Below are 55,294 nucleotides of genomic sequence, written 5' to 3'. Positions count from 1 at the left end.
GCGGTTCTTGGCCGGGCGGCGGTGATCGCCGCCGGCGTCGCGCTGCTTGCCTCCTGCTCTTCGGCGCCCGGGACCAAGTTCAGCGAAGCCGAATATGGCGTGAAGGCGAGCCCGAAGGTCGCCTCCGGCAAGCGGATCCCGAAGGGCGGTGGCCAGGCGATGGTCGGCAAGCCATACCGCGTCGCCGGCAAGACCTACGTCCCTCGTGACGATCCCAGCTACTCGAAGACCGGACTGGCGTCCTGGTATGGTCCGAACTTCCATGGCCGCAAGACCGCCAATGGCGAGGTCTTCGATATGAACGACCTGACGGCGGCCCATCCCACCCTGCCGCTACCGAGCTACGTGCGCGTGACCAACCTCGCCAACGGCCGGTCCGTGGTCGTTCGCGTCAATGATCGCGGGCCCTTCTCCCGCAACCGGATCATCGACGTCTCGGCCCAGACCGCCGCATTGCTCGATTTCAAGCGGGCCGGGACGGCGAAGGTCAAGGTCGATTATGTCGGTCCGGCGCGCATGGACGGCAATGACCGCAAGATGCTGATGGCGACGTACCAGGGGCCGGACGCCAAGCCGCAGTCACGGAGCCTCTTCGCGTCGCTGAAGCCCAGGCGGACGGAAACGCCGCCGGTCGTCGTCGCCTCGCGGCAGCCGGCGCAGCCCACCCGCAGCCTGGCGCTGGCGCCGCCCGAGCCGGCGTCCTCCTTCGATGACCCGATCGGACCGCTGATCCTGCAGTCCGGCTTCGTCTCGTCCTACGCCGAGACCAACCGCTTCACTCGGGCCCACGAAGCGGCTGCCGATCTCGCGGCCGGGGAAACGCCGCTTCGTCTCGCGAAATACAGCGAGACCGCTGCCGGGTCGTCGGCGGCGACGACCATTCAGCTCGGCGTCTTCCTCGAGCCGGCCAATGCCGCCCGCGTCGCGAAGGATTTTTCGCGCTACGGCGAGGTCGTCACCACGGAGCAGGCCCGCGACGGCCGGACGCTCCGCATCGTCAAGGTGCTGGTCAAGGATCCCGCCGTCGCCCCGGATTCTGTGATCAAGGCGGCCGCGGCGACCGGCCTTTCTGGCGCTTTCGTCGTTTCCCGGTAAGATATTCCTCACCGTTCTTCGCGGTTCGCACGGCCTCGCGGCGAGGCAGCGCCGGGGCGGGAGGCAGTGCGGAATGGCCTTGTTTTTCGATACCTGGATTGAACGCGATCGCGCCCGCGCGGCCGCCGCATTGATGCTGGGCGCGATCCTGTGGATCGGCATCATGATGCTGCATGTCGATGCCCAGGAATTCGAGACCAGCGCGAAAGAGGCATTCCTCATCGACTACGACACCGGCACCGTCCTGTTCGAGAAGGATGCCGATGTCCGTTTCCCGCCAGCGAGCATGGCCAAGCTGATGACCATGGCGGTGGTCTTCAAGGCGCTGGAGGAAGGGCGCCTCTCCAAGGATCAGGAGTTCGAGGTCTCCGAACATGCCTGGCGCACGGGCGGGGCGGTGGCCGGCGGCTCCACCATGTTCGCCGAGCTCGGCTCATCGATCCGGGTCGAGGATCTGATCCGCGGGGCGATCATCCAGGCCGGCAACGATTCCTGCATCATCCTCGCCGAGGGCATGGCCGGGACGGAGGCGGCCTTCGCCGACGTGATGAACGAGGAGGCGAAGGCGCTGGGACTGACCAATTCCCATTTCGCCAATCCGAGCGGCCTGCCGAACGACGAGCATTACGTCACGGCGCGTGACATGGCGGCGCTCGCCATCCGCCTGATCCGGGACTATCCGGAATTCTATTCGATCTTCAGCGAGGAGGCCTTTACCTGGAACAAGATCTTCCAGCGCAATCGCAATCCGCTCCTCAAGCTGAATATCGGCGCCGACGGCCTGATCACCGGCTTCACCGAGGGCGCCGGCTACAGCCTCACCGCGTCGACCGTCCGCGACGGCCAGCGCCTGGTCGCAGTCGTTGCCGGCCTCGAATCCGAGAAGGAGAGGGAGGCCGAAGCACGCAAGCTGATCGAGTGGGGCTATCGCGCCTTCGAGCCGGTCAGGCTCTACAAGGATGGCGAGGTCATCGCCCAGGTCCGTGTCTTCGGTGGCGAAACGCGCACCGTGGGAGTCGTCAGCCACGCGCCCGTGACGCTTCTCCTGCCGGTCGGCTCGACCGACCGCATCAAGGCCGAGGTCATCTATCGCGGGCCGCTGCCGGCGCCGGTCAAGGCGGACGAGGAGGTCGGTGTCGTCAGCTTCACCACGGCCGAGGGGCTGAAGAAGCAGCAGCCGGTCTATACCGCCGGCGCCGTCGGCATCGGTTCGATGCCGCAGCGCGCGCTCGACGGCCTGGAAGAGCTTCTTCTCGGCTGGTGGTAGCTGGCCGGTTTGTCTATATCCGTCCGCATGGCCGGAAAGTTCATAACCTTTGAAGGCGGCGACGGCGCCGGCAAGTCGACCCAGATTCGCCGGCTGGCCCGCCGCCTGGGTGAGCGCGGCATCCATGTCGTCGAGACCCGCGAGCCCGGCGGGACGCCGATCGCGGAGTCGATCCGCAAGGTGCTGCTTTCCGGCATGGTCAAGTCGCTCGGGCCCGAGGCGGAGGCCATGCTCTTCGCCGCGGCGCGCGCTGATCACGTCGACCGGCTGATCCGCCCGGCGCTCGCCGCCGGCGACTGGGTCCTCTGCGACCGCTTCTTCGATTCCACCCGCGTCTACCAGGGTGCGGTCGGGGGTGTCGATGCGCGCGAGCTGGACGCGCTGGAGCGCGTCGCCGTCGGTCGCAACCGGCCGGACCTGACATTCGTTCTCGACGTTCCGGCCGAGGTCGGCCTGCGCCGGGTCAGGGCCCGTCTCGCCGAGTCCGGCGGCGAGCCGGACCGCTTCGAAAGCGATGAAATCGCCCTTCACGAAGGCCGCAGGCAGGCGTTCCTCGATATCGCTGCGCGGCAGCCCGAGCGCTGCGTCGTGGTCGATGCGGCGCGGAGCGAAGACGCGGTGGCCGGCGACGTCTGGCGCATCGTCGCAATGCGTCTTCTCCAGCAGGCGGCGTGACGATGGCGGCAAGCGACCTCCAGGACGTCCCGCGCATCGACCGCCTTGACGGATGGCCGCTCCCCGACAGCCAGCCGGCCTGGTTCGGCGACCCTGCGGCGGAGACCGCGTTGCTCGACGCCTATCGGGGTGGCCGGATGCACCATGCCTGGCTGGTCGGCGGGCCGAAGGGGATCGGCAAGGCGACGCTCGCCTACCGCTTCGCCCGCTTCGTCCTGGCCCATCGCGACCCGCAGGCGCCGGCCGTCGCGGCGGCCGGCGGTCTCGCAATCGGCCCCGATGATCCCGTCTTCCGGCGCGTCGCGGGGCAGGGGCATGCGAACCTGCTCGCGCTGGAGCGTCCCTACCGGGAAGACCGCAAGCGCTTCCTGACCGAGCTCAGCGTCGACCAGATCCGCCGGACGGTCTCCTTCTTCGGATCGACCAGCGGCGAGGAAGGATGGCGGATCGCGATCGTCGATCCGGCCGACGAGATGAATGCCAGCGCCGCCAACGCGCTCCTCAAGGTGCTCGAGGAACCGCCCCGGCGGTCGCTCTTCTTCGTCATCTCCCACGCGCCGGGACGGCTCCTGCCGACGATCCGCTCGCGCTGCCGGCGGATCGAGCTCGCGCCCCTGCCGGCCGAGACGATCGTCGCCGCGATCAGGCAGTCACGTCCCGATGCATTCGAGGATGGCGACATCGCGCTCGCGGCTTCGCTGTCGGAAGGCAGCCTCCGTCGCGCGATCCTGCTCCTCCAGGAGGACGGCATCGCCGGTTACCGGCGCTTCGCCTCCTTCGCGGCGACCTTTCCCGATGCCGATATCGGGGCGATGCATGCGCTCGCCGACGCGGTCTCGAAGCGCGGTGCCGACGATGCCTATGACGGCTTCCTCGATACCGTTCGCGGCTGGCTCGGGCGGCGGGTGCGGGGAGAGGCCGAGCCGGCGGGCGAGCCCGCCCCGTCCGGCGTCGTCGCCCGGCTGCCGCTTGCCAGATGGGCGGAGGTATGGGAGAAGGTCACCGAAACCTCGGCCGAGGCCGAGGCGCTGAATCTCGATCGGAAACAAGTCGTTCTGTCCATTCTCATGTCATTCGCCCAGGCCACACGAATGTGACTTCGCCACGGCGGCCGCCGATCGCGGCCGCGACAAGCCTTTCCTTTGTCGAAGCAACCTGGCGAGACGGCAATGAGTTCCCCGAAATACTATCTGACGACAGCGATATCCTATCCCAACGGCGCGCCGCATATCGGCCACGCCTATGAGGCGCTCGCCACCGACGCGCTCGCCCGCTTCATGCGCCTCGACGGCTACGACGTCTTCTTCCTGACCGGCACCGACGAGCACGGCATCAAGATGCGCCAGACCGCGCAGCGCGAGGGCGTGACCCCGCGCGGGCTCGCCGACCGCAACACGCCGCTCTTCCAGAAGATGGTGCGCGAGCTGAACTGCTCGAACGACGATTTCATCCGCACCACCGATCCCCGCCACTATGCCGCCTCGCAGGAGATCTGGCGGCGGATGGCGGCCAATGGCGACATCTACAAGGGCTCCTATGCCGGCTGGTACTCGGTCCGCGACGAGGCCTATTACGCCGAGTCCGAAACCGAGGTGAAGGACGACGGCGTCCGTTACGGCCCGCAGAACACGCCGGTCGAATGGGTCGAGGAGGAGAGTTATTTCTTCCGCCTCTCGGCCTACCAGGAGCCGCTGCTCGCCTATTACGAGGCCAATCCCGGCTTCATCGGCCCCGACGAGCGCCGCAACGAGGTGGTCAGCTTCGTCAAGGGCGGCCTGCGCGACCTCTCGATCTCGCGGACCACCTTCGACTGGGGAATTCCGGTTCCGGACGACCCCCGGCACGTGATGTATGTCTGGGTCGATGCGCTCACCAATTACATCACCGGCGCCGGCTTCCCGGAGAATGGCGAGACCTTCGCGCGCTATTGGCCGGCCGACCTCCACGTCATCGGCAAGGACATCGTCCGCTTCCACGCGGTCTACTGGCCGGCCTTCCTGATGTCGGCGGGCATCGCCCCGCCACGTCGCGTCTACGCCCACGGCTTCCTCTTCAATCGCGGGGAGAAGATGTCGAAGTCGGTCGGCAACGTCGTCGATCCGTTCTCGATGATCGATGCCTACGGCGTCGATGCGGTGCGCTATTTCTTCCTCCGCGAGGTGCCGTTCGGCCAGGACGGCAACTACAGCCACGAGGCGATCGTCCAGCGGATCAATTCCGATCTCGCCAACGACCTCGGCAACCTCGCCCAGCGGTCGCTGTCGATGATTGCCAAGAATTGCGACGGCAGGCTGCCGGAGCCCGGAGCCTTCTCGGCCGACGACAGGGCGCTGCTCGACCAGGCCGATGGGCTGCTGGCCAAGTGCCGCGATGCGATGGCAGGGCAGCAGATCCACGTCGCCCTCAACGCGATCTGGGCGCTGGTCGCCGAGGCGAACCGCTACTTCGCCGCCTCGGCGCCGTGGGAGCTCAGGAAGACCGACGTCGCCCGCATGGGAACGGTGCTTTACGTCACCGCCGAGGCGGTGCGCCAGGTGGCGATCCTGGTCCAGGCGATCATGCCGGATTCCGCCGCGCGGCTGCTCGATCTGCTCGGCGTTCCCGACGGGGCGCGGAGCTTCGCGACGCTCGGGGAGGGCGGTCGCCTCTCCGGCGGCACGGCCCTGCCGGCGCCGCGCGGCGTCTTCCCGCGCTACGTCGAAGAGACCGACGAGCAGAAGTCCTAGGCGGTCCCGGCGTCCTCATGATCGTAGACAGCCATTGCCATCTCGACTTCGCGGATTTCGAAGCCGATCGCGACGCGCTGGTCGAGCGCGCGCGGGCCGCCGGGGTCGAGACCATGGTGACGATCTCCACCCGCGTCGCGAAATACCCGGTGCTCCGTGAGATCGTCGACCGCTACGACCGGGTCTATTGCTCGATCGGCACGCATCCGCACAACGCCGCGGAAGAACCTGACGTCACCACCGAGCAGCTCGTCGACATCAGCGCCGAGCCGAAGGTGGTCGCGATCGGCGAGGCCGGCCTCGACTATCACTACGACAATGCCTCGCCCGAGGCGCAGCGCGCATCGTTCCTCAGGCATATCGCGGCGGCGCGGGAGACCGGGCTGCCGCTCGTCATCCATTCGCGCGACGCGGACGACGACATGGCGGCGATCCTGGCCGAGGAAACGGGGAAGGGGCCCTTCCCGGCCATCCTCCATTGCTTCTCGTCCGGCCGCGCGCTGGCGCTCACCGGCATCGAACTCGGTCTCCATGTCTCGTTTTCCGGCATCCTGACCTTCAAGCGGTCGGAGGAATTGCGCGCCATCGCGGCCGCGTTGCCGCTCGACCGGCTGCTGGTCGAGACCGACGCGCCATATCTTGCTCCGGTGCCGCATCGCGGCCATCGCAACGAGCCGGCCTATGTCGTTGAAACCGCCAAGGTTCTTGCCGAAACCAGAGGAATGGACGTGACCGAGCTGGGCGCTGCGACCAGTGACAATTTCTATCGACTTTTCAACAAGATAGAGCGTCCCGCCGCATGAGCTACCGGATGACGATCCTCGGCTGCGGCTCGTCGCCCGGCGTCCCGCGGATCGGCAACGACTGGGGCGCCTGCGACCCGAGCGAGCCACGCAACCGGCGCAGCCGCTGCGCCTTGCTGATCGAGCGCTTCGGCGCCGGCCCGGTGCCGACGCGGATCCTGGTCGACACCGGTCCCGACATGCGCACGCAGCTTCTGGCGGCCGGCGTCGATATGATCGACGCGGTCTTCTATACCCACGCCCATGCCGACCATCTCCACGGCATCGACGACCTCCGGGCGTTCTGGCTGGCCACCCGGAGCGTCGTTCCGGCCTATGCCGACGACGAGACGGCCGACCGCATCCAGGAAGCCTTTGCCTATTGCCTGAAGTCGGCGCCCGGCAGCGCGTATCCGCCGATCGTCGGACTGAACCGCATCGCGCCGTACGAGACCTACACCATCGACGGCGCCGGCGGACCGATCGAGATCACGCCGTATCGGCAGATCCACGGCGATGGCGCGTCGCTCGGCTACCGCGTCGGCGACTTCGCATATTCGTGCGACGTCAGCGCGTTTCCCGACGAGACGCTGGCGGTCCTGCGGGGCCTCGATATCTGGGCGCTTGGTGCATTGCGCTACACGACGCATCCGAGCCACCTGAGCGTCGACCAGGCGCTGGAGTGGATCGAGCGCCTGGCGCCGCGCCACGCGGTGCTGACCCATATGCATAACGATCTCGACTATGCGACATTGAAGGCGCGGCTGCCGACGCATGTCGAGCCGGCCTATGACGGGATGCAGCTCTCGCTGTGATCCCTGAAATCACCCATAGAGAAAAGTTCCATAATATATCTTATGCGACTTTCATTCATATCCGCGGCATAGCGGGTTGGAGGCATCGGGAATGGAGCCCTCTCGGGATATCGGCCGGCTGATCGAGATCATGGCGGCGCTCCGCGATCCGGAGACCGGCTGTCCCTGGGACCAGGAGCAGAGCTTCACGACGATCGCGCCCTATACGGTCGAGGAAGCCCATGAGGTGGCCGAGGCGATCGCGCGTGGCGATATGCTGGATCTCCGAGACGAGCTCGGCGACCTGCTGCTCCAGGTCGTCTATCACGCCCGGATGGCCGAGGAAGCCGGCGATTTCGCCTTTCCGGACGTCGTCGAGGCGATCACCACCAAGATGATCCGCCGCCATCCCCATGTCTTCGGTGACGAGGAAGCGCGCGCCGCCGGCCAGGCCAAGGGGGTCTGGGAGCGGATCAAGGCGGAGGAAAAGCGCCAGCGGCGGCTCGATCGCGGTGAGACGGGTGAGCGTGCGGCCGGATTGCTCGACGATCTCGGCAGGGGCCTCCCGCCCCTCGCCCGTGCCGTGCGGCTCCAGGCAAGGGCCTCGACGGTCGGTTTCGACTGGAACGACCCGAAGGCGGTGCTGGCGAAGCTGCGGGAGGAAATCGACGAGATCGAAGCCGAGCTCGATGCGGAGCCGCGCGACAATGGCCGATTGACCGACGAGGTCGGCGACCTGCTCTTCGCCGTCGCCAATCTCGCGCGCCATCTCGATGTCGATCCGGACCAGGCGACGGCATCGGCGAATGCGAAATTCGGGCGGCGCTTCGCCAGCATCGAGGCGGCGCTGGCCGCCGAAGGCCGGACGCCCGTTGACGCGAGCCTCGACGAGATGGAAGCGCTCTGGCAGAAGGCCAAGGGCTCCGAAAATACCTGATATCGCTGCTGGAACGCCGCCGTCAGGCTGCCGCGCCGGCATTTTCCCGGCGAGCTTCCTCGACATGCGCCTCCGGGAATGCGGCCCTGAAGCGGTCGTTGGCGCCTTCCGCGACCCGGATATGGGCGATGACGGTGCCGTCGGACCGGTCCTCGCGGTCGAGGACCTCGCCGAATTGATAGAGCCGGTGCAGCCGGGACGCGCCTTCCGGCGTGAGCTCCACCCGGTAGATCGGGCGCTCCATCGCGATGTGGTCGGCGATCGCCGCCAGCAGGTCGTCGAGCCCCTCCCCGGTCAGCGCCGAGATCGACACGACGGTCGGCGCCGCGGGCGAGCCCGTCCTGGTCGGCGCGATCTGGGCCGGTGGCCGCCGGTCGGGCGGAATCAGGTCGATCTTGTTCCACACCTCGATCACCCGGTCGGGCGCGTCGACATCGATGCTGAGCTCGGCGAGCACCGCCGCGACGTCCCTTGCCTGCTCCTCGGTGTCCGGGTCGGCGATGTCGCGGACATGGAGGATGAGGTCGGCTTCGGCGACCTCCTCCAGCGTGGCGCGAAACGCCGCCACCAGCGAGGTCGGCAGGCTCGAGACGAAGCCGACCGTGTCGGAAAGGATGACCGAGGTGCCGTTCGGCAGCTCGACCTTTCGCAGCGTCGGGTCGAGGGTCGCGAAGAGACGGTTGTCGGCGAAGACGCCCGATTGGGTCAGCGCATTGAACAGGGTCGATTTGCCGGCATTGGTATAGCCGACCAGGGCAACCACCGACTGGCCGGAGCGTTTGCGGGTGCGCCGCTGCAGCCGCCGTCGCGTCGCGACCGAAGCAAGCTCCGTCTTGATCCGCTCGATCCGTTCGGAAAGCGCCCGCCGGTCGGCCTCGATCTGGGTCTCGCCCGGACCGCCGAGGAAGCCGAAGCCGCCGCGCTGGCGCTCCAGATGGGTCCAGCTCCGGACCAGCCGGCTCTTCTGGTAGGTCAGGTGGGCGAGTTCGACCTGGAGCCGCCCTTCCCTCGTCCGGGCGCGCTCGCCGAAGATCTCCAGGATCAGGCCCGTCCGGTCGATGACCTTGGCCTTCCAGGCCTTTTCCAGGTTACGCTGCTGCACCGGCGAGAGCGGATGGTCGACGATGACCAGTCCGGCCCGCTCCGCGGCCAGTTTCGCGGCGATTTCGTCGACCTTGCCGGTTCCGAACAGGGTGCCGGGCCGGTAGGTCGAAAGCGGCACCGCGATCCCCTCGACGACGTCGAGATCGATCGCCGCGGCGAGGCCGACGGCTTCCTCGACCCGCGCCTCGCTGCCCCGGCCGGGAGGCTCGCCCTTTGGCGCGCGGACGATCGGCACGATGACAAGGGTCCGTTCAGGAGGCCTTTGAAGGTCTCCCTCGCCGCTCCGGTCGGGGACTTCGGGCGTGTGGTTCAATCGCCCTCCTGTTTGCCCGCCCCTTCCTCCGCGGGCTCGAATAGCTGCAAGGGTGCTCCCGGCATGATCGTCGAAATGGCATGCTTATACACAAGCTGCGAGTGCCCGTCGCGCCGCAGAAGCACGCAGAAATTGTCAAACCAGGTGACGATTCCCTGGAGCTTGACGCCATTCACCAGGAAGATCGTCAGCGGTGTTTTGTTCTTCCGAACATAGTTCAGGAAAGTGTCTTGCAGGTTTTGTGCGCGGTCCGCCATTTATCGGTCTCGTGTCTTTTCAGCCTGCTGGGAGGAGCGCCAGTCGCCGCCATCGGCCCACCACCAATGTGCTCCTTTAGTTTGACCGGTGTTTACCGTTGCGTCACCTAGGAATTTTAGGCAACCGCCGTCGCCCGGCATGGCCCGTATTGCGCGTGGCGGTGGTAAAGTTCGCGCAAACGTGTCGCGATCGGACCGGCCTTGCCGTCGCCGATCCGGTGGCCGTCCACCGTCACGATCGGCAGGACGATGGTCGAGGAAGCCGTTATGAAAGCTTCCTTTGCCGCCAATGCCTCGCTCAGCGAGAAGGGGCGCTCTTCGACGGCAATGCCTTCGGCCTCGGCGGCCTCGATCACCACGCCGCGGGTGATTCCACGCAGGATGCCATGCTCGGCTGGCCGGGTGACGAGGATCCCATCGCTGGTCAGAATCCAGGCATTGGTTGATGAACCTTCGGTCACAAACCCGTTTTCATCGACGAACCAGGCTTCGAAGGCGCCGGATTCGTGTGCCTTTTGCTTGGCGAGCACGTTGGGCAGAAGCCCGACGGTCTTGATGTCGACGCGGTCCCAGCGATTGTCCGGAGTGGTGACGACGGCGATCCCCGCCCTCGCCCGCGCCGCGCCTTCGGCCGGGTCGATCGACCGCGCCGTCACGACCAGCCCCGGCGGCACCGCCGGGGTCGGGAAGGCGTGGCCGCGCGGTGCGACGCCCCGGGTCACCTGCAGGTAGACGATCCCGTTGGCGACCCGGTTGCGGCGGATCACTTCACGAAGAATTGTGCCGAGCGCGGCCGGCTTCCGTGGCGACGCGATGCGCAGTTCGGAGAGCGAACGGGCAAGGCGCGCCATGTGGCGGTCCTCGTCGACCAGCCGGCCGTCCTTCACCTCGCAGACCTCGTAGACCGAGTCGGCGAATTGCAGGCCCCGGTCCTCGACGTGGATGGCGGCTTGGCGATGGGGGAGATAGCGGCCGTTGACGTAGGCGATTCTGGACATGTCAGGATCGCCAATAGGCCAGATTGAGTGCTCCAAGCAAGACGAGTACCTCGATGCGTCCAAGGATCATGGTGGCGATCATCACCAGTTTGGCGAAGGCGCTGAAATCGGCATAGGCGGGCCAGGCGTCCGGTGCCGGCCAGCCGGTCGAATAGACCGGGCCGACGTTGGAGAAAGCGGCAATGGCGGCGGTCAATGCGCCGTCGAAATTCGGTTCCGACGTCGCGATCAGCAGCGCCGCCGCGACGATCACCGCGAGGCTGGCGACCAGGCTGCTCCAGATCGATTTCATCTGGGCGAGGTCGTAGAGCGCGCTGCCCAGCCGCGACGTGCGGATGCTGTGCGGATAGACCAGCCGGCGCAGCTCCTGCAGCGAAAGGGTCAGCATCCCCCCGACGCGGTAGTATTTGATGCCGCCGGCCGTCGAAATCGCGCTGCCGCCGATCAGCGCGAAGAGCAGCACGATCGGTAGCGGCAGGGCTGCCAGGCCGCTGGCATGGGCGTCGAAGCCGGTCGTCGAGACCAGTGACGCTCCGGTGAAGAATCCGTCACGAAGCGAGTCGAGGAAGGAGAAGGCGTCCGATCCGCTCCGCTGGACGACATAGCCGACCGCGTAGACCAGCCCGGCCAGCAGCGCCATGGCGATGGTCCAGTAGCTTTCGCGATGCTTGGCCATCATCGACCATCGCCCCTCGAGCATCATCCGGTGCCAGACGATGCTGGTCGCGCCGATCAGCATGAAGATCGCGATGATGAATTCGGCAAGGGTCGAGTCGTAGACTGACAGGTTGCCCTGGATCGGCATGAAGCCGCCGGTCGAGACGGTCGACAGCGCGAGGCAGACTGCCTCGAAGGGCGGAATGCTCGTCGCCAGCAGCAGCGCGGCGCAGGCGACGGTGATCGTCAGGTAGGTCAGCGTGATCTGGCGCAGCGTCGCGCCGAGCCGGTTGAAATGCCTGTCGGTGCTGGCGACGAGGGCGACGCGGGGAATGCCGCCGAGCCCGCTCGGCGAGATCACCGCCACGATGGTCAGCAGGGTCATCAGTCCGCCCAGCCATTGCAACTCGGCGCGGAAGAAGATGCCGCTGAAACCGAGCGGGGCGATCGCCTTCAGGGCGCTGGCGCCGGTCGTGGTGTAGCCGGACACCGACTCGAACAGCGCCGTCACATAGGTCGTGTCGGCGATCCGCATCAGCGGGATCGCCGCCAGGAGCGGCGGGATCACCCAGACGCAGACGACGAGGACATAGCCCGCGACGCGATCCAGCGAACGCGTGCGGTCGCGCAGCGCGAAATAGGCGCCGCCGGCGAGAAAGCCGACAAGCCCCGCCACGACGACGAAGATCGCCGCCGAATGATTCTCGCCGACCGCGAGCCCGATCGCGGCCGGGAGCAGCAACGCGACCGAGAAGCCCGCGAGGGCCAGGGAGAGGAGATGGAAGACGCCGATCATATGCGGTTGCGGCGATCAGAAGAATTCGAGGCTGACCCGGAACATCTGCTCGACCTGGCGCACGCGTTCCGCAACCGCGAAGATGATCACCCGGTCCTTCGCCGCGATCTCGGTCGCGCCATTCGGCATGATGACGTTGGTCCCCCGGTAGATTGCCCCGATCCGAATCCCGTCCGGCAGGTCGAGGTCCCGCAGCGCCTTGCCGACCAGCGGCGAGGTCTCCAGCGCTTCCGCCTCGATCACCTCGGCGAGGCCGTTCTCGATGGTATGGACGCCCCGGATCCGCCCGCGCCGGACATGCTGGAGGATCTTCGAGATGGTGACCGAGCGGGGACTGACCGTCGCGTCGATGCCGAGCGTCCCGGCGAAGGCGGGATAGGATCGGTTGTTGATCAGGGCCATGTTGCTGGCCGCGCCGAGACGCTTGGCCATCACGCAGGCGAGGATGTTCACCTCGTCGTCGTTGGTCAGCGAGACCAGGGTGTCGGCATCCTGGACGTCGGCCTCCTGGAGGAGCTCCTGGTCGAGCGCGTCGCCGTGGAGGACCACGGTTCGCTTCAACCGGTCGGCGATTTCTATTGCGCGATCGCGCGACGCCTCGATGATCTTGACCTTGGCCCTCGAGCCGCGCGCTTCGAGGGCTTCCGCCACGTAGAGGCCGATATTGCCGCCGCCGGCGATGACCACGCGATGGGCCTCCTGCTCCTCGTGGCCGAAGATGCCGAGCGTCCGGCGCACCTGATCGACCTTGCAGACGACATAGACCCGGTCGCCGACCAGCATCGCGTCGGAAGACCGCGGCACGAACAACAGCCTCCCCTCGCGCAAGACCCCCACGACCACGGCCTGGAGGTCGGGGAAGAGCTCGGTGAGCTGCGCAAGCGGCGTATCGATCACCGGACAATTTTCGGCAAGGTCGATACCGATGGTCACCACCTCGTCGTCGGCGAAGCGTACCGCGTCGACGGCGCCGGGCGCCTCGAGCCGCCGCAGCACCAGCTCGCCGACCTCCACCTCCGGCGAGATGATGACGTCGATCGGCAGGTGGTTCGAGGAGAAGAGATCCGCCCAGTGCGGCGCCAGGTAGCTCTGCGACCGGATACGGGCGATCTTGGTCGGCACGTTGAACAGCGAATGGGCGACCTGGCAGGCGATCATGTTGACTTCGTCATAGAGGGTGACGGCGATGATCATGTCGGCCTGGTCGGCTCCCGCCTGGGAGAGCACGTCCGGGTGGGCGCCATGGCCGATGAAGCCGCGGACGTCCACCGAGTCGCGGATCGCCTGGATCAGCTCATGCGACGTATCGATGACCGAGACGTCGTTTTCCTCGGCCGAGAGGCGCTCGGCGATGCCGAAGCCGACCTGCCCGGCTCCGCAGATAACAACCCGCATTGTGGCGACCCCCTGCCGATTCCGCGGTGGCTAGAGCATATTCAGCAAAAGTGTAGGCACTTTTGCGCCCGGAATATCCGGAAAAACAAGGCGTCGGAGCACATTTTGCGGTTCTCGACTGCGAAAGGGCCTAGCCGACGCCAAGCGATTTGAGCTTGCGGTGCAAGGCCGATCTCTCCATGCCGACGAATTCGGCGGTCCGCGAGATATTGCCGCCGAAGCGGTCGACCTGTGCCTTGAGATATTCCCGCTCGAAGATTTCCCGCGCATCGCGCAGCGGCAGCGACATCAGGTGCTCGCCCCCGGCCCGGCCCGGCGTCGTCGGCAGCATCTCGCCGATCTCCGCCGGCAGCATCTCCGCGGTGATCGCCTCGGCAGCGTCGCCGCGGGCGAGGATCAGCAGTCGCTCGACGTTGTTGCGCAACTGGCGAAGGTTGCCCGGCCAGTCATGCGCCTGGAGGACCGCCATCGCGTCGGCGCTGATTTCCCGTTCGGGCAGGCCGGTCGAGCGCGAGATCAGCGATGCGAAATTCGTGACGAGCTCCGGAATGTCCTCGCGCCGTTCGGCCAGCGCCGGCACGCGCATCGGCACCACGGCGAGGCGATGGAAGAGATCCTCGCGGAAACTCCCTTCCTGGGTCTCGCGTTCCAGGTCGCGCGCGGTCGAGGAGACGATGCGGACATCGACATTGACCTTGGTCGAGCCGCCGACCCGCTGGAAGGACTGGTCGACCAGCACCCGCAGGATCTTGTTCTGGGTCTCGCGCGGCATGTCGCCGACCTCGTCGAGGTAGAGGGTGCCGCCGTGGGCTTCCTCCAGCGCACCGACATGCCGGCCGCCGCCATTCAGGCTCTCGGTTCCGAACAGGGCCTCCTCCATGCGCTCCGGCGTGATCGCCGCCGCGTTGAGGACGATGAATGGCCCCGAGGCACGTCCCGAGAGCCGGTGGACGGCCCGCGCCGCGAGTTCCTTGCCGGATCCAGACGGCCCCGAGATCATCACCCGGCTGTTGGTCGGCGCGACCTTCTCGATCAGCTGGCGCAGGTGGTTCATCGCCGCCGACCGCCCGATCAGCTCGGATGCCTCGCCGGAGCGCTCGCGCAGCGTCTGGACCTCCTTGCGAAGCTGTGACGCCTCGAGCGCGCGCTCGGCGATCAGGACGAGCCGGTCCGCCTTGAAGGGCTTCTCGATATAGTCATAGGCGCCGCGCTTGATCGCGGAGACGGCGGTCTCGATGTTGCCGTGGCCGGAGATCATGACGATCGGCAGGTCGGCGTGTTCGCGCTTGACCTCGTCGAGCAGCGCCAGGCCGTCCATCCGGCTGCCCTGGAGCCAGATATCGAGGAAGACCAGCGACGGCCGCCGCTTGGCGATTTCGGCGAGCGCGGTGTCGGCGTCCGCCGCGGTGCGTGTCCCGTGCCCCTCATCGGAGAGGATGCCGGAGACGATGTCCCGGATATCCGTCTCGTCGTCGATGATGAGAATGTCTGAAGCCATGATCGCCCGTCCCACCTTACCCGGCCATCGTCGCTTCGGCCTCTGACCCGGCCGGATCCGGCCGGGCCGCGGGTGCCGCCGGCAGCCGCACCCTGACCATCGCGCCGTGTCCGCCCTTTTCGACCTCCGGCGAGTCCATCAATTCGACCCTGCCGCCGTGATCCGCAATGATCTTGGTCACGATGGCCAGGCCGAGCCCGGTGCCCTTTTCCCGTGTCGTCATGTAGGGCTCGAGCAGCCGGTGCCGGTTCTCGGACGGCAGGCCGATTCCGCTGTCGATGACGTCCACGACGATCCAGTTATCCTCCATCCTCGCCGATACGGTGATCCTGGCGTCGGTCTTCTGTTCCGCCGGCAGCGCGGCGATCGCCTCGGTGCCGTTCTTGACGATGTTGGTGAATGCCTGGGACATCAGGCGGTTGTCGAAGTCGCCGAGCAGCGGCGTCTCGGGCAGGTCCAGCGCGAAGGTGATCTCGGGATGCGCGACCTCGAGCAGGAAGACCGCCTCGCGGATCGGATCGGCGAGATTCTGCCGCTCGATCGTCGGCTTCGGCATCCGGGCGAATGACGAGAATTCGTCGACCATCCGGCCGATATCGCCGACCTGGCGGATAATCGTGTCGGTGCATTGCTCGAAGATTTCCCGGTCGTCCTGCACGGTCCTGCCGAACTTGCGGCGAAGCCGTTCGGCCGACAGCTGGATCGGCGTCAGCGGGTTCTTGATCTCGTGGGCGATGCGGCGCGCGACGTCCGCCCAGGCGGAGCTGCGCTGGGCCGAGACGAGATCGGTGATGTCGTCGAGAGTGATGACATAGCCATGGGCGCGGTCGCTGGAGCCCTCGGTCGTCACCCGGACGTTGATCGTCCGCTCGCGGTTGGCGGCCTGGATCAGGATCTGGTCGCGGTGCTCGGGCCGGTCGCCTTTCAGCGCCGCGGCGATGACCGGGCCGAGCTCCGGCAGGATTTCGGTGATCGGCCGGTTCTCGATCGAGCCCTTGTTGATGTTGAGCATCCGCATCGCGGTACGGTTGGCGATCGTGATCCGGCCCTCGCCGTCGATGCCGATGACCCCCGCCGTGACGCCCGAAAGCACGGCCTCGGTGAACCGCCGCCGGCTGTCGATCTGCTCGTTGGCGGAGAGAAGCTCCTCGCGCTGCTCGCGAAGCTGGGCGGTCATCGTGTTGAAGGTCTCGCTGAGCGAGCCGAGATCGCCCTCCGAGCGTTTCGACGGCACGCGGACCGCGAGGTTGCCGGCGGAGACCTGCTTGGCGGCGTCGATCAGCCGCCGTATCGGGGAGACCAGGCCATTGGCGAAGCTGATGCCCAGCCAGATCGCGGCGAGCAGCACCACCAGCGCGACGCCGAGATAGAGGATGCCGAAGGCGAGCTGGATGCCGAAGCGGGTGGCTTCCAGCGCGCGATACTGGGCGACATTCTCGCCCGCCATCGCAACCTGGCGGAGGACCTCGGGCGTGATCGGCCGCAGCGCATAGAGATAGACGTCGTCATAGCCGTTGAGCTTGGCGACGGCGCCGACCATGTTGGTCGAACCCGGCGTGATCAGGGCCGGTTGGCTCGGCTCGGCCTCGGCGCGCGCGATCGCCGAGGGCGGCGGCGGCGGGAACTGGCCCTGCGAGCCGATCCGCGCCTCGGCGATGACGCTGCCGTCGCTCTGGACCAGGAAGGCGCCGGGAAGACTGCGGGCGTGCGCATTGGTGGCCAGGAATTGCTGGTAGCGGTCCGGATCGTCGATCAGCAGCGAGCGGGCCTTCTGCAATTCGAGCCGGAGGCCGGTGACGTCGCGGTCGAGCAGGTCGACCTGCTGGTTGATGAAGGCCTGGGCGATCGAGGCCGAATTGTCGACGATGGCGCGGGTATTGGTCGAGAACCAGTTGTCGAGGCCGCGATCGAGGGTGACGCTCGCCACCACGGCGACGAGGATCGCCGGCGTCGCGGCGACGATGCTGAACAGCGCGACGATGCGGATATGCAGGCGGGCCGCCGCCCTCCTCCGTCGCCGCGCCATCACCAGCGTGGCGATCTCCCAGCCGATGATCAGCACCAGGAAGAGTGCTAGCGCGCCGTTGACGATCAGGACGGTCAGGACGACCGTCTGGGTCGGCGCGATCGGCGTCAGCCCCATCAGGATGAAGAAGGTCGCGGCGGCAACCAGCAGCGCGATGACCACGCCGGCATAGCCGGCGGTTCGCACGAGACGCGATATCTCGAAGGTCCTGCGGTTCAGCGGAGAGCTGAGGACAGAAGGTATCTCGGCCGTCATGGCACCCTTTGGCCGCCTGTGGCCGACGGTCAGGACCTGCCGGCGCGCGAAATCGAACTAGGCAGCCTGGGGCCAAATTGCAACAATATTGTGATCCAAAAACAACAACCCCGGCGTCTGGGCGCGGGACCTCAGCGCCCGCCCCTGATCACCTGGATGTCGAGGTCGCGGATCTTCTTCCTGAGCGTGTTGCGGTTCACGCCAAGGAGTTCGGCGGCCTTGATCTGGTTGCCCCGGGTCGAGGCAAGCGCCACGCTGATCAGCGGGTTTTCCACTTCCCGCAGGATCCGGTGGTAGAGGCCAGGCGGCGGCAGCGCATCGCCGAAGCTATTGAAATAATTGGAGAGGTGGCGTTCCACCGAGACCGACAGGGTCTCGTCCTCGTCGCCGTCCCCGCCGGAAATGGTCACCGCCGGCTGGTCGAGCTCGGTCTCGATGATGTTGTCGGTGATCGTCTCCTGCGGATAGAGGGCGGCGAGCCGCCTGACCAGGTTTTCGAGCTCGCGGACGTTGCCCGGCCAGCGGTAGCGCTTCAGCCGGTCCATCGCCGAGACCTCGATTCGCTTGGTCGCCAGCCCCTCCTTCTCGACCATCGAGAAGAAATGCCGGACCAGGTCGGGCACGTCCTCGCCGCGCTCGCGCAGCGGCGGCAGGCGAATCGGCACGACGTTGAGCCGGAAGAACAGGTCCTCGCGGAAGAGCCCCTGGTTGATCAGGATGCGCAGGTCCTTGTTGGTCGCCGCGATGATCCGGACGTCGGTCTTGATCGACGTCCGTCCGCCGACGGTCGTGTATTCGCCCTGCTGCAGGACGCGCAGCAGCCGGGTCTGCGCCTCCATCGGCATGTCGCCGATCTCGTCGAGGAAGAGCGTGCCGCCCTCGGCCTGTTCGAAGCGGCCGGAGCTCCGCGCCTGGGCGCCGGTGAAGGCCCCCTTCTCGTGGCCGAACAGCTCCGCTTCGATCAGGTCGCGCGGGATCGCCGCCATGTTGATCGCGACGAATGGCCCGGTCCGGCGCTTGCCATAGTCGTGGAGGGCGCGGGCGACGAGCTCCTTGCCGGTCCCGGATTCGCCCGCGACCATCACCGTCAGGTCGGTATGCATCAGCCGGGCAAGCACCCGGTAGATGTCCTGCATCGCCGGCGAGCGCCCGACCAGCGGAATATTCTCGCCGGGATCGTCGCCTTCCGGCTCGAGCCGCCGCGACTTCGGCTCGGCGAGCGCCCGGCCGACGATCGACGTCAGCTCCTTCAGGTCGAATGGCTTCGGCAGGTATTCATAGGCACCGCGTTCCGAGGCCCGGATGGCGGTCATGAAGGTGTTCTGCGCGCTCATCACGACGATCGGCAGGTCCGGCCGGATCCGCTTGATCCGCGGCAGCAGATCGAAGGCATTCTCGTCCGGCATCACGACGTCGGTGATGACCAGGTCGCCCTCGCCCGAGCTGATCCAGCGCCACAGGGTGGCGGCGTTGGAGGTCAGCCGGACCGAATAGCCGGCGCGCGAAAGCGCCTGGTTGAGGACCGTGCGGATCGCGGCGTCGTCGTCCGCGACCAGGATATTTCCAAGCGGCATCTTACTCTTCCCTGACTGGCGCCGAGCGGTTCGGGAAAGCCGGCATCAACACCCGAAAAACGGTCCTTCCCGGTTGGGATTCGCATTCGATCACGCCGCCATGATCGCCGACGATCTTGGCCACGAGTGCAAGACCCAGGCCGGTTCCGTTCGCCTTGGAGGTAACGAATGGGTCGAAGAGATGCGCGACCATGTCGGGCGGCACGCCAGGCCCGTTGTCCCGCACGCAGAATTCGAGTGGCAGGCTCACCTTGTCGGAATTTCCGGCCACCGAGAGGCGCACGCCCGGCCTGAACGCGGTCGAAAGGACGATTTCGCCGTCGGCCTGCCGGGCGATCGCCTCCGAGGCATTCTTCACCAGGTTGAGGAACACCTGAACGAGCTGGTCGTGGTTCGCATAGACCGGCGGCAGCGAGGGGTCGTAGTCGTCGACAATGCGGATATTGCGGGCGAATCCCGACTTGGCGACGCCGCGCACCCGATCGAGGACGACATGGATATTGACCGGCTCGCGCTCGATCGGCCGCTCATCCGAGAAGACCTCCATCCGGTCGACGAGCTTGACGATCCGGTCGGCCTCGTCGCGGATCAGGCGGGTCAGGGCGCGGTCATCGTTCTCGACCGAGGTCTCGAGCAGTTGCGCTGCGCCGCGGATGCCCGACAAGGGATTCTTGATCTCATGGGCGAGCATGGTGGCGAGGCCGGTCACCGATCGCGCGGCGCCCCGGTGCGTGAGCTGGCGGTCGATCTTGTCGGTCATCGTCCGTTCCTGGAGCAGCAGGACGACGCCGCGGCTGCCGTCGGAGGCCGGTGACGCATAGATGTCGACGACGCGTTCGGTGCCGTTGCGCGGCGTACCGATATCGACCCGGTATTCGTTGACCGCGGCGCCGCGCTCGCGAACCTGGTCGATCAGCGACAGCAGCGGGCTGCCGAAGGGGATGAAATCTTCCAGCAGATGCCGCTTGATCACGCTCGCCGATGCCTGGAAGAAGGCTTCGGCCGCGATATTGGCTTCGCCGATATGGTCGTCGGCCTCGACCAGGATCACCGGATGCGGCAGCGCGTTGAGCAGGGCCCATGCATTCGCCTCGCCGGTCGCGGAGCGGGCGCCGCTCATCGTGTCGACGTTCACGCTGCCCTCCTCTCCGGATCCGGATCGATCAGGGCGCGCATCATCGTCATCACGGCGTCGGGCCGCGATTCGGTCAGGATCGCCCGCTTCAGGCCGTCGCCCGGAGCGCCGACGCGCTCCATGTACCAGGCAAGATGCTTGCGGGCGGCGCGGACCCCGACCCGCTCGCCATAGAGCCCGATCAGCGCCTCATGGTGGCCGATGACGATATCGGCGAGCGCGGCGCCGGCCGGCGCCTCCGGCATCGTCCCGGTCGCGGCGAATGCGGCGATATGGCCCGGCAGCCATGGCCGGCCGCAGGCGCCACGGCCGACCATCACCGCGTCGGCGCCGGACAGGGCGAGCATCCGGGAAAGATCCTCGGGCGCGGACAGGTCGCCATTGGCGACGACCGGGATCGAGACGGCGTCCTTCACCGCCCGGATACCGGCCCAGTCGGCGGTCCCGTTGTAGAACTGGCATCGCGTGCGGCCATGGACGGTCACCATGCTGATTCCGGCGTCCTCGGCCCGGCGCGCAAGCTCCGGCGCGTTGATCGACCGGTCGTCCCAGCCGAGCCGCATCTTCAGGGTGACGGGTCGTGTCGTCGCCCCGACCGTCGCCTCGATCAATCCGAGCGCGTGGTCGAGGTCCCGCATCAGCGCCGAGCCGGAATAGCCCCCGGTCACCTTCCTGGCCGGGCAGCCCATGTTGATGTCGATGATGTCGGCGCCTGCATCCCCGGCCGCCCGCGCGCCTTCGGCCATCCACCGCGCTTCCCGCCCGGCAAGCTGGACGACATGGGGTCCCTCGCCCGCCCTTTCGGCGCGGACGCATGCTTCGGCATTGCCCTTTGCCAGTTTTTCGCCCACCGTCATTTCGGAAATGACGAGGCCGGCACCGAACCGGAGGGCAAGCTGGCGGAACGGGCGATCGGAGATGCCCGACATCGGCGCGAGGAAAACGCGGTTCGGCACGGAAACGGGTCCGATCCGCATTGGTTTCGCCAGAGGGGCTATGGAATTGTCCGGATGCATATTCGTTAGGCACAATGCTGTTTGCATATATCCTAGTCAACCCGTGCCGGACCGCAAGCAGAATCGCATTGCGTCGCAGCATAGGTGGGATGCGCCGCGCCACCGGAAGTGACCGGTTCCATTGCAGGATGATTTGATGAGCGATACGACCGCATTGATCGTCGCCGGAGGGCGGGGCGTCCGCGCGGGCGGGGGCGATTTACCGAAACAATACAGGGAGATCGGCGGCGTTCCTGTGATACGGCTCACACTTGAGCGCTTCCTCTCCCACCCCCGCCGGATGACGGTGCTGGCGGTGATCGGCGCGGGCGATGCCGACCTGTTCGAGGCAGTTGCGCCGCGGAACGAGCGGCTGCTGCCCTGGGTGGCCGGGGGCGCGAGCCGGCAGGAATCGGTCCGCAACGGTCTCCTCGGCCTCGCCGCCGACCCGCCGCTGCGGGTGCTGATCCATGACGCGGTCCGTCCCTTCGCCTCCGATGACCTGATCGGGCGGGTCCTCGCCGGTCTCGACGATGCCGATGCGGTGCTGCCCGCCTCGCCGGTCACGGCGACGCTCAAGTCCGTTGACCCGGCCGGCCTCGTCACCGGAACGGTGTCGCGCGACGCGCTGCGGACCGCGGAGACGCCGCAGGGGTTTCGCTTCGACGCCATTCTGGACGCCCATGATCGCGCCGCCGGCGCCGGGCTGGATTTCACCGACGACGCGGCGGTCGCCGAATGGGCTGGCATTCCCGTCCGCGTCGCCGATGGCGAGAGCGGCAACATCAAGCTCACCACGGCGGAGGAGATCGCCGCCGCCGACCGGCGGCTGCGCGCCGAGGCAGCCCTTGCCCGTGGCGATGTCCGGGTCGGCACCGGCTATGACGTCCATGCCTTCGGGCCCGGCGACAGCGTCGCGCTCGGCGGTCTGGTCCTGCCTCACAGCCTTGGCGTCTCCGCCCATTCGGACGGCGACGTCGCGCTCCACGCGCTGACCGACGCGGTTCTCGGCGCGCTCGCCGAGGGCGACATCGGCGACCATTTCCCGCCATCCGACCCGCAATGGAAGGACGTTTCCTCCGACCGCTTCCTCGCTTTCGCCGCCGGGCGCGTCGCGGCGCGGGGCGGCGTGATCGCGAGCCTCGACGTGACCATCGTCACCGAGGCGCCCCGCATCTCGGCGCATCGTCTGGCCATGCGCCAGCGGATCGCCGCGATATGCGGCATCTCCGTCGACCGCGTCGCGGTCAAGGCGACGACCAACGAGCGGCTCGGCTTCATCGGCCGCGGCGAAGGGCTCGCCGCCACCGCGACCGCGACCATCCGCCTGCCTTTTGCGGGCGACCGCCCATGACCGACCTCTCCTCCCTCCTTCCCCTCGCCCGCGAAGTCGTCGAGCATGCCACGGCCGCCGGGTTGATGGTGGCGACCGCGGAATCCTGCACCGGCGGCCTCGTCGCCGGCACCCTCACCGAGATCGCCGGCTCGTCTGCCGTGGTCGATTGCGGCTTCGTCACCTATTCCAACGCGGCGAAAACCGATCTGCTTGGTGTCCCGGCCGAGCTGATCGACCGGGTCGGAGCGGTCAGTGAGGAGGTGGCGAAGGCGATGGTGGCGGGGGCGCTCGAACGGTCTGAGGCCGACCTCGCCGTCGCGATCACCGGCATCGCCGGTCCCGGCGGCGGAACCGCCGACAAACCTGTCGGGCTGGTCCATTTCGCGGCGCTCGGACGCGGCGGGGCCACCCACCATTTCTGCCATGTCTACAAGGGCCTCGATCGCTCGGGAGTCCGCCTTGCCGCGGTCGGGCAGGCCCTCGCCATGCTCCGCGCGCTAATCGATTGATGCCGCTTCGACCACCGCTCCGGCCGGGACGTCCCCGGCCAGGGCGCGTTGCCAGTCGGGCCGGAACCGGAACGTCCTCGCGAAACCCGCCTCGCCGCCGCGGGTGACCGTCAGGGCGCGGCTTCCCGGGACGCGCGTCACCCATTTGAGCTCGAGGACCCGGCCGAGGAGCGCCGCGCCGAGGCGGCCGGCGAGGTGATGCCGCCGCTCGCTCCAGTCGAGGCAGGTCCGGCAGAGCGGCCGTCTCGATCGCGTGGCCGGTTCCAGGTCGATCCCGAATTCGCGGAAGAATGCGTGTCCCTGGTCGGTGACCAGCCCGGCGCCGTCGGCCAGGATCATGTGGTCGTTCCGGCACAGCGATTCCGCCAGGGCAACGGCGAGCCGCCCGGCCATATGGTCGTAGCAGGTCCGCGCCAGCCGCAGCGCCTCCTCGCGGGGGCCGACCGGGTGGTGCCGTCCGGGGCCGGAGGCGGCGACGGCCATCAGGGTGTGGAGCGCCTGGGCGACCTCCGGAGAGGCCAGCCTGTAGTAGCGGTGCCGGCCCTGCTTCTCGACGAGGACCAGCCGTCCCTCGGCCATCCTGGCGAGGTGGCCGCTCGCGGTCTGCGCCGTGACGTTGGCGATGCGCGCGAGCTCGCCGGCGGTCAGCGCCTGCCCGCCCATCAACGCGGAGAGCATGTTGGCCCGCGCCGCGTCGCCGATGAGGCTGGCGACCTCGGCGATGGTATTGGCCGAAGCGATGGTCGACATGACGCGAGACTAGCAGCGGATCGCCTCGCCGTCAGGCGTCAATGGTTCGGCCACGACCGAAGCATGGCGCGCGCCGCGGAGCCTAGAAGGATGCCGGGAACCATTCGGATCGCGGAGACGATGATGGACGACAGGCCGGGCATGGCGGGGGCGCTCGCCCTCCTCCTTCTGCTCTCCACCTTGTGGGGGGCGTCCTACACCTTCATCAGGATCGGCGTCGAGGCCATTCCGCCGGTCACCCTGATCGCCGCGCGCACGCTGATCGCCGGCGCGATCCTTGTCGGCGTCATCCGGTGGCGCGGTCTGAGGCTGCCGACCGGCTTTTCGATCTGGCGCCGGTTCCTGTTCCAGGCCTGCCTCAACAGCGTCCTGCCCTTCACGATGATCGCCTGGGCGGAACAGACGACGGAGGCCGGCCTCGCGACGATCCTCAATTCGACGGCGCCGATCTTCGTCTTTCTCCTGACCGCGCTGGTCACCGGCCACGAGGCCGTGTCGCGCCGCAAGCTGTTCGGCGTCGCCGCCGGCCTGCTCGGCACCTGCCTGATCGTCGGGGTGGAATCACTCGATGGCCTGGGGCGCGAGGTCTGGGCGCAGCTCGCCATCGTCGCCGCGACGATCTGCTATGCGGGCGCGGCGATCTTCGGCAGGAGCTTCCGGGACCTCGACCCGATCATGCCGGCCGCGGGCTCGCTCATCTGCGGCGCGGCGATCCTCGTCCCGGTCAGTCTCGTGGTCGACCATCCCTGGACGCTCGAGCCGGCGGCGCGGTCGGTTTTCGCGCTCCTCGCGCTCTCGGTGCTTTCGACCGCCCTCGCCTTCGTCATCTATTTCCGGCTCGTCGCGACGCTCGGCTCGGTCGGCACCACCGCCCAGGCCTATCTGCGCGTTCCGATCGGCGTTGGCATCGGTGTCGTCTTTCTTGGCGAGACCTTGAATCCGACGGCGTGGGCAGGGCTCGGCTGCGTCGTTGTCGGCGTTGTCGCCATGACGGTCCCGCCGCGTCGGCGTGCCGTTGCCGCCTGAGATGGCGGAAGCCTCAGGGCGCCGGCCTCAGGCCGGGGCGCCATAGACCGCGTCGGCGCGCTCCTCGAAGGCTTGCGTGAATTTCCGGAATGCCCGGTCGAAGACGGCACCCATCAGCATCGACAATGCTCGTGAGCGGAACGCGTAGTCGATGTTGAAATGGACGACGCAGTCGCCGCGCCCGTGCGGCTCGAAACGCCAGACATTCTCCAGGTGGCTGAACGGCCCGTCGAGGTATTCGGCGCGGATCGTCATCGCCTCGCGATCGAGCACCACCCTGGTGGTGAAGGATTCGCGGATCATCTTGTAGGCGATCGCCATGGTCGCGATGAGGATCTCGCGCCCCTCCTCACGGCGGCGCGAACGCACCACCAGGCTCTCGCAAAGCGGCACGAAACGCGGATAGGACTTCACGTCCGCCACCAGGTCGAACATGTCGGTGGCGCTGTGCGGAACGTGGCGCGTGGTGGAGAATTGCGGCATCGCGGCCGCCCGGCCTCAGTGTCCCTGCTTCGCCGCGCGGGCGGCCCGCAGCTTGGCGAAATCCTCGCCCGCATGGTGCGACGAACGGGTCAGCGGCGTCGCCGAGACCATCAGGAAGCCCTTGGCATAGGCGATCGTCTCATAGGCCCGGAACTCCTCCGGGGTGACGTAGCGCATGACCGGGTGGTGCTTGCGGGTCGGCTGCAGATACTGGCCGATGGTCAGGAAGTCGACCCCGGCCGAGCGCAGGTCGTCCATCAGTTGCAGCACCTCGTTCCGTTCCTCGCCGAGCCCGACCATGATGCCCGACTTGGTGAACATCTGCGGGTCGCGCTCCTTGACCTTCTGGAGCAGGCGGAGCGAGGCGAAATAGCGGGCGCCCGGCCGCACCGTCAGGTATTTCGACGGAACGGTCTCGAGATTGTGGTTGAAGACGTCGGGGCGCGAGTCGACCACGGTCTCGATCGCCCCGTCCTTGCGCAGGAAATCCGGCGTCAGGATCTCGATCGTCGCCGGCGACGCCTTGCGGATCTCGGCGATGGTCCGGGCGAAATGCCCGGCGCCGCCGTCAGCGAGGTCGTCGCGGTCGACCGAGGTCACCACGACATGCTCGAGCCCGAGCTTGGCGGTCGCATCGGCCACCTTCCAGGGCTCGTCGGCGTCGAGCGGGCCGGGCTGGCCGGTGCGCACGTTGCAGAAGGCGCAGGCCCGCGTGCAGGTGTCGCCCATGATCATGAAGGTGGCGTGCTTCTTCGACCAGCATTCGCCGATATTCGGGCAGCCGGCCTCCTCGCAGACCGTCACCAGCCCGTGCTCGCGCACGATGCCGGTGGTTTCGCGGAAGACCGGGGAGTTCGGTGCCTTCACCCGGATCCAGTCCGGCTTGCGCGCCACGGCGTTGTCCGGGCGGTGTGCCTTTTCCGGGTGGCGCGGGCGCGGGCGCGCTTCGCTGACCGTGTCGACTACGACGACCATGGACTATCCTGTCTCCCCCGCCCCGACCGGCCGCCCGGCCGGGCCGTCTCCGTGTCGTTTCATATAGTTGATCGCGCCGGCCAACACCAATGCCATGGACGCAGGGCAGCCCGGCGCCCCCTTAGCGCCTGGCGGAGCCGCGGGTCGCCAGCCAGACGATTCCGGCGATGATCGCTCCGAAGATCAGGCCGAAGACGGCGCCTAGCCCTCCGCCGACCAGCAGGGCGCCGATCCCGGTCATCTCCTGGCCGTTCCAGGTCACGCTTGCCGCGTCGGGCGCGACGATCTTGACCAGGCCGAGCAGCACCCCGAGCCCCAGGCATATTCCGAATACCCAGCGGAACGCTTTCTTCGCCGGTGACATGAGGTTCCCTCCGATATTGATTGCTGAAAGGCGGTCCGGGCGACTGCGCTACGCCACCTGCGGGCCACCGCCCGCCCGCCCGGCCGGCAACCCGTCGATCCGCAGCCGTTATTCCCCGACGGGTGTCGTCAGGTGATGATCCTGGCGATGATCAGGACGATGATCGCGCCAACGATGGCGATGATCACCTGGTCGAGGAAGGCATTGCCGGTGTTCAGCTTGATGTTGAGCTGACGGGCCAGGAAGCCGCCGACCACCGAGCCGATCAGGCCGGCAATGAGCCATCCTATGATGCCGCCGCCGCCGCCGACGATCAGGCTCGCCACGAGGCCGGCGATCAGGCCGATGATCACCCAGGCGAGAATGGATTTGGTTTGGTCGCTCATCTGCTTCGCCCCCTATCCAGGATTCGCCAAGGATCGCCCCGTCGGCCCGGCTTGGCAAGTCGCGGGTTGCCTCCGTGAGGCATTTCCACCGATCGCAGGTTACGCCGGCGGCAGGCCGGCTCCCTCCCGCATCCGGCCGCCGAGCGAGCGGAAATAGCCGCCCATCCCGACCAGCATTGCCAGGAAGGCGATGACCGGTCCGGCAAATGGAACCAGCCAGACGATGCCGAGGATCACCGCCCCGACGAGAATGAAGAGGATCAGCCGCCCGGCGCTGCGCGGACCGCCCGAGCGGTCGAGGATCCACATGCCGATACAGGCCGCGACCACCGCATGGCCGGCGACCAGGAAGAACGGAAGCACCAGGAGCAGCGCCAAGCCGACCGACACGCCGATCACCGTCGTCATCAGGATCACCGCGATGATCGGCAGCAGGACCAGCACGGCGAGGCCGATGAAGCCGCTCGAGATCGGCCGGAAGGCCGCGTTGCCCAGGCCCTGCTCGAAGACGCCGCGGCCGATCAGCAGCATGACGGCGCCGGCGAGAATGGCTCCGGCAATGCCGAGGACGGCGCCGCCGATCGACAGCAGCCAGTTCGGCACGATCCACCATTCCCGAGGCTCCTCGATCCGGACCTGGCCGCTGATCCTGGCCCCCTCCTCGATGGTCGGGTCGTTGCGCGAGCGCACCACCAGGTCGCCGTCGATCACGGCCGTCGAGGCGACGATCACCTCATCGGCATTCGCCGTCACGTCGCTGCCGGCCTTGCCGTTGATCATCACCGCGGAGGCCCATAGCTCGGCCTTGCCGCCGATGGTTCCGTCGATGGTGAGGCTCGCGGCGCCGGCCGTGAGGTCGCCCTTGATATCGGCGTTCGGGCCGATTTCCACCGCCGCGCCGCCGACGTTGACGTTCTTCGCCGCGGTGGCGTCGAAGCGGACCGACGCGCCGCCGATATGGCTCTTGCCGCCGATCGTACCACTCACCTCGACCAGCGCGCCGGCGGCACGCAGGTCGCCGCCGATGTCGCCTTTGACCGAAACCTCGGCGCCGGCTGCCTCGACGTCGCCCTTGACCGTCGCCGCGATGTCGACGAGCGCGCCGCCCGCGCTGATCTTGCTGGCATCGCCGCGGATCGTGACGCTGGCGCCCGAGGCCTGGATCGCCTTGCCGCCGCCGGTGATCTGGACGGCGGCGTCCGACTTGCCGGATTTCGCCGTCGCGGGCCCCGCCGACGGCGTGGAGGACCACAATCCGAGGCCGATGACCGCTGCGGCGAGAAGACCGCCAGCGACGAGTTTCGGCCGGGACGGTTTCGACCGGGATTGACGCTGTTCCTGCACGCTCATCATTGTCTCCTCGGAAACGGCCGCAGCCGGCTGCCTGTCCTCGGGCTTACTCCAGCACCTCGTCGATTTCCACCCATGCGCCGTCGCGCCTGGCCGAGAGGATCGCCGCGGCGACCAGGGCAAGGCTCCCGAGGTTGTCGACGCCGGACGGGAAGCGCGGCGGCACCTTGCCGGTGTCGACCGCCTCCACCATCGCGGCGAACGAGCCGGCGCGGTCGATATGCTTCAGCCTCGGCAGGTCCGGTTCGACCGGCGTCTCGCCGCGGCGGCGCAGGATCAGTCGATCCTCGCCCCAGTAGGTGTCGAAGTGATTGCGCGCGCTCCACCGGATATCGCCTTCCGCGCAATCCATCGTCCACTCCCCGGACCAGGGGGTCCGCGGCCCGCCGCTCATCCACGAACCCTGATAGCTGACGATTGTGTCGTTATCGAATTCGATGGTCAGGACGCCGGCCGGATCGAAGGTGAAGGGGCTGCCGGGCGGATTCCAGGTGCGGCTGGTCAGCCGCCGCGCCTTGGCATTGAGGACCATCCGCATCAGGTCGAAATGGTGGATCGCCATGTCGGCGAGAAGCGGGTCCGGCATTTCGGGATAATTATGCCCGCGCGTCGGTGCGTGCTGGCGGAAGGCGATGGTGACGAGGTCGACAGGCCCGAGCGCCTGCTCGGCGAGGAGCTGGGTCGCGAGGATCGGGGCGGGAAAGTAGCGGTAATTCTGGCTGACCGCGAGGAGCTTACCCTGTGCCTGGGCGATCTCGATCAGCGTCTTGGCTTCGGCGATGGTCGAGGCGAAGGGCTTTTCCACCATCACGTTGAGGCCGGCTTCCAGCGCCTGTTTGGCGACCGGGAAATGCGCCTCGGTGCGCAGCGTGCCGAGGACCACGTCGGCGTCGACGGCGTCGAGCGCCGCCTCGAGGCTGCCGAAGCATTTTGCCTCGGGGATGCCGAGGACGGACTGGACGCGCGCCAGTGCCGCCTCCGAGCTGTCGACATAGGCGACCATCTCGGCCGACGCGACGGTCGGCAGCACTTGCTTGGTCCAGTCAAATCCCCAGGTGCCCAATCCGACCTGAATGACTTTTGCCATCGACATCGACCTCTTTTCGGTATTCAAACCGCTTTGGATGATTGGCCGGACGGAACCGCCCGGCCGCCTGACCGGTTCCCGTCCGTCCTAGGCGTGGATGACCCTGCCGTAGGCCGCCATGACGCTCTCGTGCATCATCTCGGAGAGGGTCGGGTGCGGGAAGACCGAGTGGATGAGGTCCTCCTCGGTGGTCTCCAGGTTCATCGCGATGACGAAGCCCTGGATCAGCTCGGTGACCTCGGCGCCGATCATATGGGCGCCGAGAAGCTGGCCGGTCTTCTTGTCGAAGATCGTCTTGACCATGCCGTCCGGCTCGCCGAGCGCGATCGCCTTGCCGTTGCCGATGAAGGGGAAGCGGCCGACATTGATGTCATAGCCGGCGTCCCTCGCCTTCTTTTCCGTCAGGCCGACCGACGCGATCTGGGGGGTGCAGTAGGTGCAGCCCGGAATCTTCAGCTTGTCCATCGGGTGCGGATGCTTGCCGGCGATCGCCTCGACGCAGATGACCCCCTCATGCTCACCCTTGTGGGCGAGCATCGGCGGCCCGGCGACGTCGCCGATCGCGTAGATGCCGGGGACATTGGTCTTGCCGACGCCGTCGATGACGACGCAGCCCTTCTCGGTCTTCACGCCGAGCTTCTCGAGGCCGAGATTCTCGATGTTGCCGACCACGCCGGCGGCCGAGATCATCCGGTCGGCGGTGATCTCCTGCTTCTTGCCGTCCTTGGTCTCGATCGTCGCGGTGATCGAATCCTTGCCCTTCTTCACCGAGGCGACCTTGGCGTCGGTCAGGATCTTGATCCCCTGCTTCTCGAAGCGCTTGCGGGCATGGGCGGCGATTTCCTCGTCCTCGACCGGCAGGATCTGCGGCAGGATCTCGACCACCGTCACCTCGGCGCCCATGGTGCGGTAGAAGGAGGCGAATTCGATGCCGATCGCGCCGGAGCCGACCACCAGCAGCGACTTCGGCATCTTTTCGGGCACCATCGCCTCGAAATAGGTCCAGATCAGCTTCTTGTCCGGCTCCAGTCCGGGCAGCGGCCGCGGCCGCGCGCCGGTGGCGACGATAATGTTCTTGGCCTGGTAGTCGCCACCGCCAAGCGCGCCCTTCGGCGGATTGTCGGCGGCGGTGACCTTCACCTTGCCGGCCGCCGGAATCGTCGCGGTCCCCCAGATGACGTCGACCTTGTTCTTCTTGAGCAGGAAGCCGACGCCGGTGGCGAGCTGCGCCGAGACGGCGCGCGAGCGCTTGACCACGGCCGCCGGGTCGAACTTCACGTCCTTCGCCGACAGGCCGTAATCCTCGGCGCTTTGCAGATAGTGGTAGATCTCGGCCGAACGCAGCAGTGCCTTGGTCGGGATACAGCCCCAGTTGAGGCAGATGCCGCCGAGATGGTTCTTCTCGACCACCGCGACCTTCAGCCCGAGCTGCGCCGCGCGGATGGCGGCCACGTAACCTCCCGGTCCGGCCCCGATCACGATAACGTCGTATGCATTCGCCATAATTCAGTCTGCCTGTCCGTGGTTCCGTGTTGCTGTCACTGGCACTGCGGGGCGCCAGGCTCAAGGTCGAAATTGCGCGGACCCGCGATCCCCTCATTCCCCGGGATATCGACGATCGTCACGGTGACGACGCAGTCCTCGCCACGCACTTCATATCGGTCTTCCCCCGTCCAGGTGATCGACACGATCAGCGAGCCGTTCAACGCGTCATGGACGCGTGAGTCGCCGGCGATCCGTTCGATCTCGCGGGTTCTCTGCCAGTAAGGGGGAAGCGCGGCGCTGGCGACGGATACCCCGGCGAGCAGACCCGCCAGAGCGATTGCGGCGCTTTTGCCGAAACGGCCGAGTCCGACCCGCATCCGTTGCCTCCCTCCGAATTTCCCGCGACCGGCGCCAGGTGTGGCAGGCGGCCGCCATTCCGTCGTCTGTCGCACCGCCGGCTGGCGGTTCCCCCCGTAGCGCCGTTCCATACCATGCCGGTGGTCGCCGCCCTAGTCGCCTGTCGCAATTCAGGAATGCGGCTTGGTCAGGAGGACCCAGTCGCCGCCGCGCCGGTTGCCGGGATAGGGAAAGACCGCGCGCCGCGCAATGGTCCGGTAGCCGACCTTTTCGTAGAGCCTGAGCGCGCCCTGGTTTTCCGACGCGACGATGATCGCCATCCCCGCCGGTGCATCTCGTCTGCCGACCTCGTCCGCCTTCCTCAACAACAGCGTCCCCAGTCCGTTGCCGCGGAATTCCGGGAAGACGGCAAGCACATTGACATACCAGCGGCCCGGCGCCAGCGCCTCGAGCTCGGCCAGCGGCCGGACGATCTCGGACGTCTCCGACAGGTCCTCGTCCGCGGCGTCATCGGCGATCCGGTAGCCGACCAGGGCGCCCGCGACCTCCCCGCCGATCTCGGCGACATGGGCGTTCCGCCAGGTGAAGGCCCCTTGGTCGCGCCGGGCGCGGATCCGCCCGACCTCGAAGGGCGACTGGCCGACATCCGCCATCTGCCCCCAGAAATAGGTGGCAAGTCCCTCGCCCGCGATATCGACCAATGCCGCGAGGTGGGTCGCGTCCCGGAGCGTCGCAGGCCGTATCGAGGGAGTCGACATGCCGCGCCCCGGCCTTGTCGCCTAGGCCATCATCCCGGCCGGCTTCTCGATCAGCGTCTTGACCGCGTTGATCAGCTTGGCGCCGAGCGCCCCGTCCACCGCGCGATGATCGGTCGACAGCGTCATGGTCATGATCGTCCGGACCTCGACCTTGCCGTCGCGGACGACCGGCGTCTCGATGCCGGCGCCGACCGCGAGGATCGAGGCATGCGGCGGGTTGATCACCGCGGCGAAGTCCTTGATCCCGAACATGCCGAGGTTGGAGATCGCCGTCGTGCCGCCCTGGTATTCCTCGGGCGCCAGCTTGCGGGTCCGGGCCCGGGCGGCGAGGTCCTTCATCTCATTGGAGATTTCGGAGAGGCGCTTCGTCTCGGCATGGCGCACCACCGGGGTGATCAGGCCGCCGGGGATCGACACCGCGACGCCGATGTCGGAGCGCCGGTGGCGGAGCATCCCGCCCTCGGTCCAGGTCACGTTGGCGTCCGGCACCCGCTGCAGCGCCATCGCCATCGCCTTGATGACCATGTCGTTGACCGAAACCTTCCATGCCGGCTTGTCGCCCTCGCCGACCGGCGCGGCGGCGTTGATCTCGGCCCGGAGTTTCAGGAGCTCGTCGATCTCGGCATCCACCGACAGGTAGAAATGCGGGATGGTGGTCTTCGCCTCGGTAAGGCGCTTGGCGATGATCTTGCGGACATTGTCGTGGGGGACGACGTCATAGGAGCCCTCCTCGAAGAGCTTCATCACCTGCTCGTCGCTCATGCTGGGCGGCGCGGCGGGCGGGCGGCCGGCCGGCGCCGGGGCGGCGAGCGGCGCCTTGCCCGAGGCCGCGGCCTCGATGTCCGCCTTGATCACCCGGCCATGCGGGCCGCTGCCGGAAATCCGCGACAGGTCGATGCCGCTTTCCGTCGCCATCCGCCGGGCGAGCGGCGAGGCAAATACCCTCGCCCCGCCGCCATTGGCGGCTGTCGGAGCGGGCGCCGGTGCGGCGGCCTTCGGGGCAGGCGGTGCCTTCGCCGGCTCGGGTCCCTTTGCCGGCTCGGGAGCGGGCGCTGCCTTCGGTTCCGGCGCCTTGGCCGCCTTCGGCGCGGGCGCGGCGCCGGCATCCTTGATCGCGCTCGCGTCCTCGCCCTCTTCGAGCAGCACGGCGATGGTCTCGTTGACCGGCACGTCCTGGGTCCCTTCGGCGACGACGATCTTGCCGAGCGTTCCCTCGTCGACCGCCTCGACTTCCATCGTCGCCTTGTCGGTCTCGATCTCCGCTATGACGTCACCGGCCTTGATCGGGTCCCCCTCCTTCTTCAGCCACTTGGCGAGGTTGCCGGCTTCCATGGTCGGCGAGAGGGCGGGCATCAGTATGTTGATCGGCATGGGTCGGTCCCGGTTCTTCCGCGGCGGTTGCCGTCGCTAGGTTCTGTAGGTCGCTGCCTTCACCGCCTCGATCGTCTCGGCCACCGAGGGAAGCGCCAGTTTTTCCAGGTTGGCGGCATAGGGCATCGGGACGTCCTTGCCGGCCACCTTGATCACCGGCGCGTCGAGCCAGTCGAAGGCCTGCATGGTGATCTCGGAGGCGACATAGCTGCCGATCGAAGCGATCGGCCATCCTTCCTCGACCGTGACGCAGCGGTTGGTCTTCTTGATCGACTCGATCACGGTTTCCATGTCGAGCGGGCGGAGCGACCTGAGGTCGATCACCTCGGCGTCGATCCCCTCGCCTTCCAGCTCGGCGGCCGCCTTCAGCGCGTAGGTCATGCCGATGCCGAAGGAGACGATGGTGACGTCGTTGCCGGGCCGGGCGATCTTCGCCTTGCCGATCGGCACCAGGTAATCCTCGACCATCGGCACGTCGAAGGACTGGCCGTAGAGGATCTCGTTCTCGAGGAAGACCACCGGATTGGGATCGCGGATCGCCGATTTCAGCAGGCCCTTGGCGTCGGCGGCGGTGTGCGGCTGGACGACCTTGAGCCCGGGAATCTGGCTGTACCAGGCGGCGTAGTCCTGGCTGTGCTGGGCGGCGACGCGGGCGGCCGCGCCATTCGGTCCGCGAAACACGATCGGGCAACCCATCTGGCCGCCGGACATGTAGAGCGTCTTGCCGGCGGAGTTGACGATATGGTCCATCGCCTGCATCGCGAAGTTCCAGGTCATGAATTCGACGATCGGCCTGAGGCCCGCAAGGGCGGCGCCGACGCCGAGTCCGGCGAAGCCATGCTCGGTGATCGGCGTGTCGACGACCCGGTCGGCGCCGAACTCGTCGAGCAATCCCTGGGTCACCTTGTAGGCGCCCTGGTATTCGGCGACCTCCTCGCCCATGACGAAGACGTCGCCGTCGCGGCGCATCTCTTCCGCCATCGCGTCGCGCAACGCCTCGCGGACGCTCATCGTCACGACCTCCGCCCCTTCGGGAACCTCCGGCTCGGCCGCGGTCGCCGCCCTGGGCGCGGCCGGCGCGGCTGCCTGGGGGGCTGCCTCGATCGCGACGACCTCGGCATCCGCCTTCTCCTCGACGGCCTCGGCCGCGGGCGGGGCTTCGCCGACCTCGTCCTCGCCCTCGGTGAGGAGAACAGCGATCGGCGTGTTGACCTTGACGTTCTCGGTCCCGTCGGGAACCAGGATGCGGACGAGCGACCCTTCGTCGATCGCCTCGATCTCCATCGTCGCCTTGTCGGTCTCGATCTCGGCGATCACGTCGCCGGGCTGGATGGGGTCACCCTCCTTCTTCAGCCATTTGGCGAGTGTGCCCTCTTCCATGGTGGGCGACAGCGCCGGCATCAGGATGTCGATCGGCATGGTCAGAAACGTCCCTTGGCGGTCAGGCGATACGGTGCCGCCCGGCCGCGGTGGCGCGGGAGGATACGCGTGTCGTTGATGGTGGAGCGGGGCATGACGCTGCTCATGCTCCCGGTCAGCGATAGATGTCCGTCCAGAGTTCCGCCGGATCCGGTTCCGGTCCGGCCTGGGCGAATTCCGCGGCCTGCGTCACCGTATCCCGCACGTTCTTCTCGATCTTCTTCAGCTCGTCCTCGTCGAGGAGGCCGGCTTCGAGAATGCGCGCCCGGGACATTTCGATCGGATCGCTTTCCTCGCGGATCTTGTTCACTTCCTCGCGGGTCCGGTACTTCGCCGGGTCCGACATCGAATGCCCGCGATAGCGATAGGTCAGCATCTCGAGGATATAGGGGCCCTTCCCGGCCCGGCACCAGGCCACCGCCTTGTCGGCCGCCGCCTTGACCGCCCGCACGTCCATCCCGTCGACCTGCTCGCCGGGGATGTTGAAGGAGGCGCCGCGCTTCGAGAAATCGGTCTGCGCCGAGGACCGGGCGACCGAGGTGCCCATCGCGTAGCGGTTGTTCTCGATCACGTAGATGACGGGCAGCTTCCACAGCTCCGCCATGTTGAAGCTTTCGTAGACCTGGCCCTGGTTCGCCGCGCCGTCGCCGAAATAGGTCAGGCAGACCCGGCCGTTCTTGCGATAGTGGTTGGCGAAGGCGAGGCCGGTGCCAAGCGGCACCTGGGCGGCGACAATGCCGTGGCCGCCGAAGAAATTCTTCTCCCGCGAAAACATGTGCATCGAGCCGCCCTTGCCCTGGGAATAGCCCGAGCTGCGGCCCGTGAGTTCGGCCATGACGCCCTTCGGGTCCATGCCGCAGGCCAGCATATGGCCATGGTCGCGGTAGCCGGTGATGACCTGGTCACCATCCTCGATCGCCATCTGCATGCCGATCACCACGGCTTCCTGGCCGATATAGAGATGGCAGAAGCCGCCGATCAGCCCCATCCCGTACATCTGTCCGGCGCGTTCCTCGAATCGCCGGATGAGCAGCATCTGTTGGTAGGCGAAAAGTTCCTGCTCGGTGGTCAGCTTCGCGAGCTTCTCAGGAGGATTCGGTACGACGGTTGGCCGTGACCGTTTGCCGGGCTCAGAGACTGGCGCCGACTTGTCGGCCTTCCGTGCGGCTTTGGGCATGCAGGACTCCTCCCCTGGGGCGCTGCTTGTTGATTTGATGAGAGCGTAGCCGAACGCGAGAGGCAATCCAAGAACTGGAGGCCTGTCTTTCCCGCAGATCAAGTATGCCGAATTGGAATGGATAACTCAGTCATAGGTATCTTCTCGCGAATGCTGCACCGCACCAAACGAAATCACGACTTCATCTGGCCGCAGCAGGTTAAGTGAGGTGCGGGCCTCGATATCGAGGATATCGGCATCGAGGCTGTCGGGCTTGAGGTAGGATACCCGCTTCTCGAGGGCGGCGCGTTCGTCGCGCAGGTCCTCGAGGCTCGCCTTGAGGTCGCGCGCTTCGACCTGCATCTGCTCCAGCGCGGGAACGCCGTAGGAGCCGTTATAGGCGTGGTAGCCGAAATAGCCGACGAAGGCGGCTGTGGTCAGCGGCAGCCAAAGGAGCCGAAAGGGCGACCGACGGCGGTGGCGGGTGATCATGGAAACTCCTGCCCGATGTCGTCGCAGATTGGCCCAATAGCCTTAATGGATGGTTTCGGATGGTGGCGGCGCGTGCCATCCTTCGTCGAGGCCCCGCCGCCCATGCGACGCGGCGCCGTGTGGCCTCGAATGGAGATGAAGGCGCTCGCTCGTGGATCGTGGTTTGCCCGGCCCGCCGTGGGCCTTCGCGTGACACACACGAAGTCGGTAACCGAACAGCAAGCACAATGAGGCTAGATGGCTGATCGACATGACTCGCAACCTGCCGAAGAATCAGCGGTGGAGATATTTCATGCCTCGCCTTGCAACATGGACCATCGCATTCCTGCTGGCCGCGCCTGTCGCCCAGGCCGACGACCCGCCGGCCCCGGAATGGCTCGCGGTCATCCAGGGGACGGTCGACGTCGCTTCCGAGGGTAAATTGACGCTGTCCCCCGATCCGACGGTCGTCGTCTTCACCGACCGCCCGGAGCGGAAGGTCGGCTTCATGGCGATCGAGACCTATGTGGCAAGCGCGTGGGGCGCCGACGCCGCCTTCGAGGCGGACCCGCCCAATGCCTCCGTCGTGCTCGATGGCCGCCTCGACCAGGGAGTCTCCGTCTACGAGATTTCGGCGATGGCCTGGAACAGCGGCGAAGTGGAGATCGCCTATCGCATCCTCGAAGGCGCGGCGCCGGCACCCGGTGAGCGATTCGTCGCGACCATCGACACCGACTACGACCTGCACGTCGACAACCACTCAAACGACTCAGGCGGCGGCCCCGTCGTTTTCGGCAAGCCGTAGCCAACCTCCGGCCGGTCGTCGCCACCGCCCGAAGATGATGTACGGTTGACGGCCCGAGCCTTCAGCCTGCGGCGGTCCGTCGTGTCATTTCTCGTTCTCAAGTACCTCCATGTCGTCGGCGCGACCGTCATCCTCGGCACCGGCAGCGGCATCGCCTTCTTCATGCTGATGGCGCATCGCAGCGGCGACCCGGCCTTTGTGGCGCGAACGGCCGCCATCGTCGTCGTCGCCGACTGGCTCTTCACCGCGACCGCCGTGGCCGTCCAGCCGGTGACCGGTTACCTTCTCGCCCGCGAGCTCGGTTTCCCGCTCGACCAGGGCTGGATCGTGGTTTCCCTCGTCCTCTACGTCGTCGCCGGGCTGTTCTGGTTTCCGGTGGTCTGGATGCAGGCGCGAATGCGCGATCTCGCTTCGGCCGCGGCATCGGCCGGCGAACCGCTGCCGGCGGCGTATCATCGCCTCTTCCGCCTCTGGTTCGCCTTCGGCTTTCCCGGTTTCGGCTCGGTCCTTGCGATCCTCTGGCTGATGATCGCCAAGCCGGGGTTCTGAGCGATGACCACTCCCGCCCCAACCATCGCGGTTCTCGGCGCATCCGGCCTGATCGGCTTCGCGCTGGCGGCGGAATTGAAGCGCGGCGCCCACCCCGTCATCGCGATCGCGCGCCGGTTCACGTCCGCTCAGCATGCCGCGCTTGGCGAGAATGCGATCACGGCGCCGTTCGCGGCGCCCGATGAAGAGACGCTCGCGGCGTTGCTCGGCGGAAGCGACATCGTGATCAACGCCGCCGGTATTCTCCAGGATCGCGGCGGCGAGACCGCCGATGCCATCCATCGTGCCTTCGTCGCCCGCCTGATCAGCGCGATGACCCGGGCGGGGCGGCCGAAGCTGCTGATCCATGTCTCGATCCCGGGCGAGGCGAACAGCGACCGGACAGCTTTCAGCCGGACCAAACGCCGGGCCGAGCAGTTGATCCGCGACAGCGGGCTGCCTTTCGTCATCCTGCGTCCGGGCATCGTTCTCGCGCCGGTTGCCTATGGCGCCAGCGCACTTTTTCGCGCGCTCGCCGCATTGCCGGTCGACCTCGCGCCGGCCGACTGGCAGGCGCCCTTCGCCGCGATCGGAATCTCCGACATCGTCGCGACCGTGGCCGTCGTCGCTGACAGGTGGCGACAGGGCGAGCGGACCTGGAGCGCCACCTGGGACCTCATGGAGCGCGAGCAATCGACCGCCGGCGACGTCGTTGCCGGGCTCCGCCGGCACTTCGGTGGCCCGCGCCCGATCGTCAACCTCCCCTCATGGCTGCTCACGGTTGGCGCACGCCTTGGCGACCTCGCCTCGCGTCTCGGCTGGGCGCCGCCGGTCCGCAGCACGGGGCTCGCCGAGATGCGCCGCGGCGTCAGGGGCGACCCGCTGCCGTGGATCGCCGCGACCGGGATCGAACCCGCGCCGCTCGGCCGGATCCTCGCTTCGCTGCCGGCGACCATTCAGGAGGTGTGGTTCGCCCGGCTCTTCCTGCTGAAGCCGTTCGTCGTCGCGTCGCTCGCGCTCTTCTGGACCCTGTCCGGATTGATCGCGCTCACCGTCTCCTTCCAGGCGGCGGCGGGGATTCTCACGCGGCACGGCTTCCACCCGGCGCTCGCCGATGCGATCACCGTCGTCAGCGCCCTCGCCGACATCGCGATCGGCATGGCCATCGCCTGGCGGCCTGCCTGCCGGCGCGGCCTGATCGCCGGGATCGCCGTGGCGCTCGGCTACATGGCAGGCGCGGCCGTCCTGACACCGGACCTCTGGATCGAGCCGCTCGGGGCGCTGGTCAAGACGGTCCCCGCGGTGGTGCTGATGCTCGTCGCCGTGGCCATACTGGACAGCCGCTAGCGGCGTGCGCCCGGACGGGCCTACCGCTTGAAGGCCGCCGCGCCGGCATAGGCGGCCTGGCTGCCGAGCTCCTCCTCGATGCGGATCAGCTGGTTATACTTGGCCAGCCGGTCCGAGCGGGCGAGCGAGCCGGTCTTGATCTGCCCGCAATTGGTGGCGACCGCGAGGTCGGCAATGGTCGAATCCTCGGTCTCGCCGGAGCGGTGCGAGATCACCGCGGTATAGCCGGCGGTCAGCGCCATGGTGACCGCGTCGAGCGTTTCCGAGAGCGAGCCGATCTGGTTGACCTTGACCAGGATCGAGTTGGCGATGCCCCCGTCGATGCCCCGCGACAGCCGTTGGGTATTGGTGACGAAGAGATCGTCGCCGACCAGCTGGCAGCTGTCGCCGATCTTGTCGGTCAGCGCCTTCCAGCCCTCCCAGTCGTCCTCGGCCATGCCGTCCTCGATGGTGATGATCGGATATTTGCCGGCCAGTGCCGCGAGGTAGTCGACCTGGGCGGCGACGTCGCGGGTCACCCCCTCCCCTTCGTAGACGTATTTGCCGTCCTTGAAGAACTCGGTCGCGGCGCAGTCGAGGCCGAGCGCCACGTCCTCGCCGGGCTTGTAGCCGGCCTTCTCGATCGCCTGGAGGGCGAAATCGAGCGCCGCTTCCGCCGACGGCAGGTTCGGGGCGAAGCCGCCCTCGTCGCCGACATTGGTATTGTGGCCCTCCGACTTCAGCGCCTTCTTCAGGGTATGGAACACCTCGGCGCCCATCCGCACCGCCTCGGCGATCGAGGAGGCGCCGACCGGCAGGATCATGAATTCCTGGAAGTCGATCGGATTGTCGGCATGGGCGCCGCCGTTGATGATGTTCATCATCGGCACCGGCAGGACATGGGCGTTGACTCCGCCGATGTAGCGGTAGAGCGGCCCGCCCGAGGCCTCGGCCGCCGCCTTGGCCACCGCCAGCGACACGCCGAGGATCGCGTTGGCGCCGAGGCGCGCCTTGTTCGGCGTGCCGTCGAGCTCGATCAGGGTCCGGTCGATATGGATCTGGCCTTCCGCCTCCATGCCGCCGATCGCGTCGAAGATCTCGTTATTGACCGCGTCGACTGCCTTGCGGACGCCCTTGCCGCCGTAGCGGCCGTCGTCGCCGTCGCGGAGCTCCACCGCTTCGTGGGCGCCGGTCGAGGCACCGGAGGGAACCGCCGCGCGGCCCATCGATCCATCCTCGAGGATCACGTCGACCTCGACGGTCGGGTTGCCGCGGCTGTCGAGTATTTCGCGGCCGGTGATGTCGATGATGGCGGTCATGGTTATCTCCTCTTGTCCCGGATGAGCCCGCTTCTACCCGAGCCGGCCCACCGGCGGAAGGGAAATTGACGTGACATTCGGATGCCGGATGGCCATGTTTTCCGCCTATGGCCACACTGATCATCACCAATGGCGACAGCGCCGCCGAGCTTCTTGCCGCCGCCGGGCGCGACGGCGAGATCCTGCCATGGCGCGACGTCCTGCATGAGGGACGCCTGCTGGCCGGCCCGCTCGAGCGGAATTCGGCGGAACGGGCGGCATTCCTCGCCGAACGCTTCGGCCTTGCTGCCGCCGAGGTCGCCGAGACCTTTGCCGGGCGCGACGCGGTGCTTCGCCGCCACCAGTCCTTCGACCGGATCGAGCTGTGGTTCGAGCATGACCTCTATGACCAGCTCCAGCTCGTCCAGGTCCTGTCCTTCTTCGCCGACGAGGGCCGGAGCGACGGCCTGCTGCTCGTCCAGACCGACGAATTCCTCGGCCACCAGCGGCCGGAGACGATCCTGCGCTTCGCCGAGCATGCCCGCGCCGTCGGGGAGGAAGAGCTTGAGCTCGGCGAGCAGGTCTGGGCCGATCTCGTCATGCCGACGCCGGACTATGTCGACCGCCGGCTCGAAGAGCCGCTCGACCGCCTGCCCTTCCTGGCCCCGGCCCTGACCCGCTTCCTCCAGGAACTCCCCGGCGCCCATGGCCTGTCGCGCAGCGAGGAAGCCGCCCTCGCCCTGATCGGTGCCGGTACGGCGGCGCCGGGGCGCCTCTTCGCCGCCGCCCTCGAAAAGGAGGAGGCCGCCTTCATGGGCGATGCCAGCTTCTTCGCCATGCTGCATGGCCTGGCCTTTGCCGAGACCCCGCTGATCGCCGGCTTCACCCCGATCGCCGGTGTCGACGATCCGCGTGACGTGCTTTCCGCCCCGACGCTCGACCTCACCGGGGCCGGCAAGGCGGTGCTTGCCGGCGAGGCGGATCATGTCGCGCTGAACGGCATCGATCGCTGGTGGGCCGGAACCCGCTTGAAAGGCCGCGACGTCTGGCGCTATGAGCGGCGGCAGGCAACGCTCCTTCCTCCCGAAACCGGATTCCAGTCCCATGGCTAGCAAGAAGCCGCAGCTCGGCCGCTCCGTGCCGATTCCGCGGAGCCCCGAAGAGGCGACCCTCGACCGGGTGCCCAACCCGCATCCGGCCAAGGCCTATATGGCCCGCTTCACCTTTCCCGAATTCACCTCGATCTGCCCGGTCACCGGCCAGCCCGATTTCGGCATCCTGATGATCGACTACGTCCCCGGCCAATGGCTGGTCGAGTCGAAGTCGCTGAAGCTCTACCTCCAGTCCTTCCGCAACCACGGCGCCTTCCACGAGGACTGCACCGTCTCGATCGGCGCCCGGCTCGCCGACCTCCTCAAGCCGCAATGGCTCCGCATCGGCGGCTATTTCAATCCGCGCGGCGGCATGCCGATCGACGTCTTCTGGCAGACCGGCGCCGCGCCCGCCGATGTCTGGATCACGGACCAGGGGATCGCGCCCTATCGCGGCAGGGGATGAGATGACCAAGGGGCGGCTCGAGGCGTTCAGCGACGGCGTCATCGCCATCATCATCACCATCATGGTGCTGGAGATGAAGGTCCCGCACGGCGAGACGCTGAGCGCCCTCCTGCCGTTGGCCCCGGTCTTTCTCAGCTATGTTCTCAGCTTCGTCAATATCGGCATCTTCTGGAACAACCACCACCACATGCTCCACGCCGCGAAGCGCGTCGACGGCCGCGTATTGTGGGCGAATCTCTATTTCCTGTTCTGGCTGTCGCTCATGCCGTTCGTCACCGGCTGGATGGGTGAGAACCACTTCGCGCCGGTACCCGTCGCGGTCTATGGTGTCGTCCAGTTGATGAGCGCCATCGGTTACACGATCCTCGCGGCGACCCTGATCGCGGCAAACGGCGAGGATTCCCAGATCGCGCAGGCTCTCGGTCACGATTTCAAGGGCAAGCTTTCCCTCGCCGCCTATCTCGCGGCGATTGTCGTGGCATATTTTTCCAGCACCGTGTCGATGGTGCTTTATTTCGCCGTCGCCATCGTATGGCTCGTGCCGGATCGCCGCATCGAGCGGATCGTCAAGGACTGATCGACTGAGTGGCGATCGCCGGTTCTGAACCGGAGGAGTACCGGACCATGACGACGATCCTCACCGTCCCCGGCTGGAACGGGTCGGGCCCGACCCATTGGCAGACGCTCTGGGAGCGCGGGATGCCGAACGTCCTGCGCGTCGAGCAGGCAGATTGGGACCACCCCCGCAAGGCCGACTGGATGGAGACCCTGCTCGCGGCGATCGCGGCGCATCCCGGCAGCATCCTCGTCGCCCACAGCCTCGGCTCGGTTCTCGTCGCCGAAATGGCCGAGGACCACCCGGAGGTCGACGTCGCCGCGGCGATGCTGGTGGCGCCCCCGGACGCCGACAACTTCGCTCGGATCGAGGATCCCTTGCGCGATTTCGCGCCGATGCCGAAGCGGCGCATCCCCTTCCCCACCATCCTCGTCGCCAGCGAGGACGATCCCTATGTCTCGAGCACCCGGGCCCGCTTCTTCGCCACCCGCTGGGGTTCGGATTTCGTCGATGTCGGCCGCAAGGGCCACATCAATGCCGAGTCCGGCCTCGGCGACTGGCCGGAAGGCCAGGCGATCCTCGGCCGGCTGACCGACGGGGCGTGAGCCGCCTCAGCCGCCCTTGGTGGCCCGGTCGAGCGCCATCAGCGTCCCGAGCAGGGCCGGCAGCCGGTCGATCGGCACCATGTTGGGTCCGTCGGAGGGCGCGTTGTCCGGGTCCTGGTGGGTCTCGATGAAGACGCCGGCGACGCCGACCGCGACAGCGGCCCGCGCCAGCACCGGCACCATCCGCCGGTCGCCGCCGGAGGACGTCCCCTGCCCGCCCGGCTGCTGCACCGAATGGGTCGCATCGAAGATCACCGGCGCCCCGGTCGCGGCCATGATCGGCAGCGCCCGCATGTCGGAGACCAGCGTGTTGTAGCCGAAGCTCGCGCCGCGCTCGGTCAAGAGCACGTTGGGATTGCCGCTGTCGACGATCTTGGCGAGCACGTTCTTCATGTCCCAGGGGGCGAGGAACTGGCCCTTCTTGACGTTGACCACCTTGCCGGTCCGGGCCGCGGCCACCAGCAGGTCGGTTTGCCGGCAAAGAAAGGCCGGGATCTGGAGGATGTCGACATGCTCGGCGACGATCGCGCATTGCTCGCGCTCGTGGATGTCGGTGAGGATCGGCACCCCGAGCTCGGCGCGGAGATCCGCGAAGATCGGCAGCGCCTCCTCCAGCCCGACGCCGCGCCGGCCGCCGAGGCTGGTGCGGTTCGCCTTGTCGAAGGAGGTCTTGTAGACGAGGCCGATCCCGAGCGCCGCGGTCATCTCCTTGAGCCGTCCCGCCATGTCGAAGGCATGGTTGCGGGATTCGAGCTGGCACGGGCCGGCGATCAGCGAAAGCGGCAGGTCGTTGCCGAACGTGGCGTCACCGACCGGAACATGGGCGTTGGGTTCTGTCATGGTGGCGGGATCATACGCATCGCGGCGGAAAGCGAAAGAGAGCAGTCTCACGCGTTGTCGAAGCCGGGCGGGGACCTGACGCCACAACCAATGTCCTATCGTCTTTCTTGCCAAATAGGTGCAGATTGACCGGCAAAATGGCGCCGCGTCTGCCTGCGGCGCCGAGGGGGGTCATGCTCACGATCAAGGACCTCGCGGCCGTACCGCTCTTCGCGCCGCTCGGAAAGCGGCATCTCGCCGACCTGCTGCGGGTGGCGGCCGACATTCGTGTCGGCGCCGGCGAGGATGTCATCAACGAGGGCGACGAGGCCGCCCTCTTTCTCGTCCTCGAAGGCAGGCTCGACATCGTCAAGCTGATCGACGGAACCGAGAGGAAGATCGGCGAGCGCAAGGTCGGTCAGCTTCACGGCGAAGTCACGCTGGCTTACGGCAGTCCGTTTCAGGCCGGCGGCCGCGCCGCGGTCCCCTCGCGCATCCTCAAGGTGAGCGCCCGCCAGTACCACATCATCGCCGACGAGGTTCCCGACCTCGCCAATGCGGTGAACGACCTCGCCCGCGAGCGGCTTGGCGGGCTCAAGGGCATTGCCTCCGCGCCGCATCCCGCCCAGGTCACCATCGTCGGCCATCGCTGGGACACGACCTGCGTCGCGCTCCGCCGCTTCCTGTCGAGCAACCAGATCGTCTTCGATTCCCTGACGCTGGAGACGCCCGAGTTCGCGGCGCACTGGCACGGCCCGCCGCCCGCCGATTCGGACCTTCCCCTGCTCCGGCTGGTGGATGGCACGGTCCTGGCGCGGCCGAACCACCGTGAGCTCGCCGAGCGGCTCCATCTGGAAACCACCCCCCATCACGCGGAATACGACACGGTTATCGTCGGGGGCGGACCGGCCGGGCTCGCCGCCGCCGTCTATGGCGCCTCGGAGGGGCTGCGGACGATCGTCATCGAGCGGGAAGCGCCGGGCGGTCAGGCCGGCACGTCGTCACGGATCGAGAATTACCTCGGATTCCCCAGCGGCATATCCGGCGACGAGCTGGCGGGCCGCGCCCTGCGTCAGGCGCGGCGTCTCGGCGCCGAGATACTGGTCACGCGCTCGATCCGGCGGATCGACCCGGAAACCCGGACCATCTCGCTCGACGGCGGCGACATCCTGCATGCCCGTACCGTCATCCTGGCGACCGGCGTCAGCTGGCGCCGGTTGTCGATCGCTGGCTTCGACGAGCTGATAGGCAAAGGCATCTATTATGGCGCCTCGCGCAGCGAAGCCGACGTGACCCAGGGCCTCGACATCCACCTGATCGGGGCCGGCAATTCGGCGGGCCAGGCGGCGATGTTCTTCGCCAATCACGCGCGCACCGTATCGCTGGTGGTCCGCGGCGACGCCCTCGAGAAGAGCATGTCGCAGTATCTCGTCGACCAGATTCGCGGCAAGTCGAACATCCGTGTCCTGCTCCGGTCGGAGATCACCGCGGTTCATGGCAACGACCACCTGACCGCGGTCGATATCGTCGATCGGGCCGGCGGCGAGACCCGCCGGGAGGAATCCGGCGGCGTATTCATCTTCATCGGCGCGGATGCCGAGACCGGGTGGCTGCCGGACGATATCGCCCGCGACCGTCGGGGCTTCGTCCTGACCGGCGAAGACGTGGTCAGGGTCGGCCGATGGCCGGAGGATCGCGCTCCCTACCTGCTCGAAACCAGCGTTCCCGGCTTCTTCGCCTGCGGCGACGTCCGCTTCAGCCCGGTCAAGCGGGTCGCCGCCGCCGTCGGCGAGGGCAGCATGGCCATCGCCTTCGTCCACCAGTATCTGCAGCGCCGTCCCGAGGGGACGCTGGGCGCGGGCTCGCCCCACCACTGATCGGCCAAGCGGAGATCCCGCGGCTTGGCGGGTCGCGGCTCAGGGAGCCTCGGAAAACGCCACGGCGACGCCGCAGGCCTCGTCCGGCGGCACCACCACCCGCCCGAGGAGGTCGTGATGCCCGACGCCGTTGGCCCTGAGCGTGTCACGGACCGCCGCGAGATCCGGCACCGCGATCCGCATCGCCACGAAGCGCGGGCTCGGGCCTGGCTCGACCTCCACCCCGTAGAAGCCCCTGGCCCCGACCCGCGTCACCAGGTCGATCAGGCCGCCACCGGTGTCGAGGGTCACGGTCAGGCTGTCGGCGCGCATGGTATGCTGGCCGGTGAAGTAGAAGAAGAACTCGTGGAAGTCGGCCGGATCGCGGGCGACCATGACCACCGCCTCGATCCGCGCCGCGCCGTTGGCATGCGCCTGGTAGGCCGGACGCCAGAAGTTTCCGGGGCGCTCGTTCCGGCAGGTGAAGAAGCCGGCGTCGCGGATCTGCCGGTTGCCGGTGAAGGTCAGCGAGAAGGCGAGGTCGGTCTCGGTACCGTCCGGGGCCCGCGCCTGTCGCTCGAAGCGGAAGGGCGCGTAGACCGGCAGCCCGTGCCGGGCGAAGTCGGCCCGGTCGCCGGCGGGATCGGCGCTCCTCAGTGCCAGCATCGAAAGCCCCTCCCGCGCCTCGAGATAGTCGCGATTGAAGGCGGCGAAGGAGAAGCCGTCCCCGGCCGGCTCGGCGATCCGCGCCTCGTCGTCGATGGCCAGGAGCTCGAGGTATCCCCCCTCGAGCTGGACCACGGAATTGGCCGTGCCGAAGGGATGCCTGGCCTCGGGGGTCAGCGTGAAGCCGAGGCGGGCATAGGCGTCACGCGCCGCGTCGAGATCGTGGACGGCGATGACGAGGTGGTCGATCGGGCGAATCGAGGGCTGGGTCTTGATGGACATGGTCCGATCTAACCATCTTCCGCCCGGAATCTCGACCGCTTCAGGCCGGCAGCCGGAATTCCACCCACAGCGGATTGTGGTCGGAGATGCGGGCGGCGAAGCTTGCCTTGGTGAGGCCGAGCTCGGTCAGCAGCCTTCCCCATATCTCGCAGATGCCGCCATTGGCGAGTTCGAGGCCGATCAGCTTGGCCCGGCCGTTCGAGAACCAGGCGATCTGGTCGTGATAGCTCGCCGCCGTCGGGGCGTCGCGGCGGCCGTAGATCGTCCGCGGATGGCTCTGCAGGACGAACGGCACCTCGAGCCCGGTCGAGACGAAGGCTTCGTAGAGCGTGTTGCCGGTCCGGTCGAGGTTGAAGTCGCCGAGGACCAGGAGGTTGTGGTGCCAGCGGTTGGCGTCGGCCGCCCAGTCCTGCATCCACTTGGCGATGCCCTTCAGCTCCGGCAGGCGCTGGGTGTCCTCGTTGCCGAAATCGATATGCGTCGTCACCAGGATGAAGGTCGTGTCGGGCGTCCGGAAGCTGACCGCATAGGGATTGCGCGCGAACTGCTTCTTGAAGGCACCTTCGGTAAAGCCGTATTCCGCCGCCTCGTCGGGGATGACCAGCTCGGCTGCGAGCCCCGAGAGCGACACGCGGCTGGTGTCGAAGACGAAGGCGATCCGCTCGTGGTTGCCGCCCTCCCCGGCAGCGACGTCGGTCATCAGGAAGCTCCAGTTGGGGCCGAGCACCTTCATCGCGTAGCGCAGCGCCCGCAGGTCGCCGCCGACCTCCTGCAGCGCCACCACGTCGAAGCGGGAGATCACCTCGGTCATCGCCCACAGGCACCGGTAGTCGCGCTTCGGGCTCCTGGCGGTCGTCTTCGGCAGGCTCCAGGACTTGGTCAGCGAATTGAAGTGGCAGGCATTCCAGGTCGCGATCAGGAGATTGCGATCAACGGCGCGCTTCGGCGGCACGGTTTCGTCGAGATAGGCGGCATAGGCGGCGATTTCGTCGAGCGCCGCCTGCGATAGCGGATCGTCATCGGGCCGGTTGGCTTCGTCGACGAAGAGGACATCGAGCGGCGTCGGCATCGGTCTGGCTCCGTGCTGTCTTCGGCCTGCCGGCGGCAGCTTCCCTCAATCGGCGCGGGTATGCAAAGCCGCTGACCGGCCCGCCGGTTGCCCGCCCGTGGCCGTGGCGCCGGCCCGGGCGTCAAGGATCCAGGCGACGATGGCGACGACCAGCGCCACGGCCAGGAAGCCGACGCTCATCCATGGCAGCTCCGCATAGCCCCAGCCCGCGGTGAGCGCCATGCCGCCGAGCCAGGCGCCGGCGGCGATGCCGATGTTGAAGGCGGTGGAGATCAGCGTCGAGGCGAGGTTCGGTGCCTCGGCGGCGGCGGTGAGGATCCGGGTCTGGACCGGCGCGGTGAAGGAGAAGCCGACCAGCGCCCACAGGAAGAAGACGATCGACATGGCGAGCGGATCATATACCGCGACCAGGGAGGCCAGGTAGAGCACGACGTCGAGGCCGAAGACCACGACAAGGACAAGCGCCGGTTTCCAGTCGCCGAGACGGCCGCCGATCAGGTTGCCGAACACCCCGCCGACGCCGGAGGCGAAGAGCAGCCACGGCACCGTCTCGGTCGCGATCCCGGTGACGCCGGTCAGGATCGGGACGATGAAGGTGAAGGGCACGAAGAAGGCCGTCATCCCGAGGATGATCATCGCATAGGAAAGCAGGACCGCCGGCCGGCCGAGGACCCGGATCTCGGTCCGGATGCTTGCCGGGCGCGGATCGCCCTCGGGCGGCGATCGCGGAATGACGAGGGCGATGACGATCGTCGCGACGATGCCGAGGGCCGAGATCGCCCAGAAGGCCATCTGCCAGCCGAAGCGGTAGCCGATCGCGGCGCCGGCCGGGGCGCCGAGGACGTTGGCGACGGTGATGCCGGCGACGACGATGGAGACGGCCATTGCCTGGCGCCCCGGCGGCACCAGCCGCGTGGCGATGATCATCGCGACGCCGAAGAAGAGGCCGTGGCTGCAGGCGATGACCAGCCGCGCGCCCAGCAGCAGCCAGTAGTCGGTCGACAGCGCGCAGAGCATGTTGCCGGCGACGAAGACCACCATCAGCGCCAGCAGCAGCGGCCGGCGCGGCAGCGAGCCGGTGGCGAGCGCCAGGATCGGCCCGCCGATCGCCACCCCGATCGCGTAACCGGTAATCAGCAGCCCCGCCGTCGGGATGTCGACGGCAAGGTCCGCGGCCAGCGCCGGCAGCAGCCCGGCAATGATCAGCTCGGTCGTCCCGACGGCGAAGGCCGCCAGGAACAGCCCGGTCAACGGCAGCGACATGTCCTTCTCGCCCTGAGGCTGCGTCCGAATCCATGGCGACGCGGCCAAGGCGCGGTATGTATCACGGCGGCGGCTCCCTCCCATCCGGATTCTCCCGGCGCAGGCATCGTTTTTCCGGCCTCCGGCGCCCTGCCCGGCACGACCGCAATTTCGATCGATTTCCGCCCTATGAAGGGCCCATCATCCACCTGCGGAGCCAGACTATCCGTCAGGGTGGCGTCAGCCGGTCCGGTCGATGATGCGGCGCACACCGGCCGTATCGATCGGGCACGGTATCGAGGAGCAGGGAAGGAACCGGAACATGTTCAGGAAGTTGATGCTGGTCGCGGGCTTCACCGCGGCGACCATGGCGATGGCGTCCCCGGGCTTCGCGGCGGAATGGGTCGTGATCCACGCCACCGACGGCTGCTACGTCACCGACGAGATGGGCGGCGACAAGGTCGGCGGCCCCTATGCCACGAAGGAGGAAGCGACGGCCGAGATGAAGAAGATCCCCATGTGCGACGAGGCCAACGTCAACCTCGATCCGGACGAGGATCGGGACAGCCGGTAGGAAACGCGCGGGCGTTCCGCGCCCGGCGTCTTCGATCGCCTGGAGAGCCGGCGCTCACCCGAGCGGACGCAGGGGCGTGGCGATTCCGGGTCGCCGCCTTGTGAACGGCCCGCCGGTTGACCCCCCGCCCGGATTTGGGGACTATGGCGTCAGGGCGCGCGCTTCGGCCGCGCCTTCGGGCGCCGGCCCCTTGAAAGGGGCGATGCGGTGCCGGTTCAGTCGATGCCCGATGGACGACGGGCACACCGGACAAACCTCCAGACCGGGACCTGACCATGTTGAATCGCCGAAGCCTTCTTTTCGGTTCCATCGCACTTCTCGCCGCTGGGCCGGCCCGCGCCGAGCTCGCCCCGGAATTCCAGCGCCAGGGCGTCCGCTACCCGGGCTATCCGGGCGGCACCATCGTCGTCGATCCGCAGAATTTCTTCCTCTACTACGTGACGGCCAACGAGATCGCGATCCGCTACGGCGTCGGTGTCGGCCAGGAAGGCCTCGGCTTCAGCGGCACCGCGGTCATCGGCCGCAAGGCCGAATGGCCGCGCTGGCGGCCGAGCGCCAATATGATCAAGCGCAACCCCGAGCGCTTCGCCGGCCTCGCCAAGGGCATCCGCGGCGGCCCCGGCAATCCGCTCGGCGCCCGCGCCCTCTACCTCTACCGCGACGGCAAGGACACGCGCTACCGCATCCACGGCACCAACGAGCCCGACTCGATCGGCCAGGCCGTATCCAATGGCTGCATCCGCATGCTCAACGAGCAGGTCATCGACCTCTATGGCCGGGTCAAGGTCGGCTCGCCGGTGGTGGTGCTGGCCGCCACCTGACGCGGTGCAGCACCCGACGTGGACCGGACGCTGCCCCTCTTGTGATTTCCGGCCGATGGCGACCGGTCGTCAAGCGGACGGCTGGATGTTCTGGTTCATCCGGAACATGTTGCCGGGGTCGTAGCGCCCCTTCGCCCTGGCGAGCCGCTCGTAGCTCGCCCCGTAGGCATTCTTCACCCGATCACCCTCATCGCCCGGCATGAAGTTCACATAGGCGGTGCCCGCGCCGTGGGGTGACGCCGCCTCAAACAGGTTGCGTGCCCAGGCGATGAAGGCCTTGTCGTCACCGGGCTCGCGCCAGCGCGTGTGCACGTTCAGGACGAAATGCGAGTTGCGCTGCGGAAAGGCCGTCGCATCCGCCGCGACACGTCCTGCCGCGCCGCCGATATGGCCGATGAATATCTCGCATTCCGGCCCCGGCAGGGTCGCCACCCCATCCAGAATCACGTCGATCGCCTCGTCCGGGAGCGCGACCAGATCATGGCTCTTCCAATAGTTGCGCGCGCCCGGCGTAAGCAACGGGTCGAAGGCCTGTTGCCAGCCGACGAAGGGTGTCGGACCTACCACGTCGGCGATCGGCTTGCCGACCGACCGGAGTTCGGCCGCCACCTTTTCTCCCTCGACGATATCGCCCGCGTAGCAGATCGCGAGGACGAGGACCTCACGTCCGTGCCACTCCTCCGGCAGGAAAGGCAGCGGTGGTGCCTGTCGCATCACGACCCAGCAGGTCAGCTCGTCAGGCGCCGACTCGGCGATACGGCTGTATTCCTTCAGCACCGCGGCCGCGGCCGAGAACGGATGGACGACGAGACCGGCGAGCACCTCGGGGCCCAGCTCGTGGAGCTGGAACTCGAAAGCCGTCACGACGCCGAAGTTGCCGCCCCCGCCTCTCAGCGCCCAGAACAGGTCCTCGTTTTCCGAGGCGCTAGCCCGTACGAGCCGCCCGTCCGCCGTCACGACGTCGGCCGCCACGAGGTTGTCTATCGTCAGCCCGAACTTGCGGGTCGTCCAGCCGAAACCGCCGCCAAGTGTCAGCCCGGCCACCCCGGTTGTCGAGTTGATGCCGGTCGGGACCGTGAAATTGAACGCCTGCGTCTCCCGGTCGAGGTCGCCAAGCGTTGCCCCCGGCTCGACCCAAACCCGTCTCGCGGCAGGATCGACCCGCACCGACTTCATCTGCGAGAGGTCGATCATCACGCCGCCGTCGCAGACCGCGTTGCCGGCAATGTTGTGCCCCCCACCATGCACCGCCGTCAGCAGCCCGTTGTCGGCGGCGAAGCGGACCGCCTGCATGACATCGGCAACGCCTTGGCAGCAAACGATGATCGCCGGCTTCCGGTCGATCATAGCGTTCCAGATGGTCCTCGCCTCGTCGTAGCCCGGCGAATCTTCCGTCAGCACCTCGCCGCGCATTCCCGCGCGCAATCCATCCAGCTTTTCGTCATCAATCGATGTCGTCTTGCCGTCGATCGTCTTCAATTTCATGGTGCCCTCCCCCTGATGTCGACTTTTGTCGATCTTCAATGTCGGACATAATAGCACGAAACAAGTGCACCTTGAATTCAGTATTGTAATCTCCAATAACGCTCCTGCGATTGATCGTATATTTTTGCTTTCAACAACTTTGGCGTTAATATTGCTTGATAAATATCCGTTGGGTCGGAGGATATTCGCCATATTTGCACGTCTTCTGGCGGAGTTTTTTCATCTTGTGTCTTAATACTCGAAGAGTTCCGCGAGCTGGGCCTCGATGGAGCGTCATCGACCCGGTGCGACCTTCGATATCCGTCCGAAGCCGATTGCTGTCCCGCCGCCTGGACACAGCGCTTGCCCTGCGCCGGCAAATTGTCCCTGGCCCCGCTGCACGTTAGGATCGCGCGTCCCGGCCCGGCCCATCCGGCAGCCCACCGAGAGCTTCGAAAGCGAACCGATGAACGAATTCAAACTCGACCCGGACCACGTCATCGCCGACGAGGAGTCCCTGCGCAGCCTGTTTCACGCGGTCGCGCCGCTCGCCGTCGACAAGTGCATCGACGCGCTCGACGCGCATGCCCAGGCCTTCATCCGGCGCTCGCCCTTCGTCTGCCTCGGCACGCAGAATGCCGACGGACGCGCCGATGTCAGCCCGCGCGGCGATCCGCCCGGCTTCGTCCGCATCCTCGACCCGAACACGCTGGCGATTCCCGACCGCCCCGGCAACAACCGCCTCGACAGCCTCGCCAACATCGTCTCGAACCCGAATGTCGGGTTGCTGTTCGTCATCCCGGGCTTCGACGACACGCTCCGCGTCAATGGCGAGGCGACCTTGGTCACCGACCCGGGGCTCCTCGACACCATGGCCGTCCGCGACCGCGCGCCGGGGCTCGCCATCGTCGTCAGGGTGCGCGAGGTCTTCATGCACTGCGCCAAGGCGTTCCGGCGCTCGCAGCTCTGGAACCCGGATCACTTCCAGGATCGCGACGGGATGCCGTCGCTGTCGAAGATCATCCTCGACCAGACGACCGGCGCCCCCGACGACGACGCCGAGATGCGCAGGATCGATGCGGACCTCGAGGTCGAATACGGCAAGACGCTGTACTGATGCGTCGGGCGTCCCGCCTTCGTCAGTGAGCTGACGAAGGGTTTCGCCCTTGCGCGGTATTGGCCGCGAGGCCGACGGTGCTGCCGCTCCACTTCCTCTTCCCGAAGATTGTTGCTCATCCGACTTCGCGTTATGATTGATCGTCCCTGGGGGGGTGCTCAATGTTGGTCCGCGAGAGCGACTTCGAGCATGCGGGCGCGCTTTTTCACGAAGCGATCGCCGCCCCCGAGCTTTGGCCGAAGGCGCTCCAGGCGGTAGCGGATGCCTGCGGCGCCCTCGGCGCGACGGTCTTTCCCGTTTATCCGGACTCTACCGGGGCCATCCCCTCGCCTGGGATGGAGGAAGTTGTCGCGGCGCTCGCCGCCGAAGGCTGGGTCGGAACGAACTCCCGGATGGAGCGGGGGATGCAGTTGACCCGGGCGGGAATGAAAGGGCTGATCACCGAGTCCGACATGTTCACGCCGGAAGAACTGAACGTGGACCGGTACTACAACGAATTCGTCAGGCCCCACCGCATGGGCTCGACCGCCGGCATGGTCCTCGCGCAGGCCTCCGGCGAGGTCCTGTTTCCTTTTGCCATGGAACGCATGGCGAAGGACGAACCTTTCGGGCCCGACGAGGTGGCGCTCATCAATCCCCTGATGGAAAGACTGCGCGCCGCGGCGACCTTTGCCCTCAAGCTCCGCTTTTCGGCGATGCGGACGATCGCCGAAAGTTTCAGCCGGCTTGGGGACGATATAGCCCTGATCGGCGGCTCGGGGCGCCTGGTCTACATGTCCGACGGATTCGAGCGTCATGTCGACGATGCGCTGGTGATCCGCAGCGGCCGGGTCGGGTCCTGGCAGCCGACGATCGATTCCCTGCTTTCCGGCGCGATCCGGAAAGCAACCGGCGACGCGCCGGCGATCGAGCGCACCGTCGAGGCCATCCTCCTTCCGAAGCGCTCCGGCGTCCTGCCGCTCAAGGCGCAGCTCGTGCCGATTGTCGGCGTCGCGCAGGACATCTTCGCGCTCGCCCGCGCCGCGTTGATCGTTTCCGACCCGTTCGGCCGGCAGGGGCGGACCAACATGCAGCTTTGCGCCGTCTTCGGCCTGTCTCCCGCCGAGGCGCGCCTCGCGTCGCGGATCGGCGACGGCGAGGACCTGGCGGCCATCGCCCAGGCGGAGTCGATTTCCCTGGAGACGGCCCGCAAGCGTCTGAAAGCGGTATTCGCCAAGACCGGAGCCCACCGCCAGGCGGAACTCGCCAGCATCGTGGCGCGGCTCGCTATCTGATCCCCCCGATCCCGGCTTTCGCATCGCAGCACGAATTACCCCCATATGGGTGTTTCGCCAGGCAGTGCCGCGCCGCATCGTCAGGGCCAAGCTCGGTGTGACTGGTTGCGAAGGTTGAACGATGACGAAGTCCTATTGGCACACGACAAAATTCGGCTATCCCAACGACTCAAAACATAATGCTCCTGCCGAAATCGCGGTCCTCGACGTCGACGGCGACGGGGACGTCGATGTCTTCGTGTCGGAGGGCTATCAGCCGTTTCCTCTTCCCATGCATGTATTGATCAACGATGGAAAGGGCCATTTCGCGGACAAAACCAAAAGTGTTCTTGGGTCTATCCCGACAGGCATGCATCCCCGCGAGATCGTGGTGGACGACTTCAATAACGATGGTCGCCCGGATCTGTTCGTCGCCGACCACGGCTACGACCACGACCCCTGGCCGGGAGCCCAGAACAAGCTGTTTCTTTCCTCCGGCGCACACGGCTTCGTGGACGCCACCAGCTCCCTGCCACCGGCCAGCGATTTCTCCCATTCCGCGGCTTCGGCGGACATCGATGGCGACAAAGATATCGACATTTACGTCGGAGACTACGGCGGAAATCCAATCAATCCCTTTTTGCTTATCAATGATGGCTCCGGCAGCTTCACGCGGTCTTCGGACCGACTCCCAATCCAGGTCGCTACCCAGGAAGCCGGCTTCACCACTGAGGTCTTTCTTGATGCCGATGGCGATGGAGATGCTGATCTTTTTCTTGGTGGTGCAGCGAGCAGTTCTCGCATCTATCTCAATCCTGGCAACGGCGACTTTTCGTCAGCGACTCTGATCGATGTGCCGCAGGGCCCCTTCCCGGTCGCCAACATGATTGCGCT

At 67.2% G+C, this 55,294-nt stretch carries 54 protein-coding genes (1 of these 54 cut by a window edge); 24 read left to right on the top strand and 30 right to left on the bottom strand.

Annotated elements, in window-relative coordinates:
* The 8 genes from KDJ86_RS15175 to mazG form a co-directional block, all read left to right on the top strand.
* Positions 1 to 1,095 carry the 3' portion of a septal ring lytic transglycosylase RlpA family protein gene (locus tag KDJ86_RS15175; RefSeq protein WP_291747574.1) on the top strand. The gene continues 39 nt to the left of window position 1, outside the view, so 1,095 of the gene's 1,134 nt are visible here — the last part of the coding sequence; its start codon lies beyond the left edge, outside the window; the stop codon is at positions 1,093 to 1,095.
* A gap of 73 nt (positions 1,096 to 1,168) precedes the next feature.
* On the top strand, positions 1,169 to 2,362 hold the full coding sequence (locus tag KDJ86_RS15170) for a D-alanyl-D-alanine carboxypeptidase family protein (RefSeq protein ID WP_291747570.1): 1,194 nt from the start codon (positions 1,169 to 1,171) through the stop codon (positions 2,360 to 2,362).
* A 27-nt stretch (positions 2,363 to 2,389) separates the two neighbouring features.
* On the top strand, positions 2,390 to 3,037 hold the full coding sequence (tmk, locus tag KDJ86_RS15165) for a dTMP kinase (RefSeq protein WP_291747626.1): 648 nt from the start codon (positions 2,390 to 2,392) through the stop codon (positions 3,035 to 3,037).
* 2 nt (positions 3,038 to 3,039) lie between these two features.
* Positions 3,040 to 4,134: a DNA polymerase III subunit delta' gene (locus KDJ86_RS15160; RefSeq protein ID WP_291747567.1), complete on the top strand. Its 1,095-nt coding sequence runs from the start codon at positions 3,040 to 3,042 to the stop codon at positions 4,132 to 4,134.
* A 72-nt stretch (positions 4,135 to 4,206) separates the two neighbouring features.
* Positions 4,207 to 5,763 carry a methionine--tRNA ligase gene (gene metG / locus KDJ86_RS15155; protein WP_291747565.1) on the top strand — a complete coding sequence of 519 codons (1,557 nt, stop codon included), beginning with the start codon at positions 4,207 to 4,209 and terminating at the stop codon, positions 5,761 to 5,763.
* Positions 5,764 to 5,780: 17 nt separating this feature from the next.
* Positions 5,781 to 6,566: a TatD family hydrolase gene (locus tag KDJ86_RS15150; protein ID WP_291747564.1), complete on the top strand. Its 786-nt coding sequence runs from the start codon at positions 5,781 to 5,783 to the stop codon at positions 6,564 to 6,566.
* Positions 6,563 to 7,360 (top strand): MBL fold metallo-hydrolase, encoded by a 798-nt coding sequence (locus KDJ86_RS15145; protein WP_291747562.1) that lies wholly within the window; start codon positions 6,563 to 6,565, stop codon positions 7,358 to 7,360. Before KDJ86_RS15150 ends, KDJ86_RS15145 begins: the two co-directional genes overlap by 4 nt.
* Before the next feature lie 91 nt (positions 7,361 to 7,451).
* Positions 7,452 to 8,276 (top strand): nucleoside triphosphate pyrophosphohydrolase, encoded by an 825-nt coding sequence (mazG, locus tag KDJ86_RS15140; protein ID WP_291747559.1) that lies wholly within the window; start codon positions 7,452 to 7,454, stop codon positions 8,274 to 8,276.
* Between the two features lie 22 nt (positions 8,277 to 8,298).
* Here the strand turns inward: mazG and hflX are convergent, their stop codons facing one another.
* The 10 genes from hflX to dusB all read right to left on the bottom strand — a co-directional run bounded on the left by hflX (position 8,299) and on the right by dusB (position 21,300).
* Positions 8,299 to 9,693: a GTPase HflX gene (hflX, locus tag KDJ86_RS15135; protein ID WP_291747556.1), complete on the bottom strand. Its 1,395-nt coding sequence runs from the start codon at positions 9,691 to 9,693 to the stop codon at positions 8,299 to 8,301.
* A complete protein-coding gene (gene hfq, locus KDJ86_RS15130) occupies positions 9,690 to 9,950 on the bottom strand; it encodes an RNA chaperone Hfq (protein WP_291747554.1) in 261 nt (86 codons plus the stop codon). Before hfq ends, hflX begins: the two co-directional genes overlap by 4 nt.
* A 116-nt stretch (positions 9,951 to 10,066) precedes the next feature.
* On the bottom strand, positions 10,067 to 10,948 hold the full coding sequence (locus KDJ86_RS15125; protein WP_291747552.1) for a D-amino-acid transaminase: 882 nt from the start codon (positions 10,946 to 10,948) through the stop codon (positions 10,067 to 10,069).
* A 1-nt stretch (position 10,949) separates the two neighbouring features.
* Positions 10,950 to 12,401, bottom strand: a complete 1,452-nt coding sequence (locus tag KDJ86_RS15120) for a TrkH family potassium uptake protein (RefSeq protein WP_291747550.1) — start codon at positions 12,399 to 12,401, stop codon at positions 10,950 to 10,952.
* Between the two features lie 15 nt (positions 12,402 to 12,416).
* The gene (gene trkA, locus KDJ86_RS15115; protein ID WP_291747547.1) at positions 12,417 to 13,796 is read right to left on the bottom strand and encodes a Trk system potassium transporter TrkA; all 1,380 of its coding nucleotides are present in this window, start codon (positions 13,794 to 13,796) and stop codon (positions 12,417 to 12,419) included.
* Between the two features lie 130 nt (positions 13,797 to 13,926).
* Positions 13,927 to 15,294: a nitrogen assimilation response regulator NtrX gene (ntrX, locus tag KDJ86_RS15110; RefSeq protein WP_291747544.1), complete on the bottom strand. Its 1,368-nt coding sequence runs from the start codon at positions 15,292 to 15,294 to the stop codon at positions 13,927 to 13,929.
* Positions 15,295 to 15,310: 16 nt separating this feature from the next.
* Entirely contained in the window at positions 15,311 to 17,575 is a 2,265-nt protein-coding gene (locus KDJ86_RS15105) for a sensor histidine kinase NtrY-like (RefSeq protein WP_291747541.1), read from the bottom strand.
* Between the two features lie 131 nt (positions 17,576 to 17,706).
* Complete coding sequence (gene ntrC, locus KDJ86_RS15100) at positions 17,707 to 19,149, bottom strand: nitrogen regulation protein NR(I) (RefSeq protein WP_291747539.1); 1,443 nt, start codon at positions 19,147 to 19,149, stop codon at positions 17,707 to 17,709.
* A gap of 1 nt (position 19,150) precedes the next feature.
* On the bottom strand, positions 19,151 to 20,269 hold the full coding sequence (locus tag KDJ86_RS15095; protein WP_291747625.1) for a two-component system sensor histidine kinase NtrB: 1,119 nt from the start codon (positions 20,267 to 20,269) through the stop codon (positions 19,151 to 19,153).
* 11 nt (positions 20,270 to 20,280) lie between these two features.
* Complete coding sequence (gene dusB, locus KDJ86_RS15090; RefSeq protein ID WP_291747622.1) at positions 20,281 to 21,300, bottom strand: tRNA dihydrouridine synthase DusB; 1,020 nt, start codon at positions 21,298 to 21,300, stop codon at positions 20,281 to 20,283.
* A gap of 136 nt (positions 21,301 to 21,436) precedes the next feature.
* Between dusB and KDJ86_RS15085 the strand changes: the two genes are divergently transcribed.
* Both KDJ86_RS15085 and KDJ86_RS15080 read left to right on the top strand, forming a co-directional pair.
* Positions 21,437 to 22,633, top strand: a complete 1,197-nt coding sequence (locus KDJ86_RS15085) for a bifunctional 2-C-methyl-D-erythritol 4-phosphate cytidylyltransferase/2-C-methyl-D-erythritol 2,4-cyclodiphosphate synthase (RefSeq protein WP_291747537.1) — start codon at positions 21,437 to 21,439, stop codon at positions 22,631 to 22,633.
* Positions 22,630 to 23,124 (top strand): CinA family protein, encoded by a 495-nt coding sequence (locus KDJ86_RS15080; protein ID WP_291747534.1) that lies wholly within the window; start codon positions 22,630 to 22,632, stop codon positions 23,122 to 23,124. The genes KDJ86_RS15085 and KDJ86_RS15080 overlap by 4 nt, the downstream gene beginning before the upstream one ends.
* Here KDJ86_RS15080 and KDJ86_RS15075 read toward each other — a convergent pair.
* Positions 23,113 to 23,874: an ArsR/SmtB family transcription factor gene (locus KDJ86_RS15075; RefSeq protein ID WP_291747532.1), complete on the bottom strand. Its 762-nt coding sequence runs from the start codon at positions 23,872 to 23,874 to the stop codon at positions 23,113 to 23,115. The genes KDJ86_RS15080 and KDJ86_RS15075 overlap by 12 nt on opposite strands.
* Before the next feature lie 141 nt (positions 23,875 to 24,015).
* Between KDJ86_RS15075 and KDJ86_RS15070 the strand changes: the two genes are divergently transcribed.
* Entirely contained in the window at positions 24,016 to 24,900 is an 885-nt protein-coding gene (locus KDJ86_RS15070) for a DMT family transporter (RefSeq protein WP_521085298.1), read from the top strand.
* Positions 24,901 to 24,927: 27 nt separating this feature from the next.
* On the opposite strand, the gene KDJ86_RS15065 is transcribed toward KDJ86_RS15070, so the two are convergent.
* From KDJ86_RS15065 to KDJ86_RS15005, 13 genes are all read right to left on the bottom strand, one after another.
* Complete coding sequence (locus KDJ86_RS15065) at positions 24,928 to 25,383, bottom strand: type II toxin-antitoxin system RatA family toxin (RefSeq protein ID WP_291747529.1); 456 nt, start codon at positions 25,381 to 25,383, stop codon at positions 24,928 to 24,930.
* 15 nt (positions 25,384 to 25,398) lie between these two features.
* The gene (lipA, locus tag KDJ86_RS15060) at positions 25,399 to 26,358 is read right to left on the bottom strand and encodes a lipoyl synthase (RefSeq protein ID WP_291747527.1); all 960 of its coding nucleotides are present in this window, start codon (positions 26,356 to 26,358) and stop codon (positions 25,399 to 25,401) included.
* A gap of 121 nt (positions 26,359 to 26,479) precedes the next feature.
* Positions 26,480 to 26,722: a hypothetical protein gene (locus KDJ86_RS15055; RefSeq protein WP_291747525.1), complete on the bottom strand. Its 243-nt coding sequence runs from the start codon at positions 26,720 to 26,722 to the stop codon at positions 26,480 to 26,482.
* Between the two features lie 128 nt (positions 26,723 to 26,850).
* The gene (locus tag KDJ86_RS15050) at positions 26,851 to 27,108 is read right to left on the bottom strand and encodes a GlsB/YeaQ/YmgE family stress response membrane protein (RefSeq protein ID WP_291747523.1); all 258 of its coding nucleotides are present in this window, start codon (positions 27,106 to 27,108) and stop codon (positions 26,851 to 26,853) included.
* Between the two features lie 99 nt (positions 27,109 to 27,207).
* Positions 27,208 to 28,458 (bottom strand): DUF8173 domain-containing protein, encoded by a 1,251-nt coding sequence (locus KDJ86_RS15045; protein WP_291747520.1) that lies wholly within the window; start codon positions 28,456 to 28,458, stop codon positions 27,208 to 27,210.
* Between the two features lie 46 nt (positions 28,459 to 28,504).
* Positions 28,505 to 29,545 (bottom strand): Gfo/Idh/MocA family protein, encoded by a 1,041-nt coding sequence (locus KDJ86_RS15040; protein ID WP_291747517.1) that lies wholly within the window; start codon positions 29,543 to 29,545, stop codon positions 28,505 to 28,507.
* 87 nt (positions 29,546 to 29,632) lie between these two features.
* On the bottom strand, positions 29,633 to 31,048 hold the full coding sequence (gene lpdA / locus KDJ86_RS15035) for a dihydrolipoyl dehydrogenase (RefSeq protein WP_291747514.1): 1,416 nt from the start codon (positions 31,046 to 31,048) through the stop codon (positions 29,633 to 29,635).
* A gap of 35 nt (positions 31,049 to 31,083) precedes the next feature.
* Positions 31,084 to 31,407 carry a hypothetical protein gene (locus tag KDJ86_RS15030; protein ID WP_291747511.1) on the bottom strand — a complete coding sequence of 108 codons (324 nt, stop codon included), beginning with the start codon at positions 31,405 to 31,407 and terminating at the stop codon, positions 31,084 to 31,086.
* Between the two features lie 150 nt (positions 31,408 to 31,557).
* On the bottom strand, positions 31,558 to 32,145 hold the full coding sequence (locus KDJ86_RS15025) for a GNAT family N-acetyltransferase (protein ID WP_291747509.1): 588 nt from the start codon (positions 32,143 to 32,145) through the stop codon (positions 31,558 to 31,560).
* 21 nt (positions 32,146 to 32,166) lie between these two features.
* Entirely contained in the window at positions 32,167 to 33,516 is a 1,350-nt protein-coding gene (locus KDJ86_RS15020) for a pyruvate dehydrogenase complex dihydrolipoamide acetyltransferase (RefSeq protein WP_291747506.1), read from the bottom strand.
* Between the two features lie 36 nt (positions 33,517 to 33,552).
* Positions 33,553 to 34,935, bottom strand: a complete 1,383-nt coding sequence (locus KDJ86_RS15015; RefSeq protein ID WP_291747504.1) for a pyruvate dehydrogenase complex E1 component subunit beta — start codon at positions 34,933 to 34,935, stop codon at positions 33,553 to 33,555.
* A gap of 115 nt (positions 34,936 to 35,050) precedes the next feature.
* Positions 35,051 to 36,112 carry a pyruvate dehydrogenase (acetyl-transferring) E1 component subunit alpha gene (pdhA, locus tag KDJ86_RS15010; RefSeq protein WP_291747502.1) on the bottom strand — a complete coding sequence of 354 codons (1,062 nt, stop codon included), beginning with the start codon at positions 36,110 to 36,112 and terminating at the stop codon, positions 35,051 to 35,053.
* A gap of 126 nt (positions 36,113 to 36,238) precedes the next feature.
* Complete coding sequence (locus KDJ86_RS15005; RefSeq protein WP_291747499.1) at positions 36,239 to 36,583, bottom strand: FtsB family cell division protein; 345 nt, start codon at positions 36,581 to 36,583, stop codon at positions 36,239 to 36,241.
* A gap of 292 nt (positions 36,584 to 36,875) precedes the next feature.
* On the opposite strand from KDJ86_RS15005, the gene KDJ86_RS15000 reads away from it, so the two are divergent.
* From KDJ86_RS15000 to KDJ86_RS14990, 3 genes are all read left to right on the top strand, one after another.
* On the top strand, positions 36,876 to 37,367 hold the full coding sequence (locus KDJ86_RS15000) for a hypothetical protein (protein WP_291747496.1): 492 nt from the start codon (positions 36,876 to 36,878) through the stop codon (positions 37,365 to 37,367).
* A gap of 81 nt (positions 37,368 to 37,448) precedes the next feature.
* Positions 37,449 to 37,916, top strand: a complete 468-nt coding sequence (locus KDJ86_RS14995; protein WP_291747495.1) for a DUF2269 family protein — start codon at positions 37,449 to 37,451, stop codon at positions 37,914 to 37,916.
* A gap of 3 nt (positions 37,917 to 37,919) precedes the next feature.
* Entirely contained in the window at positions 37,920 to 39,242 is a 1,323-nt protein-coding gene (locus tag KDJ86_RS14990; RefSeq protein WP_291747492.1) for an SDR family oxidoreductase, read from the top strand.
* A 20-nt stretch (positions 39,243 to 39,262) separates the two neighbouring features.
* On the opposite strand, the gene eno is transcribed toward KDJ86_RS14990, so the two are convergent.
* Positions 39,263 to 40,540, bottom strand: a complete 1,278-nt coding sequence (gene eno / locus KDJ86_RS14985) for a phosphopyruvate hydratase (protein ID WP_291747489.1) — start codon at positions 40,538 to 40,540, stop codon at positions 39,263 to 39,265.
* Between the two features lie 107 nt (positions 40,541 to 40,647).
* Here eno and KDJ86_RS14980 point away from each other — a divergent pair, with 107 nt between their 5' ends.
* From KDJ86_RS14980 to KDJ86_RS14965, 4 genes are read left to right on the top strand one after another with little or no spacing between them, the layout of a single operon-like run.
* Positions 40,648 to 41,631 (top strand): DUF1835 domain-containing protein, encoded by a 984-nt coding sequence (locus tag KDJ86_RS14980; protein ID WP_291747486.1) that lies wholly within the window; start codon positions 40,648 to 40,650, stop codon positions 41,629 to 41,631.
* Positions 41,624 to 42,076, top strand: coding sequence for a preQ(1) synthase (gene queF / locus KDJ86_RS14975; RefSeq protein ID WP_291747483.1), 453 nt, complete (start codon positions 41,624 to 41,626; stop codon positions 42,074 to 42,076). Before KDJ86_RS14980 ends, queF begins: the two co-directional genes overlap by 8 nt.
* A gap of 1 nt (position 42,077) precedes the next feature.
* A complete protein-coding gene (locus KDJ86_RS14970; protein ID WP_291747480.1) occupies positions 42,078 to 42,653 on the top strand; it encodes a TMEM175 family protein in 576 nt (191 codons plus the stop codon).
* A 47-nt stretch (positions 42,654 to 42,700) separates the two neighbouring features.
* Positions 42,701 to 43,237 carry an RBBP9/YdeN family alpha/beta hydrolase gene (locus KDJ86_RS14965; RefSeq protein WP_291747477.1) on the top strand — a complete coding sequence of 179 codons (537 nt, stop codon included), beginning with the start codon at positions 42,701 to 42,703 and terminating at the stop codon, positions 43,235 to 43,237.
* Between the two features lie 6 nt (positions 43,238 to 43,243).
* On the opposite strand, the gene kdsA is transcribed toward KDJ86_RS14965, so the two are convergent.
* A complete protein-coding gene (kdsA, locus tag KDJ86_RS14960) occupies positions 43,244 to 44,077 on the bottom strand; it encodes a 3-deoxy-8-phosphooctulonate synthase (RefSeq protein WP_291747474.1) in 834 nt (277 codons plus the stop codon).
* 173 nt (positions 44,078 to 44,250) lie between these two features.
* On the opposite strand from kdsA, the gene KDJ86_RS14955 reads away from it, so the two are divergent.
* Positions 44,251 to 45,933 carry an FAD-dependent oxidoreductase gene (locus tag KDJ86_RS14955; protein ID WP_291747471.1) on the top strand — a complete coding sequence of 561 codons (1,683 nt, stop codon included), beginning with the start codon at positions 44,251 to 44,253 and terminating at the stop codon, positions 45,931 to 45,933.
* A gap of 39 nt (positions 45,934 to 45,972) precedes the next feature.
* On the opposite strand, the gene KDJ86_RS14950 is transcribed toward KDJ86_RS14955, so the two are convergent.
* The 3 genes from KDJ86_RS14950 to KDJ86_RS14940 are packed head-to-tail and all read right to left on the bottom strand — an operon-like array spanning position 45,973 to position 49,192.
* Complete coding sequence (locus KDJ86_RS14950; protein ID WP_291747469.1) at positions 45,973 to 46,860, bottom strand: VOC family protein; 888 nt, start codon at positions 46,858 to 46,860, stop codon at positions 45,973 to 45,975.
* Positions 46,861 to 46,900: 40 nt separating this feature from the next.
* A complete protein-coding gene (locus tag KDJ86_RS14945; protein ID WP_291747466.1) occupies positions 46,901 to 47,929 on the bottom strand; it encodes an endonuclease/exonuclease/phosphatase family protein in 1,029 nt (342 codons plus the stop codon).
* 45 nt (positions 47,930 to 47,974) lie between these two features.
* The gene (locus KDJ86_RS14940) at positions 47,975 to 49,192 is read right to left on the bottom strand and encodes an MFS transporter (protein ID WP_291747463.1); all 1,218 of its coding nucleotides are present in this window, start codon (positions 49,190 to 49,192) and stop codon (positions 47,975 to 47,977) included.
* 301 nt (positions 49,193 to 49,493) lie between these two features.
* On the opposite strand from KDJ86_RS14940, the gene KDJ86_RS14935 reads away from it, so the two are divergent.
* Both KDJ86_RS14935 and KDJ86_RS14930 read left to right on the top strand, forming a co-directional pair.
* Entirely contained in the window at positions 49,494 to 49,745 is a 252-nt protein-coding gene (locus KDJ86_RS14935; protein ID WP_291747460.1) for a hypothetical protein, read from the top strand.
* 275 nt (positions 49,746 to 50,020) lie between these two features.
* Entirely contained in the window at positions 50,021 to 50,566 is a 546-nt protein-coding gene (locus KDJ86_RS14930; protein ID WP_291747457.1) for a L,D-transpeptidase, read from the top strand.
* A gap of 69 nt (positions 50,567 to 50,635) precedes the next feature.
* On the opposite strand, the gene KDJ86_RS14925 is transcribed toward KDJ86_RS14930, so the two are convergent.
* Positions 50,636 to 52,051: an FAD-binding oxidoreductase gene (locus KDJ86_RS14925; protein ID WP_291747616.1), complete on the bottom strand. Its 1,416-nt coding sequence runs from the start codon at positions 52,049 to 52,051 to the stop codon at positions 50,636 to 50,638.
* A 445-nt stretch (positions 52,052 to 52,496) separates the two neighbouring features.
* Here KDJ86_RS14925 and KDJ86_RS14920 point away from each other — a divergent pair, with 445 nt between their 5' ends.
* The 3 genes from KDJ86_RS14920 to KDJ86_RS14910 all read left to right on the top strand — a co-directional run.
* Positions 52,497 to 53,147 (top strand): pyridoxamine 5'-phosphate oxidase family protein, encoded by a 651-nt coding sequence (locus tag KDJ86_RS14920; protein ID WP_291747454.1) that lies wholly within the window; start codon positions 52,497 to 52,499, stop codon positions 53,145 to 53,147.
* A gap of 161 nt (positions 53,148 to 53,308) precedes the next feature.
* Positions 53,309 to 54,421: a helix-turn-helix transcriptional regulator gene (locus tag KDJ86_RS14915; RefSeq protein ID WP_291747452.1), complete on the top strand. Its 1,113-nt coding sequence runs from the start codon at positions 53,309 to 53,311 to the stop codon at positions 54,419 to 54,421.
* Between the two features lie 121 nt (positions 54,422 to 54,542).
* Positions 54,543 to 55,294: FG-GAP repeat domain-containing protein (locus tag KDJ86_RS14910; RefSeq protein ID WP_291747449.1), on the top strand; the 752-nt coding region annotated here is incomplete at its 3' end.

Source organism: Bauldia sp. (genome assembly GCF_020442045.1).
Classification (GTDB): Bacteria; Pseudomonadota; Alphaproteobacteria; order Rhizobiales; family Kaistiaceae; genus Bauldia.
The sequence above is the reverse complement of the archived record's forward strand: the minus strand, read 5'-3'. Positions and strand labels throughout refer to the sequence as shown.

Bases quoted from the DNA above. Each gene is read 5' to 3' on its own strand.
- pdhA (WP_291747502.1), bottom strand. From the start codon at position 36,112: ATGCCCAAAGCCGCACGGAAGGCCGACAAGTCGGCGCCAGTCTCTGAG.
- KDJ86_RS15145 (WP_291747562.1), top strand. From the start codon at position 6,563: ATGAGCTACCGGATGACGATCCTCGGCTGCGGCTCGTCGCCCGGCGTC.
- lpdA (WP_291747514.1), bottom strand. From the start codon at position 31,048: ATGGCGAATGCATACGACGTTATCGTGATCGGGGCCGGACCGGGAGGT.
- KDJ86_RS15105 (WP_291747541.1), bottom strand. From the start codon at position 17,575: ATGACGGCCGAGATACCTTCTGTCCTCAGCTCTCCGCTGAACCGCAGG.
- KDJ86_RS15080 (WP_291747534.1), top strand. From the start codon at position 22,630: ATGACCGACCTCTCCTCCCTCCTTCCCCTCGCCCGCGAAGTCGTCGAG.
- KDJ86_RS14915 (WP_291747452.1), top strand. From the start codon at position 53,309: ATGTTGGTCCGCGAGAGCGACTTCGAGCATGCGGGCGCGCTTTTTCAC.
- KDJ86_RS15075 (WP_291747532.1), bottom strand. From the start codon at position 23,874: ATGTCGACCATCGCTTCGGCCAATACCATCGCCGAGGTCGCCAGCCTC.
- eno (WP_291747489.1), bottom strand. From the start codon at position 40,540: ATGACCGCCATCATCGACATCACCGGCCGCGAAATACTCGACAGCCGC.
- KDJ86_RS15000 (WP_291747496.1), top strand. From the start codon at position 36,876: ATGCCTCGCCTTGCAACATGGACCATCGCATTCCTGCTGGCCGCGCCT.
- KDJ86_RS14925 (WP_291747616.1), bottom strand. From the start codon at position 52,051: ATGAAATTGAAGACGATCGACGGCAAGACGACATCGATTGATGACGAA.
- KDJ86_RS14950 (WP_291747469.1), bottom strand. From the start codon at position 46,860: ATGTCCATCAAGACCCAGCCCTCGATTCGCCCGATCGACCACCTCGTC.
- metG (WP_291747565.1), top strand. From the start codon at position 4,207: ATGAGTTCCCCGAAATACTATCTGACGACAGCGATATCCTATCCCAAC.
- KDJ86_RS14970 (WP_291747480.1), top strand. From the start codon at position 42,078: ATGACCAAGGGGCGGCTCGAGGCGTTCAGCGACGGCGTCATCGCCATC.
- queF (WP_291747483.1), top strand. From the start codon at position 41,624: ATGGCTAGCAAGAAGCCGCAGCTCGGCCGCTCCGTGCCGATTCCGCGG.
- hfq (WP_291747554.1), bottom strand. From the start codon at position 9,950: ATGGCGGACCGCGCACAAAACCTGCAAGACACTTTCCTGAACTATGTT.
- ntrX (WP_291747544.1), bottom strand. From the start codon at position 15,294: ATGGCTTCAGACATTCTCATCATCGACGACGAGACGGATATCCGGGAC.
- KDJ86_RS15030 (WP_291747511.1), bottom strand. From the start codon at position 31,407: ATGCGGGTCGGACTCGGCCGTTTCGGCAAAAGCGCCGCAATCGCTCTG.
- KDJ86_RS15045 (WP_291747520.1), bottom strand. From the start codon at position 28,458: ATGAGCGTGCAGGAACAGCGTCAATCCCGGTCGAAACCGTCCCGGCCG.
- KDJ86_RS15095 (WP_291747625.1), bottom strand. From the start codon at position 20,269: ATGAGCGGCGCCCGCTCCGCGACCGGCGAGGCGAATGCATGGGCCCTG.
- KDJ86_RS14955 (WP_291747471.1), top strand. From the start codon at position 44,251: ATGCTCACGATCAAGGACCTCGCGGCCGTACCGCTCTTCGCGCCGCTC.
- KDJ86_RS15040 (WP_291747517.1), bottom strand. From the start codon at position 29,545: ATGGCAAAAGTCATTCAGGTCGGATTGGGCACCTGGGGATTTGACTGG.
- KDJ86_RS15085 (WP_291747537.1), top strand. From the start codon at position 21,437: ATGAGCGATACGACCGCATTGATCGTCGCCGGAGGGCGGGGCGTCCGC.
- tmk (WP_291747626.1), top strand. From the start codon at position 2,390: ATGGCCGGAAAGTTCATAACCTTTGAAGGCGGCGACGGCGCCGGCAAG.
- KDJ86_RS15125 (WP_291747552.1), bottom strand. From the start codon at position 10,948: ATGTCCAGAATCGCCTACGTCAACGGCCGCTATCTCCCCCATCGCCAA.
- KDJ86_RS14920 (WP_291747454.1), top strand. From the start codon at position 52,497: ATGAACGAATTCAAACTCGACCCGGACCACGTCATCGCCGACGAGGAG.
- KDJ86_RS15050 (WP_291747523.1), bottom strand. From the start codon at position 27,108: ATGAGCGACCAAACCAAATCCATTCTCGCCTGGGTGATCATCGGCCTG.
- KDJ86_RS15025 (WP_291747509.1), bottom strand. From the start codon at position 32,145: ATGTCGACTCCCTCGATACGGCCTGCGACGCTCCGGGACGCGACCCAC.
- KDJ86_RS15120 (WP_291747550.1), bottom strand. From the start codon at position 12,401: ATGATCGGCGTCTTCCATCTCCTCTCCCTGGCCCTCGCGGGCTTCTCG.
- KDJ86_RS14980 (WP_291747486.1), top strand. From the start codon at position 40,648: ATGGCCACACTGATCATCACCAATGGCGACAGCGCCGCCGAGCTTCTT.
- KDJ86_RS14965 (WP_291747477.1), top strand. From the start codon at position 42,701: ATGACGACGATCCTCACCGTCCCCGGCTGGAACGGGTCGGGCCCGACC.
- KDJ86_RS15070 (WP_521085298.1), top strand. From the start codon at position 24,016: ATGGCGGGGGCGCTCGCCCTCCTCCTTCTGCTCTCCACCTTGTGGGGG.
- ntrC (WP_291747539.1), bottom strand. From the start codon at position 19,149: ATGCCGCTTGGAAATATCCTGGTCGCGGACGACGACGCCGCGATCCGC.
- kdsA (WP_291747474.1), bottom strand. From the start codon at position 44,077: ATGACAGAACCCAACGCCCATGTTCCGGTCGGTGACGCCACGTTCGGC.
- mazG (WP_291747559.1), top strand. From the start codon at position 7,452: ATGGAGCCCTCTCGGGATATCGGCCGGCTGATCGAGATCATGGCGGCG.
- KDJ86_RS14940 (WP_291747463.1), bottom strand. From the start codon at position 49,192: ATGTCGCTGCCGTTGACCGGGCTGTTCCTGGCGGCCTTCGCCGTCGGG.
- KDJ86_RS15005 (WP_291747499.1), bottom strand. From the start codon at position 36,583: ATGATCACCCGCCACCGCCGTCGGTCGCCCTTTCGGCTCCTTTGGCTG.
- KDJ86_RS14990 (WP_291747492.1), top strand. From the start codon at position 37,920: ATGACCACTCCCGCCCCAACCATCGCGGTTCTCGGCGCATCCGGCCTG.
- trkA (WP_291747547.1), bottom strand. From the start codon at position 13,796: ATGCGGGTTGTTATCTGCGGAGCCGGGCAGGTCGGCTTCGGCATCGCC.
- KDJ86_RS15020 (WP_291747506.1), bottom strand. From the start codon at position 33,516: ATGCCGATCAACATACTGATGCCCGCCCTCTCGCCGACCATGGAAGCC.
- KDJ86_RS14935 (WP_291747460.1), top strand. From the start codon at position 49,494: ATGTTCAGGAAGTTGATGCTGGTCGCGGGCTTCACCGCGGCGACCATG.
- KDJ86_RS15160 (WP_291747567.1), top strand. From the start codon at position 3,040: ATGGCGGCAAGCGACCTCCAGGACGTCCCGCGCATCGACCGCCTTGAC.
- KDJ86_RS15055 (WP_291747525.1), bottom strand. From the start codon at position 26,722: ATGTCACCGGCGAAGAAAGCGTTCCGCTGGGTATTCGGAATATGCCTG.
- KDJ86_RS14930 (WP_291747457.1), top strand. From the start codon at position 50,021: ATGTTGAATCGCCGAAGCCTTCTTTTCGGTTCCATCGCACTTCTCGCC.
- KDJ86_RS14945 (WP_291747466.1), bottom strand. From the start codon at position 47,929: ATGCCGACGCCGCTCGATGTCCTCTTCGTCGACGAAGCCAACCGGCCC.
- KDJ86_RS15170 (WP_291747570.1), top strand. From the start codon at position 1,169: ATGGCCTTGTTTTTCGATACCTGGATTGAACGCGATCGCGCCCGCGCG.
- lipA (WP_291747527.1), bottom strand. From the start codon at position 26,358: ATGGTCGTCGTAGTCGACACGGTCAGCGAAGCGCGCCCGCGCCCGCGC.
- dusB (WP_291747622.1), bottom strand. From the start codon at position 21,300: ATGCATCCGGACAATTCCATAGCCCCTCTGGCGAAACCAATGCGGATC.
- KDJ86_RS15015 (WP_291747504.1), bottom strand. From the start codon at position 34,935: ATGCCGATCGACATCCTGATGCCGGCGCTGTCGCCCACCATGGAAGAG.
- KDJ86_RS15065 (WP_291747529.1), bottom strand. From the start codon at position 25,383: ATGCCGCAATTCTCCACCACGCGCCACGTTCCGCACAGCGCCACCGAC.
- KDJ86_RS15150 (WP_291747564.1), top strand. From the start codon at position 5,781: ATGATCGTAGACAGCCATTGCCATCTCGACTTCGCGGATTTCGAAGCC.